Origin of the sequence: Sphingobium sp. (assembly GCF_032153725.1) — a bacterium.
GTDB lineage: Bacteria > Pseudomonadota > Alphaproteobacteria > Sphingomonadales > Sphingomonadaceae > Sphingobium.
Genome location: NZ_JALDYQ010000022.1, coordinates 1 through 57,671 on the forward strand (window position 1 = coordinate 1; position 57,671 = coordinate 57,671).

General features: G+C 63.1%; 46 protein-coding genes and 2 pseudogenes (1 of these 48 running past the window's edge). 37 read left to right on the plus strand and 11 right to left on the minus strand.

Annotated features, from left to right (window positions below):
* Positions 1 to 68: 68 nt before the first annotated feature.
* Complete coding sequence (gene radC, locus RUH75_RS09355) at positions 69 to 764, minus strand: RadC family protein (protein ID WP_313805084.1); 696 nt, start codon at positions 762 to 764, stop codon at positions 69 to 71.
* Between the two features lie 214 nt (positions 765 to 978).
* Here radC and RUH75_RS09360 point away from each other — a divergent pair, with 214 nt between their 5' ends.
* The 8 genes from RUH75_RS09360 to RUH75_RS09395 all read left to right on the plus strand — a co-directional run bounded on the left by RUH75_RS09360 (position 979) and on the right by RUH75_RS09395 (position 7,582).
* The gene (locus RUH75_RS09360) at positions 979 to 4,200 is read left to right on the plus strand and encodes a YdbH domain-containing protein (protein WP_313804929.1); all 3,222 of its coding nucleotides are present in this window, start codon (positions 979 to 981) and stop codon (positions 4,198 to 4,200) included.
* Complete coding sequence (locus tag RUH75_RS09365; RefSeq protein ID WP_313804931.1) at positions 4,197 to 4,385, plus strand: YnbE family lipoprotein; 189 nt, start codon at positions 4,197 to 4,199, stop codon at positions 4,383 to 4,385. The genes RUH75_RS09360 and RUH75_RS09365 overlap by 4 nt, the downstream gene beginning before the upstream one ends.
* A complete protein-coding gene (locus RUH75_RS09370) occupies positions 4,382 to 4,783 on the plus strand; it encodes a YdbL family protein (protein WP_313804934.1) in 402 nt (133 codons plus the stop codon). The genes RUH75_RS09365 and RUH75_RS09370 overlap by 4 nt, the downstream gene beginning before the upstream one ends.
* A gap of 177 nt (positions 4,784 to 4,960) precedes the next feature.
* A complete protein-coding gene (locus tag RUH75_RS09375) occupies positions 4,961 to 5,284 on the plus strand; it encodes an AtpZ/AtpI family protein (protein WP_087574745.1) in 324 nt (107 codons plus the stop codon).
* Between the two features lie 48 nt (positions 5,285 to 5,332).
* The gene (locus RUH75_RS09380; protein ID WP_313804941.1) at positions 5,333 to 6,118 is read left to right on the plus strand and encodes a F0F1 ATP synthase subunit A; all 786 of its coding nucleotides are present in this window, start codon (positions 5,333 to 5,335) and stop codon (positions 6,116 to 6,118) included.
* A gap of 47 nt (positions 6,119 to 6,165) precedes the next feature.
* Positions 6,166 to 6,393 (plus strand): F0F1 ATP synthase subunit C, encoded by a 228-nt coding sequence (locus tag RUH75_RS09385; RefSeq protein WP_004207392.1) that lies wholly within the window; start codon positions 6,166 to 6,168, stop codon positions 6,391 to 6,393.
* An 87-nt stretch (positions 6,394 to 6,480) separates the two neighbouring features.
* Complete coding sequence (locus RUH75_RS09390) at positions 6,481 to 6,975, plus strand: ATPase (RefSeq protein WP_313804944.1); 495 nt, start codon at positions 6,481 to 6,483, stop codon at positions 6,973 to 6,975.
* Positions 6,968 to 7,582, plus strand: coding sequence for a F0F1 ATP synthase subunit B (locus RUH75_RS09395; protein ID WP_313804947.1), 615 nt, complete (start codon positions 6,968 to 6,970; stop codon positions 7,580 to 7,582). Before RUH75_RS09390 ends, RUH75_RS09395 begins: the two co-directional genes overlap by 8 nt.
* 116 nt (positions 7,583 to 7,698) lie before the next feature.
* Here the strand turns inward: RUH75_RS09395 and RUH75_RS09400 are convergent, their stop codons facing one another.
* A complete protein-coding gene (locus RUH75_RS09400; RefSeq protein ID WP_313804950.1) occupies positions 7,699 to 9,354 on the minus strand; it encodes a sensor histidine kinase in 1,656 nt (551 codons plus the stop codon).
* 104 nt (positions 9,355 to 9,458) lie between these two features.
* Positions 9,459 to 11,387 (minus strand): excinuclease ABC subunit UvrC, encoded by a 1,929-nt coding sequence (uvrC, locus tag RUH75_RS09405; RefSeq protein ID WP_313804953.1) that lies wholly within the window; start codon positions 11,385 to 11,387, stop codon positions 9,459 to 9,461.
* A 375-nt stretch (positions 11,388 to 11,762) separates the two neighbouring features.
* On the opposite strand from uvrC, the gene RUH75_RS09410 reads away from it, so the two are divergent.
* The 7 genes and pseudogenes from RUH75_RS09410 to RUH75_RS23655 form a co-directional block, all read left to right on the plus strand.
* Entirely contained in the window at positions 11,763 to 12,545 is a 783-nt protein-coding gene (locus tag RUH75_RS09410; RefSeq protein WP_313804956.1) for a DUF2569 domain-containing protein, read from the plus strand.
* A 94-nt stretch (positions 12,546 to 12,639) separates the two neighbouring features.
* The gene (locus RUH75_RS09415; RefSeq protein ID WP_313804959.1) at positions 12,640 to 13,701 is read left to right on the plus strand and encodes a phosphatase PAP2 family protein; all 1,062 of its coding nucleotides are present in this window, start codon (positions 12,640 to 12,642) and stop codon (positions 13,699 to 13,701) included.
* Positions 13,702 to 14,352: 651 nt separating this feature from the next.
* Positions 14,353 to 14,559 carry a Flp family type IVb pilin gene (locus RUH75_RS09420; protein ID WP_313804962.1) on the plus strand — a complete coding sequence of 69 codons (207 nt, stop codon included), beginning with the start codon at positions 14,353 to 14,355 and terminating at the stop codon, positions 14,557 to 14,559.
* Between the two features lie 79 nt (positions 14,560 to 14,638).
* A complete protein-coding gene (gene cpaB / locus RUH75_RS09425; protein WP_313804965.1) occupies positions 14,639 to 15,565 on the plus strand; it encodes a Flp pilus assembly protein CpaB in 927 nt (308 codons plus the stop codon).
* Positions 15,552 to 17,060, plus strand: coding sequence for a type II and III secretion system protein family protein (locus RUH75_RS09430; protein ID WP_313804968.1), 1,509 nt, complete (start codon positions 15,552 to 15,554; stop codon positions 17,058 to 17,060). The genes cpaB and RUH75_RS09430 overlap by 14 nt, the downstream gene beginning before the upstream one ends.
* 14 nt (positions 17,061 to 17,074) lie before the next feature.
* Complete coding sequence (locus RUH75_RS09435; RefSeq protein ID WP_313804971.1) at positions 17,075 to 17,359, plus strand: hypothetical protein; 285 nt, start codon at positions 17,075 to 17,077, stop codon at positions 17,357 to 17,359.
* Positions 17,360 to 17,378: 19 nt separating this feature from the next.
* Positions 17,379 to 17,546, plus strand: a pseudogene (locus RUH75_RS23655) (pilus assembly protein TadG-related protein); the annotation flags it as partial.
* 1,228 nt (positions 17,547 to 18,774) lie between these two features.
* On the opposite strand, the pseudogene RUH75_RS23660 reads toward RUH75_RS23655, so the two are convergent.
* A pseudogene (locus tag RUH75_RS23660) lies at positions 18,775 to 18,837 on the minus strand (hypothetical protein); the annotation flags it as partial.
* Positions 18,838 to 18,958: 121 nt separating this feature from the next.
* Here RUH75_RS23660 and RUH75_RS09445 point away from each other — a divergent pair.
* From RUH75_RS09445 to RUH75_RS09485, 9 genes are all read left to right on the plus strand, one after another.
* On the plus strand, positions 18,959 to 19,486 hold the full coding sequence (locus tag RUH75_RS09445) for a pilus assembly protein (protein ID WP_313804977.1): 528 nt from the start codon (positions 18,959 to 18,961) through the stop codon (positions 19,484 to 19,486).
* Complete coding sequence (locus RUH75_RS09450; protein WP_313804980.1) at positions 19,483 to 20,100, plus strand: TadE/TadG family type IV pilus assembly protein; 618 nt, start codon at positions 19,483 to 19,485, stop codon at positions 20,098 to 20,100. Before RUH75_RS09445 ends, RUH75_RS09450 begins: the two co-directional genes overlap by 4 nt.
* A 20-nt stretch (positions 20,101 to 20,120) precedes the next feature.
* The gene (locus RUH75_RS09455) at positions 20,121 to 21,332 is read left to right on the plus strand and encodes a pilus assembly protein CpaE (RefSeq protein WP_313805087.1); all 1,212 of its coding nucleotides are present in this window, start codon (positions 20,121 to 20,123) and stop codon (positions 21,330 to 21,332) included.
* On the plus strand, positions 21,332 to 22,687 hold the full coding sequence (locus RUH75_RS09460) for a CpaF family protein (protein WP_313804983.1): 1,356 nt from the start codon (positions 21,332 to 21,334) through the stop codon (positions 22,685 to 22,687). Before RUH75_RS09455 ends, RUH75_RS09460 begins: the two co-directional genes overlap by 1 nt.
* Entirely contained in the window at positions 22,687 to 23,688 is a 1,002-nt protein-coding gene (locus RUH75_RS09465) for a type II secretion system F family protein (protein ID WP_313804986.1), read from the plus strand. The genes RUH75_RS09460 and RUH75_RS09465 overlap by 1 nt, the downstream gene beginning before the upstream one ends.
* 4 nt (positions 23,689 to 23,692) lie before the next feature.
* Positions 23,693 to 24,664: a type II secretion system F family protein gene (locus tag RUH75_RS09470; RefSeq protein WP_313804989.1), complete on the plus strand. Its 972-nt coding sequence runs from the start codon at positions 23,693 to 23,695 to the stop codon at positions 24,662 to 24,664.
* Between the two features lie 61 nt (positions 24,665 to 24,725).
* Complete coding sequence (locus tag RUH75_RS09475; RefSeq protein WP_313804992.1) at positions 24,726 to 25,541, plus strand: tetratricopeptide repeat protein; 816 nt, start codon at positions 24,726 to 24,728, stop codon at positions 25,539 to 25,541.
* A complete protein-coding gene (locus RUH75_RS09480) occupies positions 25,538 to 26,365 on the plus strand; it encodes a tetratricopeptide repeat protein (protein ID WP_313804995.1) in 828 nt (275 codons plus the stop codon). The genes RUH75_RS09475 and RUH75_RS09480 overlap by 4 nt, the downstream gene beginning before the upstream one ends.
* Entirely contained in the window at positions 26,362 to 26,886 is a 525-nt protein-coding gene (locus tag RUH75_RS09485; protein ID WP_313804998.1) for a prepilin peptidase, read from the plus strand. Before RUH75_RS09480 ends, RUH75_RS09485 begins: the two co-directional genes overlap by 4 nt.
* Positions 26,887 to 26,922: 36 nt before the next feature.
* Here RUH75_RS09485 and RUH75_RS09490 read toward each other — a convergent pair whose 3' ends face one another.
* Both RUH75_RS09490 and RUH75_RS09495 read right to left on the minus strand, forming a co-directional pair.
* Positions 26,923 to 27,582 carry a response regulator transcription factor gene (locus RUH75_RS09490; RefSeq protein ID WP_313805001.1) on the minus strand — a complete coding sequence of 220 codons (660 nt, stop codon included), beginning with the start codon at positions 27,580 to 27,582 and terminating at the stop codon, positions 26,923 to 26,925.
* Complete coding sequence (locus RUH75_RS09495) at positions 27,579 to 29,267, minus strand: histidine kinase (RefSeq protein WP_313805004.1); 1,689 nt, start codon at positions 29,265 to 29,267, stop codon at positions 27,579 to 27,581. The genes RUH75_RS09490 and RUH75_RS09495 overlap by 4 nt, the downstream gene beginning before the upstream one ends.
* 206 nt (positions 29,268 to 29,473) lie before the next feature.
* Between RUH75_RS09495 and recO the strand changes: the two genes are divergently transcribed.
* From recO to RUH75_RS09555, 12 genes are all read left to right on the plus strand, one after another.
* Positions 29,474 to 30,208 (plus strand): DNA repair protein RecO, encoded by a 735-nt coding sequence (recO, locus tag RUH75_RS09500; RefSeq protein WP_313805007.1) that lies wholly within the window; start codon positions 29,474 to 29,476, stop codon positions 30,206 to 30,208.
* 49 nt (positions 30,209 to 30,257) lie between these two features.
* Complete coding sequence (gene leuB / locus RUH75_RS09505) at positions 30,258 to 31,304, plus strand: 3-isopropylmalate dehydrogenase (protein WP_313805010.1); 1,047 nt, start codon at positions 30,258 to 30,260, stop codon at positions 31,302 to 31,304.
* Positions 31,305 to 31,315: 11 nt separating this feature from the next.
* Complete coding sequence (locus RUH75_RS09510; protein WP_313805013.1) at positions 31,316 to 32,524, plus strand: trans-sulfuration enzyme family protein; 1,209 nt, start codon at positions 31,316 to 31,318, stop codon at positions 32,522 to 32,524.
* A 33-nt stretch (positions 32,525 to 32,557) separates the two neighbouring features.
* Complete coding sequence (gene apaG / locus RUH75_RS09515) at positions 32,558 to 32,956, plus strand: Co2+/Mg2+ efflux protein ApaG (protein WP_313805016.1); 399 nt, start codon at positions 32,558 to 32,560, stop codon at positions 32,954 to 32,956.
* Positions 32,953 to 33,744: a LysR family transcriptional regulator gene (locus RUH75_RS09520; RefSeq protein ID WP_313805019.1), complete on the plus strand. Its 792-nt coding sequence runs from the start codon at positions 32,953 to 32,955 to the stop codon at positions 33,742 to 33,744. The genes apaG and RUH75_RS09520 overlap by 4 nt, the downstream gene beginning before the upstream one ends.
* A gap of 68 nt (positions 33,745 to 33,812) precedes the next feature.
* The gene (locus RUH75_RS09525) at positions 33,813 to 34,517 is read left to right on the plus strand and encodes a tetratricopeptide repeat protein (RefSeq protein WP_313805022.1); all 705 of its coding nucleotides are present in this window, start codon (positions 33,813 to 33,815) and stop codon (positions 34,515 to 34,517) included.
* Between the two features lie 757 nt (positions 34,518 to 35,274).
* Positions 35,275 to 44,973 carry an Ig-like domain-containing protein gene (locus RUH75_RS09530; protein WP_313805025.1) on the plus strand — a complete coding sequence of 3,233 codons (9,699 nt, stop codon included), beginning with the start codon at positions 35,275 to 35,277 and terminating at the stop codon, positions 44,971 to 44,973.
* A gap of 43 nt (positions 44,974 to 45,016) precedes the next feature.
* Complete coding sequence (locus RUH75_RS09535; protein WP_313805028.1) at positions 45,017 to 45,721, plus strand: OmpA family protein; 705 nt, start codon at positions 45,017 to 45,019, stop codon at positions 45,719 to 45,721.
* Between the two features lie 12 nt (positions 45,722 to 45,733).
* On the plus strand, positions 45,734 to 47,128 hold the full coding sequence (locus RUH75_RS09540) for a TolC family protein (RefSeq protein ID WP_313805031.1): 1,395 nt from the start codon (positions 45,734 to 45,736) through the stop codon (positions 47,126 to 47,128).
* A 50-nt stretch (positions 47,129 to 47,178) separates the two neighbouring features.
* The gene (locus RUH75_RS09545; RefSeq protein ID WP_313805034.1) at positions 47,179 to 49,338 is read left to right on the plus strand and encodes a type I secretion system permease/ATPase; all 2,160 of its coding nucleotides are present in this window, start codon (positions 47,179 to 47,181) and stop codon (positions 49,336 to 49,338) included.
* Positions 49,335 to 50,321: a cell wall hydrolase gene (locus RUH75_RS09550; RefSeq protein ID WP_313805037.1), complete on the plus strand. Its 987-nt coding sequence runs from the start codon at positions 49,335 to 49,337 to the stop codon at positions 50,319 to 50,321. The genes RUH75_RS09545 and RUH75_RS09550 overlap by 4 nt, the downstream gene beginning before the upstream one ends.
* Positions 50,318 to 51,592: an HlyD family type I secretion periplasmic adaptor subunit gene (locus RUH75_RS09555; protein WP_313805040.1), complete on the plus strand. Its 1,275-nt coding sequence runs from the start codon at positions 50,318 to 50,320 to the stop codon at positions 51,590 to 51,592. The genes RUH75_RS09550 and RUH75_RS09555 overlap by 4 nt, the downstream gene beginning before the upstream one ends.
* A gap of 4 nt (positions 51,593 to 51,596) precedes the next feature.
* Here RUH75_RS09555 and RUH75_RS09560 read toward each other — a convergent pair whose 3' ends face one another.
* The 3 genes from RUH75_RS09560 to RUH75_RS09570 all read right to left on the minus strand — a co-directional run bounded on the left by RUH75_RS09560 (position 51,597) and on the right by RUH75_RS09570 (position 55,536).
* A complete protein-coding gene (locus tag RUH75_RS09560; protein WP_313805046.1) occupies positions 51,597 to 52,652 on the minus strand; it encodes a transglutaminase-like cysteine peptidase in 1,056 nt (351 codons plus the stop codon).
* Positions 52,653 to 52,788: 136 nt separating this feature from the next.
* Positions 52,789 to 54,762: a DNA topoisomerase IV subunit B gene (gene parE, locus RUH75_RS09565; RefSeq protein ID WP_313805053.1), complete on the minus strand. Its 1,974-nt coding sequence runs from the start codon at positions 54,760 to 54,762 to the stop codon at positions 52,789 to 52,791.
* Between the two features lie 102 nt (positions 54,763 to 54,864).
* Positions 54,865 to 55,536 carry a GcrA family cell cycle regulator gene (locus RUH75_RS09570; protein WP_313805056.1) on the minus strand — a complete coding sequence of 224 codons (672 nt, stop codon included), beginning with the start codon at positions 55,534 to 55,536 and terminating at the stop codon, positions 54,865 to 54,867.
* 118 nt (positions 55,537 to 55,654) lie between these two features.
* Here RUH75_RS09570 and RUH75_RS09575 point away from each other — a divergent pair, with 118 nt between their 5' ends.
* Positions 55,655 to 56,512, plus strand: coding sequence for an ABC transporter permease (locus RUH75_RS09575; RefSeq protein ID WP_313805064.1), 858 nt, complete (start codon positions 55,655 to 55,657; stop codon positions 56,510 to 56,512).
* Here RUH75_RS09575 and RUH75_RS09580 read toward each other — a convergent pair whose 3' ends face one another.
* Positions 56,513 to 56,638 carry a hypothetical protein gene (locus tag RUH75_RS09580; protein ID WP_313805066.1) on the minus strand — a complete coding sequence of 42 codons (126 nt, stop codon included), beginning with the start codon at positions 56,636 to 56,638 and terminating at the stop codon, positions 56,513 to 56,515. It lies immediately after the preceding gene.
* Positions 56,638 to 57,671 carry the 3' portion of a UDP-glucose/GDP-mannose dehydrogenase family protein gene (locus RUH75_RS09585; protein ID WP_313805068.1) on the minus strand. It continues 286 nt past the right edge of the window, so only the last 1,034 of its 1,320 coding nucleotides appear in the window; its start codon lies off the right edge, out of view; it ends in the stop codon at positions 56,638 to 56,640. Before RUH75_RS09585 ends, RUH75_RS09580 begins: the two co-directional genes overlap by 1 nt.

Consider the following 57,671-nt stretch of genomic DNA (forward strand, 5'->3'; position numbering starts at 1 on the left):
CCCCCCCCCCCCCGCTTCAGGGAAGGGGCGTTAAGCGGACCGTCCGACTTCCACCCTTGCCCCCAATCCTAGATCAACCCCTTCGCGCGCAGGCTGACGTGCCCCTGCGAGCCGATGATGATGTGGTCGTGCACCGCGATATTGAGCCTTTTCCCGGCCTCCGCGATCTGGCGGGTGATTTCTATGTCCTGACGGCTGGGCTCCGGCGAGCCGCTGGGATGGTTGTGGACCAGGATCAGCGCGGCCGAGCCCAGATCGATCGCCCGACGGATCACTTCGCGCGTATAGATCGCCGCCTGATCGATCGAGCCGTCGCCCATATGTTCGTCGCGAATCAGCATGTTGCGGCTGTTGAGGTGCAGCACCCGCACCCGCTCCACCGTCAGAAAGGCCATGTCGGCGCGCAGATAGTCGAGCAAGGCCTGCCAACTCGCCAGCACCGGCCTTTCCGCCACCTCGTTGCGGAGCATTCGCAATGTCGTCGCCTGAACGATCTTGATCGCGGCGATGCTGGTGTCGCCCATGCCGGGGACGCGGGCGATCGCCTGCCAATCCGCCGTCATCAGCCCGCCGATCCCGCCAAATTCCCGCAACAGTGCCTTGGCCAGCGGCTTGGTGTCGCGACGCGGGATGGCGAGGGCGAGCAGATATTCGATCAGTTCATGATCATGCAATGCTTCTCCGCCGCTGTCTGCCAGCTTCTGGCGCAGCCGCGCGCGATGCCCGACGCCGTCATGGGCCGTCTTCAAGTCCGTTTCCGGCAAATCCTTTTCAGGCAATGTCTTATCCGTCCCCCGTTCGCGGAGCGGGACGCTATTCATTGCGGATTTATCGGGCAAGGATATTTAAGCTGTGTCGGATGTTATGTAGGCGTTACGAGCTAGAGTCATTGTTTTCCGTGATTTCCGAGCCGCCAGATGATGCCATCTGGCTCGAAATCACTCTACAGCGCGTTGAAAGCCGGGGTTGGCCATAGGCATGGAAGATGAAGACGGCGAAAAGGAGATTCGCCGGGGCTGGCTACGCTGGCTTGGAGTGGGGACGGGATCGCTTGCGCTGATCCTCGCCGCGCTCTGGACGCAGCGCGCGCCCATTGCCGAAAATTTCATCAGCCGCGAACTTAACCGGCGCGGCGTGCAGGGCAGCTATGACCTCAAGACCATCGGCCTTCGCACCCAGCGGATCGAGAATATCGTGCTGGGCGATCCGGCCGATCCTGATCTTACGGCGCGCTGGGTGGAGGTCGACATTGCCTTTACCGGGCTGACGCCGCAGGTGGCGGCGGTGCGGGCGGGGGGTGTCCGAATGCGCGGTTCGTTGCGCAACGGAGCGCTGAATCTGGGAGAGGTCGACAAGTTTCGCGATCCAAAATCCACCGCGCCGTTCAGCCTGCCGGATATCGTGTTGGCGTTGAATGATGCACGATTGCGGCTGGACACGGATGCCGGAACCGTGGGCATGCAGATCGACGGCAAGGGCAATTTGCGATCGGGTTTTCGTGGGAAGCTGGCGGCGGCCATGCCCAATGCGGGGTTCGCCGGTTGTGGCATGGCCGACATGCGGGCGATGCTGGATGTCGCCATGCGGGACGGGCGACCGCATCTGAGGGGGCCGATGCGGGGCGAGGCGCTGGCCTGTCGCAATGCGGCGACGGCGATTGCGCGGCCGGTCGCGGATGTGGACGTCTGGTTCGGCAAGGCGTTGGATCGCTGGAGCGGTCATGTCGATCTGGCGGGCGATGCCTTGAAATCCCATGCCGTTGTGCTCGCAAAACCCGGTGGACGAATCGCGTTTGATGGAACGGCGGCGGCGACGGCAGGGCAGGCGCGAATCGGGGTGGCGGCTCTGTCGGGAGCGGGGGGGCTGGCCGGCCCTGCGGATTTCAGCGGCGCCTGGCATGCAGGCAGGGATGGGACACGGCTTCAGGGGCGGTTGTCGGCGCGGCAATTGCGGCTCGCCGGGCGCGATCCTTTGGCGGGCGTGCGCGAATCGACCGCTGGCACGCCGTTGGGACCGTTGGCGGCGCGGTTGGCCGATGCGGTGCGGAGGGCGGGAGAGGACAATGTCCTACAGGCCACGCTGGCCTTTGCGCAACGCGGGAAGATTGGCAGCCTGGTCCTCACCGACACCCATTTTTCGGCGCGCAGCGGGGCGCGGGTCGCGATTCCGTCCGCGGGCCGCGTGACGATCGGCTGGCCGGGCAAAAGCGGGGCGGCGGTCGACTGGGCGCTGGACGGCGGGGTGACGACCGAAGGCGGCGGGCTGCCAAGGGCGGCGTTGCGGCTGGCGCGGCGAACCGGGGGCGGCTTTGGCGGACAGCTGTTTCTTGAACCCTATGCGGCGGACGGCGCGAAACTGTCGCTGGAGCCGGTGCGCTTCGTGGCGGGGCCGAAGGGCGACACGCGCTTTTCGACGGAGCTGCGGCTGGATGGGCCGCTGCCCGGCGGGCGGCTGCGAGGGCTGGTGGCGCCGGTCGAAGGGCAGATGAGCGCCGATGGCATGCTTGCCGTCAATCCGCGTTGCGTGCCGGTTTCCTTGATCGAGGCCCGTTATGGCAGCTTCTCTGTCGGGAGGACGCGGCAGACTCTCTGTCCGATCGGGCGGCAGCCCTTGTTCGCGATGGGGCCGGGCGGGGTCCGGGGTGGGGCGGAGATTCGCAAGCTGGCGCTGGTGGGCAAGAGCGGCGAAAGTCCGCTGCGCCTTTCCGCCGATACGGCGCGCTTTGCGATGGGGCAGGATGGTTTTGGGCTCGTCAATGCGGCGCTGGCGATCGGGCCGGAGGATGCGCCGGTTCGGTTGAGCGCTGCGACCTTGAATGGAAAGGTTGCGGGCAAGGGACTGGGCGGTAGGCTGACCGGCGCGGGTGGACGGATTGGCGGGGTGCCGCTGATTGTCGAAAATGGCGCCGGCGACTGGAGCTTTGCAAACGGAGCGTTGAAGCTGGCAGCCGGCATGACGGTGCGCGATGCGCAGGCGCCGGGACGGTTCGAGCCGCTGAACGTGCCCGATTTCGCGCTGACCCTGAAGAATGGGAAGATCGCCGCCACGGGATCGTTGCGCGCGTCGCGCAATGATGCGCTGGTCGCGCGGACCGTCATCGCGCATGATCTGAGCAATGGCAGCGGCAAGGCGGATCTTGTCGTTCCGGGGCTGTCCTTTGGTCCTATGCTCCAGCCTGAGGACGTGACCCGTCTGGCGCTGGGCGTGGTGGCCAATGTGGCTGCGACCGTGAGCGGGGAGGGGCATATCCGCTGGACCGGCGCCCATGTGACGAGTGACGGGCTGTTCCGTACGGATAATGCCAGTCTGGCCGCCGCCTTCGGTCCGGTCGAAGGACTGTCGGGCGAGCTTCGCTTTACCGATTTGCTGGGACTGGTCAGCGCGCCGGGACAGGAAGTGCGAATCAGGTCGCTCAATCCGGGCGTCGAGGTTCGCGACGGCGTCGTGCACTATCGGCTGGAAGCGGGGCAGAAGGTGCGGATCGAGGGTGGAGGCTGGCCCTTTTCAGGTGGCGAGCTGGTGCTTTTGCCGACCACCATGGATTTCAGCGCCGATGTCGACCGCTATCTGACGTTCCGCGTGATGGGTCTGGATGCCGGGGCGTTCATCCAGGCGATGGATCTGAAGAATATCTCCGCGACGGGAACGTTCGACGGGATCATGCCTCTGATCTTCAATGCGCAGGGCGGGCGCGTGGCGGGGGGCGTGCTGGTCGCGCGGCAGCAGGGCATGCCGCCGCTGACCATGCCTGAAGGCGTGTTGCCGACCATCCCGTGCGATCCCACGCGCCAGTCCGGTACATTGTCTTATGTAGGGCCGGTGTCGAACGAGCAATTGGGTGCGATGGGGCGGCTGGCCTTCGATGCGCTCAAGAATCTGCAATATAAATGCCTGACCATCCTGATGGATGGCGCGCTGGATGGTGAAATGGTGACGAATGTCGTTTTCAATGGCGTCAATCGCGGGCAGATCGGCGGGGCGCCGGCGGGGCTGGCGCGGAATTTCACGGGCCTGCCCTTCATCTTCAACGTGCGGATCGCGGCGCCTTTCCGGGGGCTTTTGGGAACCGCCCAATCCCTTATCGATCCGTCAACGCTCATACAAAACAGCATAGGCGACCAGATGCAGGAGAAGATGCGCGAAAGGGTTGCAGTTCAGCCTGCTGAAAGCGACACTGTGCGAAATGGGGAGCAGAAATGAAGAAGCGAACGATCTTGACGGCGGGTTTCGCCGGTTTGGCCCTGGGGGGCTGCATCCAGGTGAAGGCGCCCGACAAGCCGATCGAAATCAACCTCAATGTGAAAGTGCAGCAGGAGGTGGTTGTACGCCTTCAACGCGATGCGCAGGATTTGATCCAGAATAACCCGGAGTTGTTCCCGCAATGACACGCAAATTTTTTATGATCGCCGCGTCGGTCGCGGTCGTGCTGGCGACAGGGCTGGCCATGACCTCTCCCGCGCGGGCGCAATCGGGAGCGGTTGCCGCTGCCATGGCATCCGGCGCGGTTGGCGAGCAGGCCGACGGCTATCTGGGCATCGCGGGATCAGTGAGCGACGCTGTTCGTTCGGAGGTCGAATCGATCAACATCAAGCGTCGCGCAGCCTATACCGACCTTGCCGGCAAGCGCGGCGTGACGGTGCAGGATGTCGCCGCCGCCACCGGATGCCAGACCCTGAGCAGCCGCGTGAAGCCGGGCCAGGTCTATCGCATCGGCGCCGGCGCATGGCAGACCAAGGGTGCCGGGCCGATCGCGCTGCCGGGCTATTGTGCCACCGCCGGCTGATTTTCCCTTTGCCGCTAGACTTTTGACCCAGCATTGTCGGGCAGGGAGATTCTCCTGCCCAACGACGGTTGACACTCCTGAAAGCCCTTTCTAAACGGGCCGCGCCTTGACGGGTGCAGCCGCAAGCGCCATGCCGCCTGACGTTGGGTCGTAAAGCCTTAACGGAAAGGATGGCTGATGGCAGCGGATGCACCGGGGCAGGACCCGGCGGGGGAGGACGCGCGGATCACCTCATTAGAGGAACGGATCGCGCAGGCCGAACACGCCGAAAAGGTCAGACAGGGGACACAGGTGCAACAGGCGGACGATGGTTCGCGCCTGGGCAACAGGGTTCTCGCGGAGCTGATCGGCGGTCTTGCTGGCGGTGCTGTGGTAGGTGGGACTCTGGACTACTTTCTGCGGACATCCCCCTGGCTTCTGTTGGCATTCCTCGGTCTTGGGATCGTGGCGGCTTTCAGGAACATCATCAGATTGACGACGACGAAGCGTCCCGACCAATAGGGACGCTTTTGTCTTAGTCCGATTGCTTAGACGTTACAGGGGTCCAGCGTGGCAGAATCCGGCAAAATCGATCCGATGCACCAGTTTGCGATCGAACCGCTGTTCGGTACGGATCATCTGTCGATCGGTGGTTTCAACATCGCCTTCACCAACAGCGCGCTCTATATGGTGGCCGCCGCTGTGGTGCTGTGGATTTTCGTCGTCGGCGGAATGAAGCGTCAGCTGGTCCCCGGCCGCTGGCAGATGGCGGTCGAATATATGACCGGCTTCATCAAGAGCCTGCTGATCGCCAATGTGGGCGAGGGCGGCAAGAAGTACATTCCCTATGTCTTCTCGCTGTTCATGTTCATCCTGCTGGCGAACCTGCTGGGCCTGCTGCCGCTGGGGCTGGTCGGCCTGCACCCCTTCACCTTCACCAGCCATTTCACCGCGACCGGCGTGCTTGCGATCATGAGCTTCTCGATCGTGCTGGCGGTGGGCTTCTACAAGCATGGCCTGCACTTCTTCTCGCTGTTCGTGCCGCACGGCACCCCGGCGCTGATGGTGGTGCCGCTCTTCTTCATCGAACTCGTCTCCTTCATGGTGCGTCCGTTCAGCCTTGGCCTGCGACTGTTCGTCGCGATGACCGCTGGCCACGTGCTGCTGAAGGTGCTCGCCGGGTTCGTCATCAACAGCGCCAATGCCAGCCCTGCGCTGGGTCTGACCGTCGGCGCCGCCAGCTTCGTCCTGATGATCGGCATCAGCGCTCTGGAGGTTCTGGTGGCGGTGATCCAGGCCTATGTGTTCGCGCTGTTGACCTCGGTTTACATCAACGATGCCGAGAACCTGCACTAAGATTTTTCCTCAACGTTTGACTAGAGTTTAGAAAAGGGAGTTTAGACATGGACGCAGAAGCTGCAAAGCTGCTCGGTGCTGGCCTGGCCGCGATCGGTGCGGGCATTGCCGCCCTCGGTGTGGGCAACGTCTTCAGCTCGTTCCTTGAAGGCGCGCTGCGCAATCCGGGTGCCGCTGACGGTCAGCAGGGCCGCCTGTTCATCGGTTTCGCCGCTGCGGAACTTCTGGGTCTGCTGGCGTTCGTTATCGCCATGATCCTGGTGTTCGTGGCCTAAGCAAGCCGCTTTTGGGACGGGCAGGTTGGCTGATCGGCCGCCATGCCCGTCCTCTGATTGACCGCGCCTGATCGGACGGACCGAAAAATGCCTCAAATCGCGCAAATTGCCGAAACTTACTCATCGCAGATCTTCTGGCTGCTATTGACCTTCGGCTTCGTTTTCTTCGTCATTGGCCTGGGCATGGTGCCCAAGGTTCAGGCGACGGCCGATGCGCGCGACGCGAAGATCACCGGCGATCTGGATGCCGCCAAGGCGGCTTTCGCCCGCGCCGACGAGGCGGAGGCGGATTATCGCGTGCGTGACGCCGAAAGTCGGGCTGCTGCTCAGGCAGCCCTGGCCAAGGCCAAGGCGGAAGCGGCCAAGGCTGCCGAAGTCAAGCTTGCCGCCGCCGACGCGGACATTGCAAGCCAGATTGGCGCGGCCGAAGCCCGTATCAAGGCTGCGTCCGACGCGGCCATGGCAGAGATTGAAACCGTCGCCGCTGATGCAGCGCGCGACATGGTGGCTCGCATTTCCGGCGTGAACGCGTCGGATGACGCAGCCCGCAACGCAGTAAAGGCGGCACTGGCCCATGGCTGAGGCAGCAGCACAGCATAGCGAGGCGGACGCTCCGCATCTCGATCAGGCGATCCATTCGGAAGGGATGGAGCCGGTCGGCACCGTCGCCCATGAAGGCGTGGCGCCGCACAGCGATCCCAAGGCGGTTGGCATGGATGCCACTGCGTGGGTCAGCCTGGCGATGGCAGTGTTCATCCTGATCCTGTTGTTCAAGAAGGTGCCCGGCCTGATCGGCGGCGCGCTGGACGGTCGCATCGCGCAGATCAAGACCCAGTTGGAGGAAGCATCCAAGCTGCGGGCCGAGGCGGAAGCGCTGAAGGCCGAATATGAAGCCAAGCTGGCGGCTGCCGCTGGCGAGGCCGCCGCGATGCGCAAATCGGCTGAGCATGAATCGGAGACGCTGCTGGAGGACGCGAAGGCGAATGCCGTTGCGTTGGTGGCGCGTCGTCAGAAGATGGCCGAGGACAAGATTGGCGCGGCCGAACGCGCGGCGGTTGCCGGCATTCGCACCAAGGCGGTGAGCGCCGCGACCAGTGCGGCAGCGACGCTGATTGCCCAGGGGCATGATGCGAAGGCGGACAAGGCGCTGATCGACGATGCGATCAAGGGACTTGGTTCCAGCGTCTGAGGTCTTTTCAATATCGAGAAAAATGGGCCGGGGCGCATCGTCAAACCGGCCCTTTTTGTTGTTTGGGTGCTTGGCTGAGGGCAGCGCAGGAGGAATGACCTGAAGCCACCAGCCCATCACTTTCGCGGAACGGTAATCCGGATCGTCGTCCGTCCCCCGATATTACGTAGGAACACCTCGCCGCCCAGCATCTGTATCCGCCGCATCAGGGAGCGGGACGGCACCGCTCCGCTTGATCCCAGCCGCGCCATGTTCGGCACGCCGTCGTCGCTCACCTGAAGCGCGATACGGTTGCCGTCCGGCTCCAGCGCGAAGTCGACCGCGCTCGCCCGCGCGTGGCGCACCGCATTGGCGACGATCTCCCGCACGGCAAAGCTCAGTTCCCTGCCGATCATCGCGCTGGTGGCGCAATTGCCGTCCTCGACCTTCAGATTGCAGCCTATCCCCCATTGCTCGCCCAGCGACCGCACCACCATCGCCAGCGTTTCCGGCAGATAGGCGAAATCCTCCTCATCCACTTCGGGATTGATGATCCAGCGGATGGTGGCGATCTGGTCCTTCGCGATGCGGTCGACATTCTCTATGACGGGGCGCGGTTCGACCGGCCGGCCGCCCAGCAGTGGCGCGATCTGGAAACGAATGCTGGCAAGCGCCTGCAACACGCTGTCATGCAATTCACGCTGCAACCGCTCCCGCTCGCGCGCGCCGGCGATGACATGGGCGAGGTCCAGGCTGTTGCGGACCGTCAGTTCCTCGCAGGCGCTCTCGAACACCCGCTGCGCGATGGCGGCTCGATCCTCATGGCAGGGATCGTCCAGCCGGGCCGCGCCCACCGCTTCGAAGGTGCCGATGATCACCCGCACCGTCAGCACCGTTTCCGCGCCGAGCAGCGCCGTCCACGCCTGCCCACCGGCCGACAGCGCGCCCAGCCTGCAAATGCCATCGGCCGACAGCGCAATCGATGCATCGCGCGAACGGTCGTGCCAGCCGGTATCCGCCGCCAGCAGATTGCCGAAGCCGATCGAAGCCATCTCCCGCGCCGTGCTGCTGGCGAAGCGGAGAGGTTCATGGCTGGCCATGCGGAACAGCACCGCGACGGCATCGCCGCCGGTCGCCAGTCTGAGCGCCTGAAGGAGAAAGGGGCCATGATCGCTTCTGGCGGCGGGCAATGCGCCCTCCAGCAACCTCTTGCCCCGCTCGAACTCCAGCAGCGTTTCCCGGCGCGGTCCCAGCAGTACGCCCGTCGCCAGGATCGCCACCGCAAGATAGCAGGCCCGCAGCGCGATCCGCTCCCCCTCCGGCTCCGAGGGAAGAATGGCGATCACATCGATCCATGTCGAGCCGATCGCCGCCGCGCCCGCGATCAGGGCGACCAGCAGATGGAATCGTCGCCGCACGATCAGCGCGACTTCGACCGCGACGAAGAAGCTGCCCGAAAAATAGGGGCTGTTGGACGGGTTGGTCACTACGATCAGGGAGAGGAACAGCAAGGCATCCAGAAAGATGACCGGCCTGCGAATCCGCATGTCCGTCACCCAGGATCGGGACGACAACAATACCGCCGACAGCGCCAGCAGCAGCATCAGGAGGATCAGCACATGCTCGGCGGCCTCCGCCCAGGATCGTGCGCTGGAAAAGGCGAAGCTGACGACGGTGTAGATGACGGCCAGCAGCAGGCGCGTATAATCCAGCGTCTGCCACGGACGAAGCGCCGACAGGGCGAGCCTGTCCCACCAGCTCAAGCGCATCGTGGGTTCGCTTCGCCCATTCATCGCGTGATGTACATCCCCCATCTCGCCCTGAGGCCTTTATGTTCTTTTCAGGCAACCTCTTATGGATAGGAAAATCATGTCGCGGTCAAATGGCGATCCACCAGTCAGCCGTGGAAATAATCATAAACCTGTTGCGCGACCGCCTTGGAAACGCCCGGCGCCTTGAGCAGATCTTCCAGCGCGGCGCTTTTCACCGCCTTGGCCGTGCCGAAATGCATCAGCAGCGCCTTTTTGCGCGAAGGACCGATGCCGGGCACCTCATCCAGCGAGCTGACGGTGATCGCCTTGCTGCGCTTCTGCCGATGGGCGCCGATGGCAAAACGGTGCGCCTCGTCCCGCAGCCGCTGGAGATAGAACAGCACGGGATGGTTCAGCGGAAATATGATCTCCCGTCCGTCGGGCATATGGAAGACTTCCCGCCCCTCGCGGCCATGATGGGGGCCCTTGGCGATGCCGATCATGCAGACATCCTCTATGCCCATGTCCTCCAGCATCGCGCGGGCGGCTGATAACTGCCCCTTGCCGCCGTCGATCAGCACCAGATCGGGCCATTCGCCGCTGTCGCGATCCGGGTCTTCCTGCGCTGTCCCATCTCTTGCCAATTTGGCGAAGCGTCGCTCGAACATCTCGCGCATCATGGCGAAATCGTCCTGCGAGGTTTCCGGATTCTTCATGTTGAACTTGCGATAGGCGTTCTTGCGGAAACCCTCCGGGCCCGCGACCACCATCGCGCCCAGCGCATGGCTGCCCTGGATATGGCTGTTGTCGTAAATCTCGATCCGGTCGGGCACCCCGTCCAGTCCGAACGTCTCCACCATCTCCTCCAGCACCCTGGCCTGAGTCGTGGTTTCGGCAAGGCGGCGATCGAGCGCCTCCACGGCGTTACGCTGCGCCTGCTTGATGAGGCGCGTGCGGTCGCCGCGCTGTGGCACCTCGATCCGCACCTTCGATCCGATCCGTTCACTCAGCGCCTGCGCCATCAGCTGGCATTCGGCGGGCGCGCGATCGGACAGGATCAACCGGGGCGGTGGCACTTCCTCGTAAAATTGCGCCATGAAGCTGCTGAGCACCTCATCCTCCGCGACTTCGGCCGTGTGGACGGGGAAGAAGCTGCGATGCCCCCAATTCTGCCCGCCGCGAATGAAGAAGGCCTGGATGCACATCGACCCGCCCTTGGTCGCCAGCGCGAAGATGTCGGCATCGCCCAGCCCCTCGGCATTGATCGCCTGGCTGCCCTGGATGAAGGTCAGCGCCTTCAGCCGATCCCGCAGCACCGCTGCCTGTTCGAAGTCCAGCGCCTCGGACGCGGCCTCCATCGCTGCGCCCAGCTTTTTTTGCACGGCGGTTGATTTGCCGCCGAGGAAATCCTGCGCATCCTTGACCAGTTCGGCATAATGGGCCCCGTCGATCCGCCCGACGCAGGGCGCCGAGCAGCGACGGATCTGATAGAGCAGGCAGGGCCGCGAGCGATTGGCGAAGAAGCTGTCGGTGCAGCTTCTCAGCAGGAACAGCTTCTGGAGCGCGTTGATGGTCCGCGTCACCGATCCGGCGCTGGCAAAGGGGCCATAATAGCGCCCCTTATATTTGCGGGCGCCGCGATGCTTCTGCACGCGGGGAAAGTCATGATCCTCGCGCAGCAGGATGAAGGGAAAGCTTTTGTCGTCGCGCAGCAGCACATTGTACGGCGGGCGGAAGCGCTTGATCAGTTGCGCTTCCAGCAGCAGCGCCTCAGCCTCGCTATTGGTCGTTACGATCGTCATGGAGCGTGTTTGCGCGACCATCCGCTGGAGCCGCTTTGGCAGGCGATCGACCTGGGTGTAATTGGTGACCCGGTTGCGCAGAGCCCGCGCCTTGCCGACATAGAGCACGTCCCCGCGCGCGTCCTGCATGCGATAGACGCCGGGACGCGTCGGCAGGGTTTTCAACGTCGTGCGGATCGCTTCCACGCCCGCGTCGATATCGGGCTGGCTGCCCGTGACAGTGAAGGTCGCCTTGTCTTCGTGAAAACGATCGGGAGATTGAGGGCCGGACATGCGGCAGAGATAGCTGCGTGAGCGAGGATCGCAATGGCTGGTTTGGGTGGAAGGTGGTCGTTCCGCTTACCGACCCTTCCCTGAAGCGCACCGTGCTCCTGCGAAGGCAGGAGCCCAGTTCAAACGTTGTGATGACGAGGCGAGGGCGGGACTGGGTTCCTGCCTTCGCAGGAACACAGCGCGCTTAACGGCTACAAATGGCCATTTACCCCCGCCTCCCGGACGCTTGCCCGCTATGCCTCTTATCTTTTCCGATCCTCGCACCATATTCCTCACGCGTCGCAGAACTTTCCACGCGGTCGTGCATTTACTGAGCGTTTACCAAGATGGCCGATAGTCGCGGCAGGTTCAGCGTTTGGCGGAGGTCCGGTTTCCATGGTGCGAGTGGTGAAGGACCATCTCTATCGCAAGAGCGTGGCGGTCGTCCTGTCGATGCAGGTCAACCTGCAATGGATCGTGGCCGTCTGGATAGTGGCGGCGGCCTTTGCCTGCGGCCTGCGACTGGCCTTTCCCGCGACGCCCTATGCAGCGACGCCCTGGGCGAGCGGGGCGGGGCTGTTGCCCTATCTGCTGGTTGTGGGCGCGCCGGTGGGGGCGCTGCTGCTGGGGTTGAAGCTGTTTCCGGCGGGGCATGTCCATGCGCAGCCCGCCTTCCGGCTGGCGCAGGTCGGGCGCTGGCGTAAGATCGACTGTCTGGAAGCGCGGGAGATGTCGCAGTTCGGCCTCTACGGCGTGATGGCCTCCCTGCTGGTGGGCATCGCCGTGAACGTGCCGGTGCGGACGCTGGAGTTCCTGAGTTCCATCCCGGCGCTGGGCAGCTTTTCCCCGCCATGGTTCGTCAGCCTTTATGGCGTGATGCTGGCCGATGTGGTGATTTTGTCGAGCCTCTATATGTTCGCCTTTGCGATGGCGCTGCGGCTGGCGCCGCTGTTCCCGCGCTTTCTGGTGATGGTGTGGGGCGTGGATCTGCTGGCGCAGCTGGGGATCGCCAGACTTGTGGCGGGGATCGACAGGGTGCCGCATGCGGTCGACATGGCGTTGCTGGACATGCTGACGGGCAATGTGAAGAAGGTGCTGATCAGCGCGGCGATCTGGCTACCCTATCTGTTGCTCTCGGAGAGGGTGAATGTGACCTTCCGCCATCGGGCCAGTGTTTGAACAGGTGAAAGGCTCCGATTGACATTTGGCCGGTAGCGCAGTTTCTTTCCGCAAGATGGCCATAGGGCGGTTATAAGTTCCGGGGGGAACGCGCATGATCCGGCAGACTTGGCGCGATGATGCGCCGATCGTGATCTATATCGGTGTCTATTGGGCCATATGCTCGGTTGTCTGGTGGATGACTGGGCGGGACAATATCCAGTTTGCTTCGATTCATTTAAACGCAGCACTGATTCTTGGATGTCTGGCTGCCTGCCTTCCGTTGCAGATTCTGTATTTGCTGGTCCGGCACAGGCCGGGGTTTCCTATCGGATTTTTCCGCAACTTCTATCGTCATTATCAGCCGGTTCGGCGGGTGGTTGCGTCGTCTCTTTTCCTGCTAGGCTTGGTTGTTTTCTGGCCGATATTCTCTGCAATGAAGAAATCGATCGGCCTTTATACAGATTTTAGCTGGGATCACGCCTTTATCCGGGCCGACATGCTGATCCATAGAGGCGACGCTTGGCAGCTTTTTACATGGCTCCTCCGATCGCCCACCGCCGTATATTTGATCAATGTTCTCTATCAGGCGTGGATTACGCTGCTCTACATCGGGGTGCCGTTGATCGCGCTCGATCTGGAAAGACGGCGCTTGCGAAGCCAGTTTCTGATGACGCTGGTCTTGGGTTGGTCGATCATCGGCAACGGTCTTGCCATGTTATTGGCGTCCGCCGGGCCATGCTTCGTGGCCGTGATCCATGGCAATCCCCATTTCGAACCGCTGATGGCGCAATTGAAAGCCGTCGATCAGATCACGCCGTTGATGACCCTGAAAGTGCAGGCGAAGCTGTTGGCGATACAGGCGACCAACGGCAATGGTCTGGGATCGGGTATTTCTGCCATGCCGTCAATTCATGTTCATACCGCGTTTCTATTCGCGCTCTGGGCCAGCAAAGTATCCCGTCTCGCAGGCGTCGTGTTCGGCTCATTCTGTGCCGTCATCATGATCGGGTCGGTGTTGACCGGCTATCATTATGCTGTGGATGGTTATGTCGCCATCGGAATGACGGTGCTGTTGTGGTGGCTCAGCGGCGTCTTCCTTCGCTGGCGGGATGGGCGTGAGAACAGCATGGTTGCGCCAGAGCAGCCTCTGACGGAGCCGCTTCCGGCTGAGTAATAACCATAAATTGCCATGGGTTGAGGGGCTTGGGCGCGATGATTCGTTTCCGAGTCGCGCCGAGTCGAATATTCTGGACATCTCTCCTTTCCCCTTAAGGTGAATTTTGGCCTCGCAAGTTGCGGGTGGATTGGGGGTAGGGAAGCTGCCGAGCCATGGGGCAGCGCTTGTAAATCCGGATATGCCTCCGAGGATTATTATATGGTTATTTTCATTTTTAAGTCATAAAAATACTTTGGCGTTCTCCAAGAAAAAATAAGGTAAAAATGGGGATATATTTCATGATCATTTCATTTTATTCGTAGAAATATAAGTTATATTAAAATAACTTTCGACATGTTTACTACTTGTATTTGGATATATAACTAAAGATATATTAAAAATCAGACTTTGTTTACTTTTGGCAACAATCGATCGTTTCCAATATGGTTAACAAAATATGAATGTAAGATATTGAAAAATTTACATATTTTTTACCCTGTTGACATGGATCGGCTTTGGATCAACTTAGGCCTCAAGTCATGCGGCAACTGCCAACTGCCTGTCGAGTGGAGATAATCCGCCGTCAGGGTCGCAAGGTAGACAGGCCCCTCCGCAGGACTTTGCAAGAGCAGCCGGGAAGTCATTTCCGGTCTATTAGGGGTAAAAGACATGACTTTCTTTAAAAATCTGTGGAATGATCAGAGCGGTGCTTCGGCAGCGGAATATGCGCTGATCCTGGCGATTGTTGGCACTGGAATTGCCGTTGCAGCGTGGACGCTCGGCGACAAGATCAAGAATGCGATGGAGAACGCTGCAAGCTGCATCTCCGGAGCTGCTGACGCATCGACCGCTGCGGGCGCATCCACGGCTTGCTAATTAACGGCCAGCATTGAAAAGCCGGCCGACAGAATTGTTGGCCGGCTATAATTGACTCCACATTCCGGGGGGAGTTGTCGTGGGGCAGCGCAGATCACTTATCGTCCTCGGCCTTGCAATCCTGCTAGGCTTGGCAGCCGTATTCATCGCGAACTCCTATCTGAGCCGTGCCGAAAAGGTGCAGCAGGCAGATGGCGGAACGGCGAAAGTCGTGGTGGCGACTGTGGCGCTGCCCTTCGGAGCAGCAATAACAGCTGAAAAGATACGCGCGGTCGACTGGCCCGCCAGTTCGGTGCCGCCGGGCGCTTTCCGTGATCCGGTTCAGCTGACCTCTCTCGGCAAGGGCCGGGTCGTGCTGCGGCAGATCGAGCCGGGCGAACCGATCCTCGCTTCCAAGCTTTCCGGCGAAGGCGGGCGCGCGACCATGTCCGCGGTGCTTTCCCCCGAAATGCGCGCCGTCGCGGTGCGGGTGAGTGATGTGGCGGCGGCGGGCGGCTTCGTGCTGCCGGGCGATACCGTCGACGTCTTCGTGACGCGCACGCTTCAGGATGCGGTGGGCGGAAGCCAGCAGATCACCGACGTTCTTCTGCAAGGGACACGCGTGATCGCCATCGACCAGAACGCCAATGACTCGTCCAAGGACCCGACCATTGGCAAGACCGCGACGCTGGAGGTCAACCAGGTCGACGCGCAGAAGCTGGTGCTGGCGCAGCAGGCCGGGCAGTTGACGCTGGTACTGCGCAACCTGACCGACAAGCCCAATCCTGCCGTGCAGACCGTGGGCATAGAGGATTTGCGCGACGGCGCCTATGTCGGCGGCTATGCCGGTCCGCGCGCCCGCGTTGCCGACCTTGCCTATCTGCCGCCGCGTCCGGCGTCGGCGTTCCGCCCCGCGCGCCGCGCGGTGCCGAAGAACAGCAACGCCCTGCCGTCAACCGCATCGGTCGAGATCGTGCGCGGCACGACCGGCACCAGCTATGAGGTGAAGCGCTATGGTTCCCGCTAAGTCCGCCCGGTTGCTGGCCTTTTCCCTGGCGCTGGGCGCCGGGGTGGCGCTCCCCGCCATGCAGGCGCAGGCCCAGATCGCCTCGCTCAACGTCAGCAACGCCAATCACGCCGGGCAGCTCGACGTGCCGCTCAACAAGAGCCAGGTGCTGACCGTCGACCGGCCCTTTTCAAAGGCGATGGTGGGCAATCAGGAAATTGCCGACATCCTGCCCATGACCAACCGGTCGGTCTATGTGCTGGGCAAGAAGATGGGCACGACCAGCCTGACGCTCTACGACAACCGCAACATGATGATCGCGGTGGTCGATGTGGCGGTGGGGCCGGATGTGGTGACGCTGAAGCGGCAATTGTCCGACCTGATGCCGGGGCAGCCCATCGGCGCGCGCATCTCCAATGACTCGGTGGTGCTGACGGGAACCGTATCCAGCGCGGCGGCGGTCGACCGGGCGGTGCAGATCGCCAAGACCTATGCGGGCGACAAGGTCGTCAACATGATGTCGGTCGGCGCGGCGCAGCAGGTGATGCTGGAGGTGCGCTTTTCCGAAATGACGCGCAGCGCAGCCAAGCAGTTCGGGATCAACACCGCTTTCCTGTCCGACAGCGGCAAGGTCGTCGGCGGCATCGGCAATGCGGCGCAGTCCTCCGCGATCCTGTCCGACACCAATGGGCGGCCGATCGTGGACCTGAGCAAGATACTCGACAGCTTCGGCATCGGCGCGGCGAATTATTCGGTGGGAAGCCTCAACCTTACCTCCGCGCTTGACGCGCTGGAGCGCAAGGGCGTCGTGACCACGCTGGCGGAGCCGACGCTGGTGGCGCTGTCGGGCGAAACCGCATCCTTCCTGGCGGGCGGCGAGTTCCCGATACCGGTGTCGCAAGGCAATAGCAGCGGGAGTGGAACCGGCGGCAATGGCGGCAATGCCATCACCATCGAGTTCAAGCCTTTCGGCGTGAGCCTGGGCTTCACGCCCACCGTGCTGGAGGATGGGATCATCAATCTGGTGGTGGAGCCGGAAGTCAGCTCCATCGATCCGTCCGCATCGGTGACGGTGAACGGCCTTACCATTCCGGGTCTGCAAACCCGCCGGGCCAGCACGACGCTGGAGTTGCGCGACGGGCAGTCCTTTGCTCTGGCGGGGCTGCTGCGCAAGGATTTCCAGGATACGGTGCGGCAGTTCCCGATATTGGGTTCCATCCCGATCATCGGCGCGCTGTTCCGGTCGAGCGGTTTCCAGAAGAGCGAGAGCGAACTGGTCATCATCGTGACGCCGCGGCTGGTGAAGCCGATGCGGGCGGAGGATGTGCGCCTGCCTACCGATCGGGTCAGGCCGCCGCATGAGCTGGACCTGTTCCTGATGGGGAGGACGGACAAGGCGGTGGGCATCAATCCGCTCGACCCCGACGCCATGCCGCCCGAAGCGCCAAGGAATGCGCCAGCGCCGGCGAAGGAAGCGCCCGCTTCGGGCAAGGCGCCCAGCGGGTATGAGCTGTGAGCAGGAGGGTGACGATGCGGGGAATCTGTTTTGGATCGGCGCTGCTGCTGCCGTTGCTGGCGGGCTGCACGGCGAATGACCCGAGTTTCGGCGGGGCGGTGCGCAGCAATTATGCGATGCAGGTGATCAATCCCGATCCGCATTATGAGGGCGCTCTGACCGAGGGCGGCAATGGCCAGACCTCCGCAGCGGCGGCGGAGCGCTATCGCACCGACAAGGTGAAACAGCCCAAGTCGATCCGCACGACCAGTGGCGGTAGCGGCGGTAGTGGCGGTGGTGGTTCTGGCGGCGGCAACTGATCGAGGGAGGAGTGATCCGATGTCTGCCCAGCGGAAAGGACTGTTGCAGTCGACCAGCGGCGCGGTGGCGCCAACGGTTGCGCTGTCGCTTTTCGGGCTGATCGCGGCGGGCGGGATTGCCTTTGATTATGCTCGGCTCGCTGGCATGGACAGCGAGTTGCAGAGTGCGGCGGATCAAGCGGCACTCGCGGCGGCAAGCCAGCTTGACGGGGCGAGCGGAGCGTGCAGCAGGGCGGCCAATGCGGCGAGGAACCTGATTATCAATGACAGCCGTTTCGCGAATGATGGCGTGGCGTCCCGCATAACGATTGCGGATGAGCCTGCCTGCGATGCGACGGGATCAATCCGATTCTACGAAAACAAGGACAAGTCCGTAGCAGCCACCAGCGACGCCACGGCTAATTTCGTGGAAGTCACAGTAGGCGCACGGTCCGCCTTCTATGCTTTGACACCGATAGTTTCGGCGATTTCGTCCGGCCCGATTTCCGGGACCGCCTATGCAGGTGTCGATTCAGCGATTTGTGGCGCCGTGCCTTTCTTCATCTGCAACCCCGACGAACCGATTGGCAACACTGATCCCTATTATACGGTTTCGATCCCTTCCGGCACTGGCATCGTGATGGGAGAAGGCGGCACACAATGGGGGCCGGGTAATTTCGGCTTCGTTGATCAGGCAGGCAGAGGCGCGAGTAGCGTCGCTGAGGCTCTTGCTTCGAATGCGTTGTTTGCCAATTGCGCGCCAACGGCAAACGTGACCACGGAAACGGGTAACATCCTTAACGCAGTTCGCGATTCCCTTAATATGCGGTTTGATTACCTGCCGGGCAATAATTCCGCATGCAAGAGCCCGCCTTGTTCGCCGTCTACAAACGTACGCAAGGACGTAGTTCGGGGTTCTGCGTGCTCGTGGGTGGAGAACCCCGCCACGGACGTCAACTATGCGAGCAAGCGCTACCGGCCAACCACAGCCGCCAACGACCTCGATGTTTCCATTACGCCGGAGATAATGGGTTTTCCGCGTGACAGGATGCATGCGATCGGCGCGACCAACTATACTTCGCGCGTCGGCAACGGAGTATGGGACAGGGCCGCCTATTTCCGATCGAATCATCCGGGCCTTGATTGGCAGAATACCACCGGTCTGGGACCCAGTGTCACCCGTTATCAAACCTACCTGTGGGAGGCGCAGGATGCGGCCACCAGATTGACGACACAGGTAACCTCGGGCAATGCGAGCCTGGCCGCTTACAGCACTCCCCAAGCAGGCAAGTGCAACTTTCCGGGCGTGGTGCCCAACACGAACAATATCGACAGACGCCGCCTCACGGCCGCCGTCGTAAATTGCCGCCGCGTTTCGCAAACTCCCGGATTGAATGGCAAGAAGACGATTCCGGTAGCGGGCTATATTGACGTCTTCATGGTGGAACCAAGCATTGATCGTCAAAAATGCGACGGCAATAAAAATGGTTGTTCCACCTCCTACACGAGCAAGAATGATGTTTACGTAGAAGTCATCGGCGCATCGGGCACTGGCCAAGGCGGTGGCACTCCTCAGATCACGCGGCGCGATGTTCCGCGCCTGATAGAGTGAGGGGAGCGATGTTTGCGCGCCTTTTCAAGGAGCAGTCCGGTTCCTCCGCCGCCGAAATGGCGTTGGTGACGCCATTGCTTATCGCATTGATGTTCGGTGCCTTCGAACTCGGCAATTATTTTCTGAGCGAGCATGTCGTGATCAAGGCGGTGAGGGATGGCGCCCGTTATGCCGGCAGGCTGAGTTTCTCGAATTACAGCTGCACGACTGCATCCACCGATAACGTTCCGGGAGGTACGGTGGAGTCGGATACGCGCAATCTGGTCCGAACCGGGCAACTGACCGGCGGCAGTGCGCGGCTTAACGGGTGGACGGATCCACAATCGATCAAGGTCACCTATGATTGCGTCGATCCCGCCAGTGTCAGCCCTTCGGGCATTTATGAAGGGATGAGCTACGTTCCCGTCGTGAAGGTGGCAACGTCGACCAACAATGCTCATCGGCTTCAATATCAATCACTATTCAATAAGTTGGGGTTTGACAGCAGCACCCTGTATCTGAATGCCAGCTCTGAATCGCCGGTGATGGGGCTATGAGAAAGCTGATCACCGCCTTGATCCGCGACAGCAGGGCTTCCTCAGCGGCGGAGTTCGCGCTCGTTTTGCCGCTGTTGCTCATCTTCCTGCTCGGCATCATCGATGTTGGGCGCTTGATGTGGACCTGGAACCGTGCGGAAAAGGCTACCCAGATGGGCGTCCGTTACGCCGTCACGACTGATCCGGTGGCAACCGGCATTGCAACTTACAGCTTTGCCGCAGGCGCCAGCAGTATTCCTCAGGGGTCATCGATCGGCACATCATATTTTTCATCGATGACATGCAATTCCACAACGTGCGGTTCATGCAGCGGTAGCGCATGCGCCTCTCTGACGACGCCATATAACACGACCGCCTTCACGAACATCGTTGACCGGATGCGGGCATTCCTCCCTGAACTCAGCGCGGCCAATGTCGAAGTTCAATATAATAATTCCGGTATCGGCTATTCGGGAGATCCGAACGGGCCGGATATAGCGCCGTTGGTAACGGTAAGAATTAGAGACATGGCTTTTCAGCCTATCGCACTCGCCCTTTTCAATGCATCGATTACACTGCCCAGCTTCAGCGCCGTCCTGACAATGGAAGACGGCAATGGGGACAGGGCAAATTGAGGGATAAGATCTTGGGCATCGTGACAAACGCAGCGGAACCCGCCGAGAACTGGACCCTCAATATCGGGGATGAGGGGCTTCACCTCATCCTGTCAGAGCAGGAGGTGCAGGCGTCCGACATATTGGGCGATCGCCTGACCGGCCAGTCGCTCACCCTCTCCATGTTGCCTGCAAGCGCATCGGTGCCGCCGGAACTGGCCGCCGACGCCAAGGCGATCATCATAGAGGTGCAGCCCGTCAACGAAGCCTCCATGGTGCGGCTCGCGGGGCTGCGCGCGGCCCATCCGAAGCTGATGCTGGTGGCGGCGGTGCGCGATGCGCAGATTCCGGTCGTGCGCGCTCTGCTGCGCAGCGGGATCAATGACGTCATCGAATTGCCGCTGCGCGCCCATGACCTTGCCGCCATATTGGAAGATTTGCGCGGACGCATTGCCGCCACCCGCCAGGATGACGTCAAGACCGGGCAGCTGGTTTCGATCATCAAGAGCGTTGGCGGCGTCGGCGCAACCACCATCGCCACGCAGGCGGCCAGTCTTCATGCCCGGTCGGCAAAGCAGGGCGGTGGCGAAGTCTGCCTGTTCGATTTCGATATCCAGTTCGGCAATGCCGGAACCTTCCTTGGCATCTCCTCGCCATTGACGCTGGCGGACCTGCTGAATGCAGGCAATCGCGTCGATAATGAGCTGCTGCGTACCGTCACGGTGGAAACCTCGACCGGACTGCGCGTGGTGACGGCGCCTGTCGAGATCATGCCTATCGAGGCGGTGAACGCCGATCAGGTCTTCCGCATCGTGGAACTGGCGCAGCGCAATTTCGGAACCGTCTATCTGGACCTGCCGGGCAACTGGACCAACTGGTCGATGTCGCTGGTGGCGCGGTCGCAGGTCGTGTTCCTGGTGTGCGAACTCACCATCGCCAGTTTGCGGCAGGCGCGGCGGCAGATTTCGCTGCTGCGCGATCAGGATATCGATCCCTCGCGCATCCATGTCATCGCCAATCGCGTGGAGAAGAAATTCTTCCGCGCCATCGGCCTGGAGGATGCTGCGGCGGCACTGGATCATCCGGTGAAGCTGAGCATCGCCAATGATTTTCCGCTGGTCAGTTCGGCGCTCGACCAGGGGGTGTTGATTCAGGAACTGAAGGCGCGCAGCCGCATCTGCAAGGATTTGCAGGATATAGTCGATTGTTGCGTACAGACGGCTGAGGCCGAACGTCAGGCGGAGAAGGGCTGATGTGGCAGATTCGAAAAGGGGAACGGAGCGACATTCGCGACGAGGTGGGGCCGACCGAGACGGAACTGGTGCACTGGGAAGAGGACCGGCACACCGAACTCAAGGTCGCGCTGCACCAGAAGTTGCTCGACATCATCAACCTTTCCGCGCTGGAAACCATGTCGCGTGCGCAGGTGGAAGTCGAGGTGGGCGAGATCGTCCATGAGCAGTTGGCGCTTCAGAAACACGCGCTCAATCTGGAAGAGCGCAGGCGGTTGGTGTCGGATATTCTTGACGAGCTGCTGGGGCTGGGGCCGCTTGAGCCGCTGCTGAAGGATCACAGCATCACCGATATCCTGGTGAACGGTCACAAGGTCGTCTTCGTGGAGCGCAACGGCCGGCTGGTCGAAACCGCGACCCGGTTCAAGGATGAAAAGCATCTGCTGCGCATCATCCAGAAGATCGTGGCGGCGGTCGGACGGCGGATCGATGAGGCTTCGCCCTTTGTCGACGCTCGCCTGGCTGATGGCTCCCGCGTCAATGCGGTGGTGCCGCCGCTGGCGATCGACGGATCGCTGCTCTCCATCCGCAAATTTGCCAAGATTCCGATCAGCATGGCGCGGCTCACCGAATTGGGCAGCGTGCCCGCGCCGATGGCGCAGGTCCTCTCGGCCGTGGTGGAAGCGCGGCGCAATGTGCTGATTTCGGGTGGCACGGGTTCGGGCAAGACGACGCTGCTCAATGCCATGTCGGCCAGCATCGACGAGCATGAGCGCATCGTCACCATCGAGGATAGCGCCGAACTGCAATTGCAGCAGCGCCATGTTGCGCGGCTGGAAACCCGCCCCGCCAATATCGAGGGACGCGGCGAGGTGACCCAGCGCGATCTGGTGAAGAATGCCCTGCGCATGCGGCCCGACCGCATCATCGTCGGCGAAGTCCGCGCCGGGGAGGCATTCGACATGCTCCAGGCGATGAACACCGGCCATGATGGTTCGATGACCACGGTTCACGCCAACACGCCGCGCGATGCCATGTCCCGCGTCGAGCAGATGATCGGCATGAGCGGCATCGACATTTCGCCGCGATCGGCGCGGGCGCAGATCGCTTCAGCGCTGAACGTGATCGTGCAGGTCGGGCGTCTGGCCGATGGCCGCCGCCGTCTGCTCAGCCTGTCGGAGATCACCGGCATGGAAGGGGAGGTCATCACCATGCAGGAAATCTTCCGCTTCAAGATGACGGGGCGTGACGAGAACAACATGGTGCGCGGCCATTTCGAGGCTACGGGCATCCGGCCCAAATTCATGAGCGAACTGGCCGATCGGGGCATTACGCTGCCGGCCGAACTGTTCCGTCCTGACGCGGTGATACACTGATGAACCCGCTTTACATCCGCCTGTTCGTCCTTGTCCTGCTGTTCGCGGCGGTGCTGTTGACGATCGAAGGCATTTCGAGCTGGCTGCGTGCCCGGGCGACGACCGACCGCGTGGTCAACCGGCGGTTGAAGATGATCGCCGCGGGCTTTGAGCGCAGCACGGTCCTCTCCAAGCTGCGGCGGAGCGACGAGGCGGTCAATTTCGATCGCTCCACCCTGTTCGGGCGGGCTGGTCTTGGGGTGATGCGGGTGCTGCATGGCGCCGGGCTGACCTATCCGGCGCGCACGGTGCTGATGCTGATGCTGATCGCGGCGGGCGTGTTGTTCCTGCTGGTGATGGTGGGCGGCATGGCGGCGGGCTATGCCCTGACGCCGGGCCTGTTGGTGATGGCGGCGGCCTTTGCGGGCGCGCTGGGGATCGCGTTGCCGATGATGGTGTTGACGCGGTTGGCCCAACGGCGGCGCAAGAAGATGGAGGAGCAGTTTCCGGTCGCGCTGGACACCTTCGTCCGCGGCCTTCGCGCCGGGCATCCGATCGCGGCGGCGCTGGACCTCTTGACCAAGGAGATGCGCGATCCGATCGGCAGCGAATTCGGCATCGTTGTCGATGAAGTCACCTATGGCGCCGACCTGCGCGATGCGTTGCAGCGGATGGCGGAGCGCTGGGACATGAACGAGATGCATATGTTCGTCATCTCCCTGTCGGTGCAGAGCGAGACGGGCGGCAATCTGGCGGAGATCCTCGAAAATCTTTCAGGGGTGATCCGTGAACGGGCCAGCCTGTTCATGAAGGTGCGCGCGCTGAGTTCGGAAGGGCGGATGACGGCGGTCATGCTGACGGCGCTGCCGATCCTGGCCTTTGTCGGCCTGTTCCTGGTCAATCCCAAATTCTACCTGGACGTGGCGCAGGAACGCATGTTCATCGTCGGTTTCACCGGCTTGATCGTCCTCTACATCATCGGCTTCCTCACGATACGCCGCATGGTCGATTTGAAGGTGTGATGCGATGCTGAACCCGGCTCTCCTGATCCAGTTGCGGCCCTTCATTCTGGGGTTGTTGTTCATTGCCATCGTCGCGCTGGTTTTCGGCCTGTCGGAGATCATCCTGCGCAACGCGCGGGTTCGCAGCCGGCTCGATCTGGTCGGGGATGCCGGCAGCACCGCTCAGGGCGGCGGCCAGACCCTGCGCACCGAGCGGAACGACAGTGAATGGAAGAAGCTGGTCGACCGCGTCGAGAAAATGGGCATTTCACTGGTCGACAGCAATAATGACAGCTTGCGCCGTCGGTTGATCGCAGCGGGGTATATGTCGCCGGAGGCGCCGAAGCTTTTTACCTTCAGCCGGCTTGTCCTGACCTTCGCCCTCCCTGCCATCTTCGTTCTCCTGTCTCTCGGCAAGGCCGAGCCGCCCAGTCCGCTCAAGCTCTATTTCATGGCATCCCTGCTGGCGGTTCTGGGGCTTTACCTGCCGAACCTGTGGATTTCCGCGAAGGCGGGGCGCAGGCAGGAAGCGATCGTCCATGGCTTTCCCGATGCGCTGGACCTCATGCTGGTCTGCGTCGAGGCGGGGCTGGGGCTGGAGGCGGCGATGGACCGGGTCGGCCGCGAACTGGCCGTGTCGCATCCGCTGGTGTCGGCGGCGCTGGGCAAGGTGGTGCTGGAACTGCGCGCGGGACGCAGCCGGCAGGATGCCTTGCGTCGGATGGCCGATGATGTGGATGTGGACGAGATACGGTCTTTCTCGACCCTGCTGATCCAGTCCGATCAGCTGGGATCGAGCGTCGGCCAGACGTTGCGCATCTATGCGGCGGAAATGCGGGAAAAGCGGCGGATGCGGGCGGAGGAAAAGGCGCATCGACTGCCGGTGCTGCTGTCGGTGCCGCTGGTCGCCTGCATGCTGCCGGTGATGATCGGCGTGCTGATGCTGCCGGCGGTGGTCCGGGTGGTGCGGGATATATTGCCGGTGATGAGTCATTAGGGCGGGTTTCGATCCAATGGACGCAGATCAGTCGTTCCAGGTTTGTTAGGGGAGGGGGCTCATGAACAGAGGCGTAGCGGCAGTCGCTCTCATCGTTGCGACGACGGGGTGTGGGTCGACGCAAAAGGGCGTCCTTTCGATCAGGCCGGTCAATCAGCAGCCCGGCGGCCCGGCACAGGATGCATTGAAGCGCGGCGACCTGTTGTTTTCACGGGGGGAATATGCGCTGGCACTTGATGCCTTTCGCCGTGCGGTGCGCAATGACCCGACGGATGCGCATGGCCTGAATGGCGTGGCGATCAGCTATGCGGCCATGGGGCGGCATGATCTGGCGCGCGAATTTTTCGAACTGGCCATGGCGCGCGCGCCGCAGGATGGACGCATTGCCCGCAACTTCGCGCGCAGCCTGTCGGCCCAGGGATTGAAGGGCGAGGCTGACGCGCTGCTGGCGCAGGCCGGCGCCGCTTCGGCGGGCATGGCCATGGCCGCGCGGCCGACATTGGCACAGCTTGCTTCCGCTGCTCCTGCCGCGCCGCCTGTGCGAACGGCCGGCGTGGAACTGGAGCGCGTTTCGCTGGGTGAAGTGCGGCTGCGGACGATGGAAGCAGTGGCCCCGGCGGGACGGATCAAGCCCCAATTGACGACGCGGATCGTGACTGTTGCCGAGACGCAAGCGCAACCTCAACTGGTGGCGCCGATCATTACCGTTGCCAAGCCGGTGCCGGAGGTGTTGCCGAAGCTCGCCCGGATGGCGGGCGGCGATGTCGATCCCGCCGTGGAGGACACGAAGCCCGATGCGCAGGCCCGCGACGGCCTGTTCGAGCGACTCTGGAAAAGCATCATGCGGCCCAACGGGCGGAAGGGAGCGCGGGGATGATATGGGCGCTGCTTCTGGCGGCGGTTGCGCCTTCTGCCGGAGCGCTTCCCGCCATGCGGTCCTCGCCGCCGCTGGATTATGCCCAACTGGTGGATGAGGCGATCGATGGCGGGCGGATCATCCAGGCAGATGCGATGCTGCCGCAATGGCGTGCTGAGGGGCGGCCGGAAGATCTTCAGGCGATCGCGATCGCGACTGCGCGCATGGCCTTGGAAAAGCGGCGGGATGAGGAGGCGGCCGCGCGCTTCGCCGCGCTCAGCCAGAGCGGAATCAAGGATTGTCGGGTGGATGAGGGGCGGGGGATCGCGCTGTTGCGGCTCGGCCGGTCGCAGGAAGCGCTGGAACCGCTGCGGCGGGCTGTCGGCGCCTGTCCCAATCGCTGGCGGGCGTGGAATGCGCTGGGCGTGGCCCATGATCAGGCGCAATCCTGGGTCCTCAGCTCCGCCGCTTATGAACAGGCCTTCCAGCGGACGGACAAGCCAGCGCAGATTCTCAACAATTACGGTCTTTCGCTGCTCAAGCAGGGCAAGGCGGACAAGGCCGCAGTGATCTTCGACAGGGCGCGCGAACTGGTGCCGGAGGATGCGCGGGTCATCGCCAATGGGGATGCCGCCTATGTCATGGCGGGGCGGGATATCCGCCGCCGTCCTGCCGACACGGCCGATGAATGGGCGCGGCGGCTCAACAATGCGGGGCAGGTCGCGATGCGCATGGGCGATTTGCCGAAGGCGCAGGCCTATCTCAGCCGTGCCATGACGGAGGCGGACAGCTTCGTACCGGAGGCGGCGGATGCGCTGGCTACCATGGAGGGGGCACGGCAATGATCAAGGACATGGTTTTGCTGGCGCTCTCTCTCGTTCTGGTTGCCGCGGCGATCGAGGACATGGCGCGGCTGCGCATATCCAACATCTTTCCATTGCTGGTCGTCAGCCTTTATGCCGTCTGGGTCGCGGTCGCAGGGTGGGAGAATGACATCTGGCGCAACGGCACCGTCTTTCTGGGGGTCTTCGCGGTGGGTTGCGGCTTGTTCGCCCTGCGCTGGATGGGTGGCGGCGATATCAAGCTGATGAGTGCCTGCGCGCTCTGGTTCGACTGGATGGGGGCGATACCCTGGTTCGTCTATATCACCGTGGGCGGAGGCGTGCTGGCTCTGGTGATCATGGCGGGGCGCCGGATGGTGCCGCAAAGCGTGCGGGCGGGTTCGTCCATCGCGCTTTTTGAAAGGAAGGGGCCGATCCCCTATGGCGTGGCGATCGCGCTTGGCACGATCATGGCAGTGTATCTGGCCGGGCCGAACCCCAGTGGCATGGCGCGGCTACCTGATTTCGTGCACGGATTGCGCTGAAGTTTTGCGACCGCCATCCTTGAATGTCGATCGGCCCTAATGCTCCATCCCGACAGCGGGAATTTCGCTGTCCATCGACATCATCATGATGATGAGTTCGGAGCGCGATTTGATGTTGAGCTTCTGAAAGATGCTGTGGAGGTGAACCTTCACCGTGCCTTCGGTCAGGCCGCATCGTCCGGCAATCTCCCGATTGCGCAGGCCGGCGCGGATCAGGCCCGCGATTTCCAACTCCCGGTCCGTCAGCACCGCCAGCACATTGGTTTCGCTGGCGGGCGCTGAAATGCTGTGCACCAGCGCCTGTTCCATGACGAAAGGCGCGATGCTCTTGTTGCCGTTCATGACCTGACGAATGCAGGACAGCAGCTCATTGGGGTCGCTGTCCTTCAGCACGACACCGTCGACGCCCAGCTTGATTGCCTCCAGCGTCTGTTCCGGGCGGATATGCACCGTCATGAAGATGACCGGCACCGTACTGCCGCTGTCGCGGATGGCGGAAAGGATCGCAAGGCCGCCGCCGCTCTTCATGCTGACGTCCAGGATCAGCAGGTCCGGCTCGCCTGATTGCATCCGCTCCAGCGCCTCTTCCACCGATCGCGCGCAGAACAGGATGTCATGGCCATGGGAGTTAAGGAACTGCGCCATGCCGTCCAGGAAGATCGGATGATCGTCGACTATCGCAATCTGGGCCATCATATCGGGGACCTTGGTAAAGAGGAGGGTAGTCTGATCGAGATTAGTGAATTCATGCTTAAATTATGGAAATATGCCGTTCCGCCAATCTTGCCCAGCCGCTTCATGATCGATTGCGACTGGAGTTCGAAGTCGCCGGTATAGCTTTCCCTGGCGATGGCCTGCGGGCCTGGATTATCCTTCAGCGCGATCAGTATTTCATCATCCACCTGCGCGATCGACACGGTGATATGGCGCGCATTGGCATGCTTGACGGCGTTGGCGGCGGCTTCGCGGATCAGGAATTCGACCTCCGCTGCTGTCTCGGCCGATACCGCCATCGAGCGCTCGACAACGTTAAGGCGGCAATCGATCGCCCATTGCAGCGCGATGAAGCGGCAGCAGCGTTCCACCTCCCGCGCCAGATCGACATCGCCGTCGGCCGCGACGGGATTTTGCTGGCTGAGCAGGCGGCGCAGATGGGCCTGTTCCGCCGTCACCAGTTCCTCCATCGATTTGAGTTCCGCCAGCTGGTCTGGAGCGTCCAGTGCGGACAGGCCATGGATCGTGGTCACCAGCCGCACGCGCAGCGCCGCCAGCGTCTGAAGCACGCTGTCATGCAGGTCGCGGCTCAGTGCCTGACGCGCTTCCGCAAAGGTCCGCTGACGCCAGGCGAGGAAGAAGAAATGGCGTTCGAGGAAAAGGTCGATGCCCTCCTGTATGCGCAGGCATCGCAACAGCAGGGCGGGCGACCAGCCATGACTTGTTCCGATGAACAGGCGCCCGCGCAATTCCCCTGCCTGGATATGAAAGCTCGCGCCCTGACCGAGGCCGAACACGTCGGATATGGCGTCGGTCAGGTCCGTGGCCCGTTCGTTCCGCAATATGCCGAGACGGCTGCGCAGCAACAGACGGGGTGACTGGGTGGAATAGAGAAAGGGCGCCTCCCGCGGAGACACGTTGGTCAGGCCGTCAATCTGTTTCTGCGGCAGAGTGAGATGACGCACGCCGTTGCCGTCGATGACGTCGCAATGAACGGCGGTATCGTCCATCATTTCCCAGACGAACGCGCAATAGCGGGAGTTCATCAACTGCGACACCTGCTCCACCAGGAACTGCGCCAGCGACTTCTGGAAGGAGAGGCCGACGCCTTGCAGTCGCTCCGTCCAACTGACCAGCCGCTGTTCCAGAAGGGACATGCTCAGCATCGATGCCGCGATGATACAGCCGATGACGATGGTGAGGCTGTCGATGGCGCGATCCACCGCGGGCACATGTCGGGCCGATGCCCAGGTTTCATAATAGCCGCGGGCGATGAAGGCGAAAACCAGGCACAGCCCCAAAACGATGATGGCGCTCCGCCCGAACCGGTCGGACGCCGACCATGCGACGAAGAAAAGGCATCCCAGGGCCGCGATCTGCAAAGGTTCGCACAGCACGATGACGGTCAGGAAGGCGATCAGGTCGAAGATCAGGGAAATCGGGCGCAGCAACAGCCCCAGCGGGGGCGTCAGGGAATGTTGCGCGATGCTGACAGCTGTCCACGTCCATACGCCCGCCTTCAATAACAGCGCGGTTTGGGAGAAATCCGGTTCGCTGAGGAACATGGCGTCGACCTGCCATGTGGCCGCAGCCGAAAAGGCGACGCGGGATATGGCAAATCCCAGCGTCGGCGAACGTCCCAGCCAAAGCACCAGGCGGTCCATCATGGAAGATGACGCCAAGGGTGTATGATACATGGCGAAATCTGTCCCCCGACAAGTCCCGTCGATAATTGTGCGCACGGGCCGAAAGAAAAGCAACATATATCAAAAGCCGGATCGGCCCGGCGCGAGGATTTTGACCGATTTCGGCACATCCCGAGCGATGAAGACCATGGATGGCGCTCCTGCTCCTGGACCGATATGGAGGAGGAATGGCGACGCTGATCACCCCGGCCTTGGTATGTGCCCTGCGGTCGCATGGCGAACATGGCGCGATCGCACGCTTGCTGACGCCCGATCATGGTCTGCTCGCGGGCTATGTGCGGGGCGGGCGGTCGCGCCAGCTGCGTCCGGTGCTATTGCCTGGCAATGCGGTCAAGGCCGAGTTCCGCGCGCGCACGGAAGAACAGCTGGCCGGGCTGACCGTCGAGCTGGAGCAGAGCCGTGCGCCCCTTCTGGCGGAACCGTTGCCGGCGGCGGCGATCGATTGGGTCTGCGCATTGACGGCGGTGGCCCTGATGGAGGGAACGCCCTGCCCCGCGCTCTATCAGGCGCTGGACGGAGTGTTGGGAGCGGTTGAGGCGGCGCCGGCGGCCAGGGGCTGGGCAGTGGCGCTGATCCGTTATGAACTGTTGCTGTTGGCCGAACTTGGTTTCGGGCTGGATCTCTCGCGCTGCGCCGCGACGGGGGGGAGGGAGGATCTGGCCTTTGTCAGTCCCCGTAGCGCCGCCGCCGTCAGCCGGGCCGGCGCGGCCGGCTATGAGGACCGATTGCTGCCTTTGCCCGGCTTTCTGCTGGAGGGAGGAGCCGGGGATTGGCCTGCCATATTGGATGGTTTGAGGTTGACGGGCTTTTTTCTGGAACGGTCCGTGCTGACGGATTGGCGGGTCGACGTACTGGCCGCGCGGGAACGGCTGGTGGACAGGCTGAAAAGAGCGGTTGCATGAGAGCATGGGGCTTCATAAGGGGCGGCGACGCGTTTGAAGGAGTTGCCCCATGTTGATCGCCCTGTTCCCCGGAGATGGTATCGGTCCCGAGATCGTCGCTCAGGCGAAGCGCGTGCTGGATGCGCTGGCTATCGATGGGCTGACCTATGAAGTAGGGTTGGTTGGCGGCTCGGCTTACAAGGCGGTCGGTCATCCGTTGCCGCCCGAAACGCTGGACCTTGCCAGGCGCGCTGACGCGATCCTGTTCGGCGCGGTGGGTGATCCGGACTGCGACTCGCTGGAACGCCATCTGCGTCCGGAGCAGGCGATCCTTGGTCTGCGCAAGGAACTGGGGCTTTTCTCCAACCTGCGTCCGGCCAAGGTCTTTCCGGAGCTGGTCGATGCTTCCGCGCTCAAGCAGGAAGTGGCGGGCGCCATTGACCTCTTGATCGTGCGCGAAACCAATGGCGACGTCTATTTCGGCGAAAAGGGCATGCGCAAGACGCCCGAGGGCCTGCGCGAAGGTTATGACATCATGTCCTATAATGAAGAGCAGGTGCGCAAGATAGCGCATCAGGGCTTTCAGGCGGCGCGCGCGCGCCGGGGCAAGCTCTGTTCGGTGGACAAGGCCAATGTGCTGGAAACCAGTCAGCTGTGGCGCGACGTGGTGATCGAGGTGTCGGCGGATTATCCCGATGTCGCGCTCAGTCACATGTATGTCGACAATGCCGCGATGCAGCTGGTGCGCAATCCGGGCCAGTTCGACGTCATCGTCACCGGCAATATGTTTGGCGACATCCTTTCCGATCAGGCGAGCATGTGCGTTGGCTCGATCGGCATGCTGGCGTCGGCCACGCTCAACGACAGCAATCAGGGCCTGTACGAGCCGATCCATGGCTCTGCTCCCGATATTGCGGGTCAGGGCAAGGCCAATCCGCTGGCAACGGTCCTGTCGGCGGGCATGATGCTGCGCTACTCGCTGGGCCTGCCGGAACAGGCCGACCGTATCGAGGCCGCCGTCGCCAGGGCTCTTGCCAATGGCGCGCGCAGTTTCGATCTGGGCGGCACGATGAGCACGGTCGAAATGGGCGATGCCGTGCTGGCGGCTTTGGTCTGAGGACGTAAGAGATGAAGCGCAAGAGCGGGCAAAATCCCGAAATCACCAAAAACTGGCGTCCGGCCACATTGGCGGTGCGCGGCGGCAGCGCGCGCAGCGAATGGGGTGAAACCTCCGAGGCTTTGTTCCTGACCAGCGGTTATAGCTATGACCGCGCGGAGGACGCCGCGATGCGCTTCGCCGGCGAGCAGCAGGGCATGACCTATAGCCGCCTGCAAAACCCGACCGTGGAGATGCTGGAAAAGCGCATCGCCCTGCTGGAAGGCGCGGAAGCCTGCCGCTCCACCGCGAGCGGCATGGCGGCGATGACGGCGGCCTTGCTTTGCCAGCTGTCGGCGGGCGACCATGTGGTGGCGGGCAAGGCGCTGTTCGGCTCCTGCCGCTGGCTGACCGATACGCTGTTGCCCAAATTCGGGATCGAGGCGACCACGGTTGATGCGACCGACAATGCGGCGTGGGAAGCGGCGATCAGACCGAACACCAAGGTCTTCTTCTTCGAAACCCCCGCGAACCCGACCATGGATGTGGCGGACATGGCCGCGATCTGCGGCATTGCCAGGGCGCATGGCATCACCAGCGTCGTGGACAATGCCTTTGCGACCCCCGCGCTCCAGCGCCCGATGGAGTTTGGCGCGGACGTGGTGGCCTATAGCGCGACCAAGATGATGGACGGGCAGGGCCGTGTGCTGGCGGGCGCGATCTGCGGCACGGAAGAATTCATCATCAACACGCTGCTGCCCTTCCACCGCAATACCGGGCCGACCCTCAGCGCGTTCAATGCCTGGGTCGTGCTGAAGGGGCTGGAGACGCTGGACCTGCGCATCCGGCGCCAGAGCGACAATGCGCTGAAGGTCGCAAAATTCCTCGAAACCCGCGTGGCCAAGGTGCTCTATCCGGGCCTTGAAAGCCATCCGCAGCACGCCCTTGCATGTAAGCAGATGGAGATGGCCGGGCCGATCTTCTCGCTGTATGTCGGCGGCGGCCGGGCGGAGGCGCATGGCCTGCTCAATGGCCTGGAACTTGTCGACATCAGCAACAATATCGGGGACTCGCGCTCGCTGATGACGCACCCGGCTTCGACCACCCATTATGGCATGGCGGAAGCGGCCCGGCTGGAAGTCGGCATCACCGAGGACATGCTGCGCCTCAATATCGGGCTGGAAGACCCGGACGATGTGATCGAGGATCTGGATCGCGCACTGAAGTCGATAGGCCGTTGACGAAATGGGGGTGAAAGGCGCATTTCTTAGCCTGTGAACGCACTTTTCCCCTTCCACGCGACCACGCGCGACATCAACGTGCACGTTGCCGTCACCTTCCTGCCCGAACAGTCGGAGCCGGACCGGGGCCGATGGTTCTGGGCCTATCATATTCGCATAGAGAATGACGGGGATCAGCCGATTCAGCTGCTGACCCGTCACTGGATCATTACCGATGGGCGGGGTACGCAGCATCGGGTCGATGGAGACGGCGTGGTCGGAGAACAACCCGTGGTGCAGCCAGGCAAGAGCTATGATTATGTGTCCGGCTGCCCGCTCAACACCCCGACAGGCTCGATGAAGGGTCATTATCACATGATCGGCGCGAGCGGCGAGACGTTTGACATCGCCATCCCCCATTTCGCGCTGATCGCGCCGGCGGTGGCTGAATGAAGCGCACCCATTTGCCGCTCAACGGCCTGCGTGTGCTGGATGCAGCGGCGCGGCATCTGTCCTTCACCCGCGCTGCGGACGAGCTGGCGGTGACGCCGGCCGCCGTGGGGCAGCAAATCCGCGCGCTGGAGGACCTGCTCGGCGTCGTATTGTTCCGACGCACGCCCAAGGGACTGGAATTGACGCCGGAAACCGAAGCAGGTCTTGCAGCGCTCCGCGCCGGTTTCCTGGAGTTCGAGGAAGCGGTGCGTGCCATGCAGGCGGGCCAGTCCAGTAGCTCGCTCACCATCGCGGCGCCGCGCGACCTCACCGCCAAATGGCTCCAGCCGCGCCTTGCGGGCTATGCGACCAGCCAGCCTGACCTTAAATTCGCGTTGGTGGCGGCGGACGAGACACTGGATTTCACCGAAGCCAATCTTGATCTTGCCCTGCGCCTTGCCGAAGGGCCGGGCGAGAATGAAGGCATCAAATTGGGAGAGGCCGCGTTCGTCACCGTTGAAGCGGCCGAGGGTGGACCCGATCATCGCATCGAATGGCCCGGTTGTCCGAAGGGCGACGTCCCTGCGACGATCCGCGTAGCTGATGCCGGGCTGGCGATCGAGGCCGCCGCCAATGGTTTCGGCCATGCCTGCGTGCCCTTTTTGCTGGCGCAGGCGGATATTGCGGCGGGGCGGGTTCGGCAGGTCGGGGAGATGGTGCCCTCGCCATTGGCCTATTGGCTGATCGCGCCCCTGCCGCAATGGCGCCAGAAGAAGGTCAAGGCCCTGGTCGAGGCGTTGGCCGGCTAAGGAGCCTGCTTGCACTTTCTTAAACCTGTTGCGCATAGCATCCGAAAAATTTGCGCGGGGAGAGAGGCATGGCCTTGAGCGGCGGCAAGAGGGTCTGGATAGCGGGGGGAGCATTGCTGCTCTGCCTCACCACCTTCTCGCAGGCACAGGCGCCTTACGTGCCGGACGTCACCGAAGCGCGGGAAAAGGAATGGCGCAAGCTGGTGGCGGCGTCTCAGGCGGCCTATGCGTCGGGTAAGCCCGCCGAGGGGATCGATCCGGCGCGCAGGGGCCTGATGCTGGCAGACGAGTTGTTTGGCGTGGACGATCCGCGCGCGTTGATTTCGGCCAACGACCTGGCGCTGCAACTGGATTCGACCGGGCATTTCAAAGAGGCGGAAAGCCTGTTCCGGCGTGTGTTCGACAGTTATTTGCGCACGCGGGGAGAAGATGATCCCAATACGCAGCTTGCCGTGGAAAATCTGGTCGATTTCTACATGGCCCGGGAACGTTATGATGCGGCAGGGCCGCTGGCCGACTATGCGCTGATCAGTTTTCGGCGAACGACCGGCGTGACCAGCGCGCGTAGCCGGCGGATGGAGCAGATCGTTGCCGCCATGCCGAAGCCGGCCTTGCACGTTACACCACCATCAGCGCCCACGAAACAGGCTGATGCCGCGGCAGGCACGGCGGTGAATGACCCAAATCCGGAGTCCAAACAGGCGCGGCAGGGGGATGATGTGGAAAAGATGATGTCACCGGCCATGGAAGAGGCGGCGGAAAATCACCCCTGATCGCGGATATCCCTTGTATTTCGGAAAGCTTTCATGAAAAATTAACCTTAGATATAAGTCATCGGGTTAATTGTTAAAAATACCGCGAGCGTTATTCCTGATTCTCGTCGGAGGGGGATTGATTTTCCATAGCTTATCGCCAGTCACAGGCCGACTGGACGAAGCCGAGGAAAGGCAGGCACGGCTCCGCAAGATAAGTCTATGGGTCGCAATTCGGACGGGCGGCTGGCTTCGCAAGCCGGTCGCCCGTTTCCATTCCGCATATTCTTTCATCCATCTTGAATAGCACCCGCGCATCTCACCCTGGCGTGGATGGACTACCCTGTGCGCGAATGAACTCGTCCGAGTCGCATATGTCCTAAGCCTTTTTTATTAACCAAGCCAAAGGGCGGATATATGTCGTTGAATATGCAATTGCGATAAAATCTATATCTTTAGTAATAATCCATAAGTCATTTTTTGGCATCTATCGCATTAAAATGGTTAACAAAAGTTGAATCTGCGTGACTCATTTCGCAGGCGGCGAATAAGATCGGTCATCGGGTCAGTAAAAACATAAATGCAGATGGTTAATCCGGGGCGGCAGTCGACTTGGCAAAGGGTCCTGCCGGCGGGAGAACGTTGACTAAGGGCAATAGCTGATCCGCTGATTGCCACAAGGTCCAGAAAAGGCATCAGCTCCACATGCATCGTGCATTCGGGGCCAGCCCTTTTGCGTGCTCCTTCCATGCCCCCATGGCGACAGATGGGATGGACAATGGATTTCGAGCGCGATTGGGATAGCAAAAATGCCGCTGACCATCAGCAGGCCCAGAATCCCGAACAGATGCCGCATCCGGAGGCGGCCGCGCTGGCCGCGAGGGGCAAGGCTGTCCATCCCGGCAAGGGCCATCATCATGAAGGACCCATGCGGACGGTCGCGCCCAATGCCGAAGGGGTCGTGGTCCTGCCAGCGGGAACGGATATCGACCAGATCGAGGTAGCCGGACGCAATCTGATCGTCCATCTGCCCGACGGCACCGACATGGTGATCCTGGACGGCGCGGTGATCATGCCGCGGCTGGTGGTGGGCGATGTCGAAATCCCGTCCGTCAACCTGGCCGCGCTGCTGATCGGGGAGGAGCCGCAGCCCGCTGCCGGTCCGCCGCGCAGTTCGGGCGGCAATTTCCTGGGTCCGGACGGCAATGTGGGCGATCCCCATGGTCTGGGCGACCTGCTGCCGCCGACCGAATTGCAATTCACCCAGCCCGAAGAACGGGAAATCCTGCCGATCGCGCCCAATGAAGAGCCGGAGGTCGTCATCGTCACGCCCGACCAGCCCGCTGGCGCCGCTGCCGCGACCGCGGGAGTGAGCGAGGCCGGTCTTGGCCCGCGCGGCAACGAACCGGCCGGATCTGCGGCGGCAGGCGACAGCGAGCGCACCACGGGTACGATCGCCATCACCGCCAATGACGGTCTGGCGGGCGTCACCATCAACGGCACGGCGATCACCACGGTCGGCCAGACGATCGCAACGCCGCTCGGCGTCCTTACCATCACGTCGATCGCGCAGGATGCCATCGGCTACAGCTATGTGCTGAGCGACAATGTGGTGGGCACGCCGCCGCCGGAAGTCTTCACCGTCGTCATTACCGACAATGATGGCGATCAGGCGAGCGCGACGCTGACCATCACCGTCGCGGATGACGCTCCCGCCGCCATCAATGACGCGGACAGCGTGACCGAGGATGGCCCGTTGGTCGCCGACGGCAATGTCCTGACGGGCGGCGGCGGCGGCGATGCCAACACCACCGACGGGGTTGCCGACGTGCAGGGCGCGGACGGCGCGGTGGTATCGACCACTGGGACTTTCCAGGGCACTTACGGCACGCTGACGCTGACCGCGTCGGGCGCTTATGGCTATACGCTCGCCAACGGCAATGCGGCGGTGCAGTTCCTGGTGCCGGGGCAGACGCTGACGGACAGCTTCAGCTATACGATCACCGATGCCGATGGCGACACGTCGACCGCGACGCTGACCATCACCATCAATGGCGCGGATGACGGCATCACCATCACGGGCCTGAATGGCGCGTCGGGGATCGAGGGCGCCGAAGTCGTCGTGCTGGAAAATGACCTGAGCGACGGCAGCTCGCCCGATGCGGCCGGGTTGACCAAGACGGGGTCCTTCGCCGTCAGCGGCGCCGACGGCCTGTCGGGCGTCACGGTCGGCGGCGTATCGGTGCTGACCAACGGGTCCTTCGTCGCGGGACAGGTGGTCACGACTTCGGTGGGCACGCTCACCATCACGGGCTTCACCGCGACCGCGACGCAGGGCGGCGTGCCGACTGCTGGCACTTTCACTTACAGCTTCGTCCTGACTGACAACAGCCTGGGCCACGGCGCGGCAGGCGCGGACAGCATCCTCCAGAGCTTCGCCGTGGTGGCGACCGACCGTAACGGCTCGACCGCCAATGCGAGCGTCGACGTGCAGATCGTCGATGACGTGCCGACAGCCAATGATGATGCCGGAACCGTTGCCGCCGGCACCTATGGTCCGATCACCGGCAATGTCGAGGCCAACGACATCAAGGGCGCGGACGGCGCGGTGGTGTCGACCATCGGCACGTTCGAGGGCACTTACGGTACGCTGACACTCAGCGCCGACGGCAGCTACAGCTATGTCCGCGCGGCGGGAACGCCGGGCGGGGTGAGTGACAGCTTCAGCTACACGCTGCGAGACGGCGACGGCGATACCTCCACCGCCACGCTGCGGATCGACATCGCCGACAGCGACGTCATGATCATCTCCATCCCCAAGGTGGGCGAGGGGACGATCGTAGATGAAGCCGGCCTTAATGATCCGATGGGCTCCGACGCGGCGAGCGATATCGAAACGACCGACGGCACGATCACCTACACCGCGCCGGATGGTCCCGCGACAGTCGCGATCAACGGCATTCCGATCACCGTTGTGGGTCAGGAAATCGTCACCGACAAGGGCATCCTGACGATCACCGGCCTCAGCGAAGGCAGCATTGATTATTCCTACACGCTGACGACGAACACGGCCGGCGACAATGTGACGGACAGCTTCGTGGTTACCGTCACCGATGTTGATGGCGACAAGGCGACCGACACGCTGACCATCACCATCGTCGACGATGTGCCGACCGCGGTGAACGATGCGGACTCGGTCCGCGAGGATGGTCCGCTGGTGGCTGATGGCAATGTCATCACCGGATCGGGCGGCACGGACTCCAATTTGACGGATGGCGTCGCCGACGTGCCGGGCGCCGATGGCGCGCATGTGACCGGCATTGCCTTCGGAGAAGCGAGCGGAACGATCGGCGCACCACTTTCGGGGCTATATGGCTCGCTCCTGATCCAGGCTGACGGCAGCTATGCCTATACGCTGAACAATGAAAATGGCGTGGTCCAGGGCCTGGACAAGAACCAGTCGCTGACGGAAACCTTCACCTACACGCTGACCGATGGCGATGGCGATCACAGCAGCGCGACCATCACCATCACCATCCAGGGCAATGACGATGGCGTGACCATCAACGGCCTGGATGGCGAGGGCGCTGAGGAAACCGTCTTCGAAAACGACCTGCCGGGGGGCAGCTCGGAAAATGCGGCGGCACTGACCCAGACGGGCAACTTCACCTTGTCCGCGCCGGACGGCGTGGCGACGATCACGGTTGGCGGGCAGGCGATCTTCGGCGCGAACGGCTTCGTCAGCGGCGTGACCCTGTCCAATGCCTATGGCACGCTCAGCGTCACCGGCTTCACGCCGACCATTGGCGCAGACGGCGATGTGATCGGCGGGACGGTCAGCTACAGCTATGTCCTCAACGACAATACGCTGCTGCACACGGGCGCCAATGACGGCAGCCTGACGGACAGCTTTGCGGTCGTCGTCACCGATACGGACGGTTCGACCGATAGCGCCAGCCTGGACGTCACCGTGGTTGATGATGTGCCGACGGCGGTGGACGATAGTGCCGGTCAGCTGACCGAAAATGCGGCGGTCACGATCAATATCTTTGCCAACGATACGGCCGGAGCCGACGGCGTGAACCTTGCCAGCGGCGTGGTGCTTGAAACCGGCCCGGCGCATGGCACCGCCGTCTATCAGGGCAATGGCGTGTTCCTCTATACCCCCAATGCGGGAGCGGAAGGCAGCGACAGCTTCACCTACACCATCACCGACGGCGATGGGGACAAGTCGACCGCGACGGTGACGATCAATCTGCTCCAGGATTCGACGCCGACCGTCAGCGTGTCCGACATGACCGTGTCCGAAGCGGGCCTGCCCGGCGGGACGCAGGCCGTGGGCGATAGCGAGACGGCGACCGGTTCCATGACGATCGCGACCGGTGGCGATGCGCTGACCAGGGTTGAGGTACAGGACAAGAATGGCGCCTGGGTCGATGTGACGGCGGCGACGGCGGGAACGCCGGTGGTTGTTGCGGGGGCGGCGGGTTCGCTGACCGTGACCTCCGACGGGGCCGGGCATTACAGCTACAGCTATACGCTGGCGGTCAATGATCCGACGCATCCTGACAATATCACCAGCGATGGCGACGGCATCAGCGGCGCGGCCGATCCGAAGGCGGGCGACGCCTTTGCGGTGCGCGTGACCGATAGCGACGGCGATGTTTCGCCTGCCGATACGATCAATGTCACCGTGCTGGATGACGCGCCGATTGCGGTAGCCGACAGCGGTTCGGTTGATGAAGGCAGTTCGTTGATCGTTTCGGCCGCCGATGGCGTGCTCCATAATGACCAGCCGGGCGCAGACGGTTATGCGCCGGGCGTTGTGGGCGTGGCCAAGGGCAGCGATACCGCCAGCCCCGTCAGCGGCGATGTCGGCACGGCGGTGGCGGGCGATTATGGCACGCTGACCCTCTTTGCCGATGGCAGCTATCGCTATGACGCGACGCCCAATGTCATCTCGGCCGATCAGCATGACGTGTTCGTCTACACGATCCGCGATGCGGACGGCGACCTGTCGACCACGACGCTGACCATCAATGTCGCCAATGTCGCGCTGGCGGCGGACAATCAGACGCAGACCGTCTATGAAGCGGCGCTGGACACCAGCATCACCGGCGATGACATCGCGGCGGGCAGCGTCACCGGCAGCACGCCGGACGAAACCACCGAAACGGCGACGGGCCAGCTCAATGTCGTGGGCGCCGTCAGCTATACGCTGACTGACCCGGCGACGGGCAGCCATGGCCAGATCCAGCTGAACAGCAATGGCAGCTACACCTACACGCTGACCTCTCCGGTCGACGGTCCCACGGCCAATGACGGAGTCCAGACCGTGACGGGCGTGGAGGTCTTCCACTATCAGGCGGTCGACGGATCGGGCAATATCGCCAACGGCACCATCACCATCGACGTGGTCGATGATACGCCCAAGGCCGTGGACGATGCGGTCCAGACCGTGGCGGAGGATGGCGCCGACATTAGCGGCAATGTCCTGACCAACGACACGCCCGGAGCCGACGGCGCCACCCTGACTTCGGTTACGATCGGCGGCGTCACGACGGCAATCAACGCCGTGGGCACGACCAATGTCGGCACGGCCTTCGGCGCCTACACCTTCACGGCAGCGGGGGCGTGGACCTTCAACCCGTCGACCAATCTCAACAATGCGAGCGGCGTCAGCGCGGGCTTCTCCTATGTCATCACCGATGGCGACGGGGACCAGTCGAGCGCCGTGCAGCCGATCACGGTCACCGACGGCGCGATCCCGACCGCAAGCGGTCCGATCGACCTGCCGCTGGACGATCAGAATCTGGCAGGCGGCACCAGCGCGGGCAATGCGGATTCCGTCAGCGGCAATATCACCTTCACGCCCGGTTCGGACGCCATCACCTCGACCGTGTTCGGAGGCACTGGCAGCCTGACCGGCGACCTCAATTGGGTGCGGGTATCCGACACGCAGATCACCGGTTCGGACGAGCGCGGCGTCGTGGTGACGCTGGACCTGTCGGTCACCGGCAATGTCGCGACCGTGACGGCCACGCTCAACGACAATTATGACACGCATCCGGGCGTCAATGTGGACGATCTGGTCCAGCTGGGTTCGGTGCAGGTGATCGCGACGGACACAGATGGCGACACCGCCACCGGCACCGTCTCGGTCAGCGTGTCCGACGATCTGCCGGTCGTCAGCGCCAATCCGGTGGTGCAGCTGGACGATGATGCGCTCGGCGGCAATGCCAATGGCACCGGCGACGATGCGAACAGCGTCAACGCCACCGGCACGCTGGGGCACGACTATCGCGCTGACGGCGCCGGCGGCATCACGCTGCTGGGCACGGGAGCGCCTGTCGGCTTCTCTTATGAAAGCAACGGCACCGTGTTGGTGGTGAAGCAGGGCACGACCACCGTATTGACCGTGACGCTGACCGATCCAGTCACGGGCGCCTATTCGGTGGTGCAGAATGCGGCGATCGTCCACCCGGCGGGCGGAGACGAGAATAATGTCAGCTTCGACATCGGCTATCGCGTCGCGGATGCCGACAATGATACGGCCACCGGCACGCTGACCATCAATGTCGATGACGACACGCCGGTCGCGGCGGACGACACCGATGCCGTCAAGGAAGATGTCACGCTGAGCGCCAGCGGCAATGTGCTGACCGGCGTGGGCAGTGACGGCAATCCGGCGGGCGCGGACTCACTGGGCGCCGACGGCTCTGCGGCGGGCGGCGCCGTGACGGCGGTGACGGGCGGCACGGTTGGCGGAAACGCTCTCGGCAGCTATGGCACGCTGGTCCTCAATGCCACGGGCGGCTACACTTACACGCTGAACAACAGCCTCGCGGCGGTCCAGCATCTGGACGACGGCCAGACGCTGTCCGACAACTTCACCTATACGATCACCGATGGCGATGGCGACAGCACCACGGCCACGCTGACCATCACCATTCAGGGCACCAATGACGCGCCACAGGTCGGCAGCGGCATTGCGGTCGTCTCGGAAGAAGGGTTGAGCGGCGCCAATGCCGACACCGCGCCCGGATTGCCGGACGACACCACCAATTCGGCGGTGGCCAATGGCACGATCACCGCAACCGATGTCGACGGCGATGCGATCAGCATGACGCTGGGCAATCCGGGCGCGGTGCTGACCGCCGATGGCCTGCCCGTCACCTGGAGCGGGGTCGGCACCCAGACGCTGACCGGCTCGGTCGGCGCGGTGCAGGTGATCACCGTCACGATCACCAATGCGGGCGCCTATACGGTGACTTTGCTCCAGTCGATCGATCATGGTGGCATCAACGCGGAGGACCTCAAGAATTTCTCGGTCCCCGTGAACGTCAGCGATGGCACCGCCACGGTCGCCACCAGCATTGCCGTAACGATCGAGGATGACAGCCCGATCGCCGTCGACAACGATGTGACGACGATCGAAAAGGCGTTGGCGTCCACCGGCAATGTGCTGACCAACGATCAGGTTGGCGCGGACACGCCGGGAGCCGTAGTGTCGATCAACGGCACCGCCATTGCGGCGGGCAGCAGCCAGACCATCATCACTTCTTACGGCACGTTGCAGATCTTCTCGGACGGCAGCTACAACTATACGCCGAAGGTTTCGGTCCCGTCGGGAACGGTCGACAGCTTCACCTATGTGATGCGCGACGCCGACAATGACACGGCCAGCGCAACGCTGAAGTTCACTTTCAAAGGCGACGCGAACAAGCCGACGGCGGACAATACCGCTGCCAAGCTGGACGATGACGGCCTGACCGGCGGCAATCCGCTGAGCACGACCGGCGATGTCGACGCCAATGTGGGCGATACTGGCGCCGCGGGCCCCAGCGAAGCCAGCTTCAGCGGTACCTTGCCCTTCACCTTCGGTCCTGATGGCGGCGGCAGCGTCACCTTCTCGAACCTCAACGGCACCACCGGCACAGTCGGAACCGATAGCGTATCCTATAGCTGGAACGGCGCCACCAACACGCTGACGGCGACCATCACCACCGTCGGTGGTCGTGTCGGCACCGTGCTGTTCCAGGTCGTCGTGAACCCGACGACAGGCGTCTACACCGTGACGCTGCTCGACAATGTGCTGCACAGCGCGGGCGGGAACGAGAATGACGCGTCGGTCAGCCTCAATTTCCTCGTCACCGACAGCGATTATAACGCCACGACCAATCCGACATCCTCGGCCATCGGGCAGCTCAACATCTCGTTCAACGACGACATGCCCAGCGCCTTCACGCCCACGGCGGGAGCGGTGGCGAACAACGATAGCGCGGCAACGGCCTTCAACCTCAACTTCGCCAATGTGGCGGGGGCTGACGGCGTGGGCAATGTGTTGTTCAACATCACCGAAGGCGCGCTCGCCAAGGATACCGGCGGCGCGACGCTGCGGCTGAACGGCGAGGACCTGTTCATCTTCGGCAACGGCACCAATGTGCTGACCGCCAAGACGGCGGACGGCGACATCGGCTATACCGTCACGCTGCAACCGGGGACGGACAAATATGTGTTCGACCTTCACGGCACGATCACCAATGGCAGCGAGATTTCGATCAGCAGCTTCAGTGCGGCGAAGGCGGGCAATACCGACTATCGCGGGCTGGGCGTCGATACGACTGATGCGATCGATGTGCTGTTCTCGGGCCGGGGGGCCACGGGCGTGCGAGGGTCGGTCAATACCGACAGTGACTCGATCGGCGTCAACAACCAGTCGGTAAACCCCGATGAGGCGGTTCGCATCGACCTGGTCAAGACCCTGACGGCCAGCGCCGGCACCACGACGGGTTTTGCCTATGTCGATCATCAGAGCGTCATCAGCTTCGAACAGAAGATCGCGCAGGTCGGCGGCAATCCCAACAACACCGTCTCGATCAAGGTCACCGCGATCGATGCCGACAATGATCAGGTTTTGGGCTTTTCGTCGACTTCGGCGGAAGCAGGCGAAACCTTCGTCGCGATCACCAAGGTGATCGTCACCGACGTCAGCACCGGCAATGTCTACAGCTTTACCGGAACGGGCAATCAGGGCGCGATCGGCGTCACCTTCGCATCGGGCAGCGTGACGATCACGGGCCTTCAGGCGAACGACACATATGAGATCGTCGGCGCCAAGGGCTTCGACGCGGTGCTGGTGGAATCGCCGCACACCAACAATGATTTCGACCTGGGCGTTTTCTCGGTCGAGACGTTGAACAGCGGTACGCCGATCAACATCAACCATGCGATCGTCGCATCGGATGCCGACAGCGACAGCGTCAACAGCTCCGTCAGCGTCACGCTGAACCCGGTTGCCGTCCCGCCGGTCGCGATCGATCTGGACGGCGACGGGCTGGAGTTTGTCGGCCTGTCGGCGGGCGTCAGCCATGATTATGGCAATGGCGCGGTCAACACCGCCTGGGTGTCCCCCGACGACGGCCTGCTCGCCCATGCGACGGGCGGCGGCCTTGACATCGTCTTCTCCGATGATGCGCCCGGCGCGGCGAGCGATCTGGAGGGCCTGCGCCTGGCCTATGACAGCAATGGCGACGGCGTGTTCGATGCCAGGGATGCCGCCTTTGCCGAGTTCGGCGTGTGGCAGGATGCGAACGGCAATGGCCAGGTCGATGCGGGCGAGTTCAAGTCGCTCGCCGCTGCGGGAATCGCCGCGATCGAACTGACCGCCGACGGAAAGAGCTACACCGCCGCCAATGGCGACGTCACCGTGCTGGGCGAAGCGACTTTCGTCCGCACGGATGGTAGCAAAGGCACGGTGGGTGACGTGTTGTTCGCCACCGGCGCCAGGGCAAGCGACGCCGCCAAGACGGAAAGCCCTGCCAGCGGCATCAATCAGGCACTGGTCGCCGCCAGTCTGGTGGCGGTTGCGGGCGTGGCCGAAACCTCGACCGAGGAGCATTCGGCACCCGTTACGACGGATAACGTCCAGGTCACCGAAACCGCGCCGGCGGCCACGACCGCGACCGAACCGGCCCCCTTACAGGAGAGCCAGCCGACTTCGCTCGCAGGGACGGACGATCAGGCGACTCATGACCAGCCGGTTACGCAGACCAGTCATGGCAGCGAAGACGCTGCGCCGGATCATGCCACGCTATCGGGCGGCGACGCCCATGCACCGGCCGAAATGGCTCAGGCGCCTCAGCCCGACCTTGGCGATCATCAGGGTCTGCTGGCGCAGTCGATCAATCTGCCGCCTGCCTTTGACGGCAATGCGGCGGCAGTTCTGGCGGCGGCGCAGCAGGCCGTTCCGGCGGCGAATGCGGCCGAGGTCGTGAAGGAAGCGCTGGGCGCCCATGACGCGCCGCAGATCGATGCGCTGCTGGCCGCCCTGCCGGGTGGCGAGCATGCGGCGGTGCCGCTGCTGCTGACCCCGGTTGCGGGCGAAGCCGTGGATAGCGGCCATATGGCAGCGGCCACCGCCATCTTCGAAGCGGCGATGGTTGCGCATGAAGCAATGGCGGTCGCCCATGGCTGATCAATCCGGAATTTTCTCGCGGGGAACATTGGGGAGAATGAATATGGGAAATGCGTTGGGGAGGGTGGCGGCTGCCGGACTGGCAACCGCCGTGCTGACGACCACAGCCTGGGCGGCGCCTGCTTCGCCCTTGCTGCAACTTGGCAAATCGGAACTCAGGGACGCCTTGACCAGCCGTTACGACACGGCGGTCAAGGGCGTGGGCGATCCCACGCTGCGCGCCGCGCAGGACAGCCGCTGGACCTATGCCGTCGAGGCGAAGAACCAGTGCGGCATCGCCATCGGTTTCATCAAATCCGGCACGAAGGATGCGGACAGCATCAACAAGTGCGACGACTTTGTGGCACGCCTCTCGGCGCCGCCACCGCCGCCGGTGTCGGCAGCTTCAGCCCCACCCGCGCTGGACTGTACGGCACCGGCGGTGTCCATCTTCTTCGACTGGAACATGGACACGCCGCTGCCAGAGGGGGCGAACACCATCACCACGCTGACGCAGACGGCTGCGCAATGCGGGTGGAAGCGCTTCGGCGTCACCGGTTACACCGACACGTCGGGGGGCAATCGCTATAATGACGGTCTGTCGATGCGCCGGGCGCAGAATGTCGCCAGCCTGATGAGCCAGGGCGGCATCCCGACCGATGCCATGATCGTCACCGGTCTGGGCGAAACCCAGCTGAAGATCGAAACCGCCGATGGTGTGCGCGAACCGATGAACCGTCGGGTCGAAATCACCGCCAGCGCGAATTAAGGGGAGGAAGGCATGACTATCATGCGCAAGACATGCGGCAGCCTGATCGCCCTTTGTGCGGCGGCTATGGTGAGCACGGGCTGGGCCCAGACCACGGATCTGAAGAGTGCGATCGCGGCCGCGATCGACAGCCATCCGGAAATCAACCAGGCGATCCAGAACAAGGAAGCGATCGAATTCGAACGTGAACAGGCGCAGGGGCTCTATCTGCCTCGCGTGAGCGTGGAGGGCGCGGCGGGTGTCCGTCGTCTGGAGAACGCTACTCGCCGTGCGCTCAACCTTGACGACCAGACGCTCTGGCCGCTCGAAGCGAGCATCCGGGCGGAGGAAACCGTCTGGGACTCCGGCTATCGCAGCGCGGAAAAGCGGCGGCAGGCGGCGCGGACGGACGGCGCGGCCCTGCGCGTCGGTGAACGTTCGCAATTCGTCGCCTTGAACGTCACGCGCCAATATCTCGACTATATGCTCCAGCAGCGGGTCGTGGCGGCGGCGGAGGACAATATCGCCTTCCACCGCAAGCTGCTGGGCGATCTGGGCGAGGGCGTGAGCAAGGGGTCGATCAGCATCGCCGACCAGCAGCAGGCAGAGGAAAGGCTCCAGGCCGCCCTCGTCCGCAAGAGCGAGGCGGAGCAGGACATGACCAATGCGGCCATCCAGTTCCGCACGTTGACCGGCCTTTCCATCGATCAGGTGACGATGCCCGACCCGGTGATGAGCGCCGTGCCGCCGACGCTGGATGAGGCCATTGCCGCCGCGCGCACCAACAATCCGCTGGTCCGCGAGGCGGAGGCAGACATTCAGGCGGCCCATGCCGTGGTCGATGAGGCGAAGTCGGAGCTTGGGCCGACGGTGTCGCTGGAAGGGACCGGCCGCGTCGGACAGGACGTGGACGGCTTCAAGGGCAACACCAACGACATTCAGGGCCGGGTGGTGGTCCGCTGGCAACTCTATAACGGTGGCATCAACCGGGCAAAGGTCCAGGAAATGACCCGCCGGAGCAGCGAGGCGCGTTTCCGCCTCAGCCAGCGCCAGCGCGAGGCGGAAGAAGACGTCCGCACCGCCTGGAATCGCTGGGACACGGAAAAGAAGCGCGTCACCGACCTGTCGCGGCAGGGCACGGTGTCCGATGGGCTGTTGGTGTCCTATCGCGAGCAGTTCAATGTCGGGCGGCGTTCGCTGCTGGACGTGCTGGACAGCCAGAACACTCGTTTCAACACGCAGGTGCGGACCGAAACGGCGCGTTTCTCGGAGATTTTCGCGCAATATCAGATATTGGCGGCCACCAACACGCTGCTGGACACGCTTGGCCTCGCAGTGCCCTCGGACGCCAAGGCCGATGCGCGCAAGACCTATAATGTCCCGGATCTGCCGCCCGCTGAATTGCAGCGGCGGCGTTATCCGGGCTGAGTTTCATAATTGGGGCCATCCGGGCGCAAGCCCGGATGGGCGGGGAAACAATGTTGGAACGAAGCACACTCAGTCTGGCCGAATGGCTGGACCATCATGGCACGCCAAGCGACGAGCTGGTCGAAAGCATTGCCCATGCGGCACGGCATTTCGACCGCTCGCCGGGCATCGTAAGCCTTCGCGCTGGCCTCGCCGTCGATGAATCCGGGCGTTTGCCCTTTCATCAGGCGGAATCCGCGCTGGACCAGATTGGCCTTTTGAGCGATCACGTCCGGGGTCGGCTGGACAAATGGCGGTCGGGCAATCTGCCCGCCATATTGCCGCTCCGGGGTGGACGCTTCCTGCTGCTGCTGGATATCAAGGCCGGCGATGCGCTGGTGCAATTGCCGCATGCGAGTGAAGCGGTCTGGGCGCCGCTCAGCGATCTTGAAGGCTATTTCACCGGCGAGGCGCTGGTCGTCATGGCCGATCATGGCCGCGAGCGCGCAGAGGAACGCCCCTGGGACGAACGCGCCCGCCAGCACTGGTTCTGGCGCGAAGTCTGGCGCGCTCGCGGCGGCTTCGGCTACGTCATGCTGGCCGCGGCGATCATCAACCTGCTCGCCTTCGCGCTGCCGTTGTTCACGATGAACGTCTATGACCGCATCATCCCGAACAAGGCTGCCTCCAGTCTCTGGGTGCTGGGCGTCGGCGTCATGCTGGCCTTCAGCCTCGACTTCGCGCTGCGGATCGCCCGCGCCAGACTGGTTGACGAGGCCGGGCGGGAGATTGACGAACGCCTATCCCAGCGCCTGTTCGAAAAGGTGCTGAATACGCCGCTTGCTGCCCGGGCGGGCAGCACCGGCGCGCTGGCACGGCGCGTCACCGAGTTTGAAAGCGTCCGTGAATTCTTCACCTCGACCACCGTGGTACTGGTGGTGGACATTGCGTTTCTGTTCTTCTTCGTCGGCATCATCGCGCTTCTGGGGGGCTGGCTGGCCATCGTGCCGGTCGTCATGATGGGGATCATGGCGAGCGCAGGATTTTTCCTGCAACGGTCGATGGCCCGCCTGTCACGCGATGCGCAGGCGGACTCCAGCCTGCAAAACGCCGCGCTGGTCGAGGCGATCGGGGGCATCGAGACGCTGAAGGCCTGCCGTGCGGAAGGGCGGATGCTGGAACGCTGGCGCCGCTATGCGCGGATGAGCGCGGCGACGCAGGAAAAGCTGCGGCGCCTCTCTTCCAAGAGCGTCACGCTGGCCGCCCTCTGTCAGCAGGTGACGAGCATCGCGCTGGTGATCGGCGGCTTCTACATGTTCGCGGCGGGCGACATTTCGATGGGCGCCATCATCGCCATCGTCATGCTGGCCGGTCGCTCACTGGCGCCGGTGGGGCAGCTTGCTTTCGTCATCGTGCGGGCGCGGCAGGCGATGACGACGCTCGACAGCCTTCAGACGCTGATCGATCAGCCCGACGAGCGGCTGGACGGCGCGCGCGGCATCATTCCCAGAATCCGCAAGGGTGCCATTGTCGCGCAGGATCTGGAGTTCGCCTATCCCGGCGCCAGCCAAGCGAGCCTGCGTGGCGTTGATCTCCGCATCGAGCCGGGCGAGCGCATCGGCCTGATCGGGCGCGTGGCGTCGGGCAAGTCGACGCTGGGCCGGGTGATCTGCGGCCTTTATCCGCCGACGGGGGGCGTACTGACCATCGATGATGTCGATAGCCGTCAATATCACCCGCATGAGCTGCGCTCCGCCTTCCGCTATGTCGGGCAGGATGCCGAACTGTTCAGCGGATCGGTGCGCGAGAATCTGCTGCTGGGCGCACGCGAAGCCAGCGACGAAAAGCTGCTGGAGGCGCTGGAGCGTTCGGGCGCATCGCGCTTCTTTGGGCGGGACGCGGCAGGATTCGACTTGCATATCGGGGAGCGCGGCAACCGCCTCTCCGGTGGACAGCGCAGTTTCCTGGTGCTGGCGCGGGCGCTGGTGGAACCGGCGAAGCTGCTCTTCCTCGACGAGCCGACGGGCGCGATGGACAATCAGACAGAGAATCTGTTCATCGATCATCTGGAAAAGGCGCTGGAGCCCGATCAGACGCTGATCGTATCGACCCACCGCCATGCGCTGCTGCGGATCGTGGACCGGTTGATCGTGATCGATCAGGGCGTGGTGCTGGCCGATGGTCCGCGCGATGAGATCATCGGCCAGCTCCAGCGGGGAGCGGGGCAATGAGCGTTCTGGTTCGCAGCGTCGGCATCGCCGCGCCGGTTGCATTGGCGGTCGCGACGGCGGCACTCTGGCACCATGAACAGCCCCGTCCTGCCGTGCAGGCGAAGATCGTGGAAGCCGCGCCGGCGATCCCGCGCCAATATCTGGCGCTGGTTCAGATGACGGAACAGGGTGATGCAGCGGCGGAGGGCGACAAGGCCCGTGAGGAGAATCAGCGCCTTGGTTTTGCCGACGGCACGATCGCGTCGGCCAAGCCCTTCCGCGCTTTGGCGATGGCAGGAGAGGATCATGATCGCGCGCTCCAGTGCCTGACCCAAGCCGTCTATTATGAAGCGGCCCGCGAACCCGAAAGCGGCCAGCGCGCCGTCGCGCAGGTGGTGCTGAACCGCGTCCGCCACCCCGCCTTCGCGAAGACGGTGTGCGGCGTCGTCTACCAGCGCTTCAACGCTTCGGTCTGCCAGTTCAGCTTCGTCTGCGACGGGTCGTTGGCCCGGCACCCACTCCCGGCCCTGTGGGACCGCGCGAAGCGGATTGCTGTCGATGCCCTTGGCGGTCGGGTAGAGAAGGATGTCGGCACCGCGACTCATTATCATGCCGATTATGTCTTCCCGCGCTGGGCGCCGCATCTGGCGAAGCTGGTGCAGGTCGGCGCGCATATCTTCTATCGCTGGCCCGGCGGCTGGGGCCAGCCGGGCGCATTCACCGGCCGCTATGCAGGTGGCGAGCGCATTCCGGCCTTCGACCCGTCGCGTTTTGCCACGGCGCCAGAGCCGGTCATCGACTATCCGTCTGTCGCGGCGCTCCCTGAGCGACGCGCGGCCAATGATGTCGGTGGCCGCATGGACCCGACCAAGGGCTGGACGCTTTCCATTTCCGATCCTTCGACAAGCGGTGGCGCGCTGAGCGACATGCTCGCCCGACAGCAAAAGGCTGCGTCGGTCGCGCTCGCGGCCGACGACCATAATATCCAGGGGGTGCAACCATGATTTCGCGCTGGGTAAGCTGGCTGCGGGGGCAGCCGGGCAACAAGCAGGTCATCCTCTACAGCGGCGGCGGCATGCTGGTCTTCCTGATGTGGGCCAGCCTCGCGCCGGTGGATGAAGTGACGCATGGGCAGGGCAGGGTGATCCCGTCCAGCAAGGCACAGGTCATCCAGTCCGCCGAGCCCACCACGATCGAGGAAATCCTCGTCCGCTCCGGCCAGAAGGTGGGCAAAGGGCAGTTGCTGGTGCGGCTGGACGATGCGATGCTGGCATCGGAACTGGGACAGATTCAGGCCGAAACCCGTTCGCTGACGGCGCGTGCCGGGCGTCTGGAGAGGGAAGGCACGGGCACCGGCGCGGCCTGCGCGACAGGCGGACCGGAATGCCAGCAGGAACAGGCGCTGGCCGCAGTGCGCCAATCCGCGCTGCGCTCCAAACAGGACGCCATGTCCGCGCAGGTCGACCAGCGCCGCCGCGAACTGGGTGAAGCGCAGGCGACCATCGACAGCCTTGGCGGCAGCGTCCAGCTGGCGCGTCAGCGCGTGGCGATGCTGGAACCGCTGGCGGCCAAGTCGATCATTCCCCAAACCGAACTGCTCGATGCCCGTCGCGAACTGGTGGATGCGCAGGGCCGCCTCAACGCTGCCCAGCAACAGGCTTCCCGCGCGTCGGCCGCCATCCGCGAAGCCCAGGCGCAACTGTCCGAAGCGAACTACCAGTTCCGTCAGGATGCGCTCAACGAACGCAGCCAGCTGGAAGCCAAGATTGCCGTCAACAGCGAATCCTTGCGCGGGGCCAAGGGCCGGGCGCAGCGCGCCGAAATCCGCTCGCCGGTCGACGGCGTGGTGAACGACGTTCAGGTGACGACCATCGGCGGCTATGTCAGCCCCGGCCAGAAGATCATGCAGATCGTGCCGGTGGGAGAGAAACTGCTGGTCGAGGCGCGGGTGAAACCCAACGACATCGCCTTCATCAAGACCGGCGACCGCGCCGTGGTGAAGGTGACGGCCTATGACTTCTCCATTTATGGCGGGCTCACCGGCACGGTGCAGCAGGTGTCGGCCGACAGCGTATACGATGAAGCCACGCGCGAGGCCTATTTCACCGTGGTCGTGGAAACCGATCGCGCCTGGCTCGGCTCGGGCGCACATAAGCTGCCGATCACGCCCGGCATGGTATGCGATGTGGAAATCCTGACCGGCCGCAAGTCGGTATTGGCCTATCTGCTCAAGCCCATCATGAAGGCCCGGTCGGAGGCTTTGCGGGAGCGGTGAGCGTTCAGCGCGCCGCGAACTGAACCGGTTGCGGCGTCGTCACGCGATAGCCATGGGTCCAGCGGCCAAAGGCATTGAAGCTCATGATCGGCCGGTAATCGCTGACGCTGGACGAAGGCAGCACCCGGTCGGTCATATTGTCGAGAATCATCAGATCGCCGTCGATCCGCACCGCCAGCACGGCGTGGTCCGCCTGCCGCACCAGGTCGCGGGCGATGATCAGGAACATGGCGTGCCGGTCGAAACCAGCGGCTTCTAGCAGCTTCATCTTGGCGATGGCGTAATCTTCGCAGTCGCCCGTCCCGCTTTGCAGCGTCCGCGCCGCCGAAGCCCAATTGTCGGCGCCCTGCCGGTCATCCACGAAGCGCAGCCGTCGATTGACCCAGTTGTTGATCATTTCCACCTGCTGCCGGCCGGCGGTGCTCCGGGCAGCGTGGATGAGGCCGTTCCAAAGACTGCTGCCGGGCAATGCGCCGGTCGCTGCGGCCCATTTGCCGTCGAGCAGGGTGCGGGAAATCGGCACCGCGACAGAGCCGAAGACATCGGGCTGGCCATTGCGCGGAACAGTTTGGCCGGACATCGCGGGGACAGGACGAACCGGTATGATGAAGCTGCTGGTCTGCGGGATCATCGCTGTTGGCGTGGGCGCAAAACCGCGCATGAAGCCCGGCATCAGATCCGGCTGGCGATAGCTGAACAACGGTGGAACGACGGATAATCGGATGCCCTGCAACTGCCAGCCGGGCAGCTTGCCGATGAAATCGTTGATGCGGCGATCGTTGACAATCGTATCGGAAAGAACCGGCCGCGCAATCCACGGTGGCGCAATGGCTCCTCCCTGCTGCGCGCTGATCGCGGCCAGACGGCTCATTCCGCCGGCGAGAAGATTGGCGGAAATGCGGTCGGCGGGCGTATAGTCAACACGGCTCAGGCCGTTGAAGCCGTCCGGAAAGGCCGCGAGGGGCGCTTGTGCCAGGGCATGACCGCTCGCCGTCGCCAGCAGCAGGGCAGGAGCGGCGCGAAGCGCGACAAGGCGAGGGAGCGGGGCGAAGCCTGACATGCTTGCCCGTATCGCGCCAAAAATTGAACATCCGGTGCGCCGCGCTGGTTAACGCGGCGCTAGGCACGAATCGCGAAAAAGCCGGATCGCTGCGATTTATAGCTGTGCTGGTCTGCGCTTCCGAGTTGAACCCGCTTTAGGCGTCGATGGTTTCTTCATCCACATTCGCAGCATTTTCCTGAATGAAAGCAAATCGATGCGCGGGATTGGTGCCCATCAGCCGATCGACCAGTTCGCGCACCTGTTGTCGGTCCTCGATATCGTCGGGCAGGGTCACGCGTATGAGGCTCCGGCTTTTGGGGTCCATGGTCGTTTCGCGCAACTGGCCGGGATTCATCTCGCCCAGGCCCTTGAAGCGGCTGACGTCGACCTTCTTGCCCTTGAACTCCTTGCGCAGAATTGCCTCGCGATGGGCGTCGTCCTTGGCATAGAGGCTCTTGCCCCCGGCCGTCAGGCGATAGAGCGGAGGCTGCGCCAGATAGAGATGCCCGCGTCGCACCAGTTCCGGCATCTCCTGAAAGAAAAAGGTCATCAGCAGCGTCGCGATATGCGCGCCGTCGACGTCGGCGTCGGTCATGATGACGATGCGTTCGTAGCGCAGGCTGTCCGGGTTGCAGTCCTTGCGCGTGCCGCAGCCCAGCGCCAGGATCATGTCGGCAATTTCCTGATTGGCGAGGATCTTGGCCGTATTGGCTGACGCGACGTTCAATATCTTGCCGCGTAGAGGCAGGATCGCCTGCGTCTTGCGATCGCGCGCCTGCTTGGCCGAGCCGCCGGCCGAGTCCCCCTCCACCAGGAAGATTTCCGCGCCCTCCGGGTCGTCGTTGGAGCAATCGGTCAGCTTGCCCGGCAGACGCAGCTTGCGCGCGCTGGTGGCGGTCTTGCGCTTGACCTCCTTCTCCTGCTTGCGTTTCAGCCGCTCGTCCATCCGGTCGAGCACATAGGCGAGCAGCGCCTTGCCGCGCTCCATATGGTCCGACAGATAATGGTCGAAATGGTCGCGCATGGCGTTTTCGACCAGCCGCGCGGCTTCCGGGCTGGTGAGGCGGTCCTTGGTCTGGCTCTGGAATTGCGGGTCGCGGATGAAGACCGACAGCATGACCTCCGAAGAGGTCACGATGTCGTCGGCGGTGATGTCCTTCGCCTTCTTCTGCCCGACCAATTCGCCAAAGGCACGAATGCCTTTCACGAGCGCCGCGCGCAAACCCGTTTCATGCGTTCCGCCATCGGGCGTCGGGATGGTGTTGCAATACCAGCTATAGCTGCCGTCGGACCAGAGTGGCCATGCCACCGCCCATTCGACCCGCCCCGCTGCCTCGGGGAAATCCTGCGAGCCGGAGAAAAAGGCACTGGTCGCGCATTCACGGTCGCCGACCTGTTCCTTCAGATGATCGGCAAGGCCGCCGGGGAACTGGAACACCGCCTCGGGCGGCGTGTCGTCGCTGATCAGCTCCGGCGCGCATTTCCAGCGGATTTCCACGCCCGCGAACAGATAGGCCTTTGACCGCGCCAGCCGGTACAGGCGGGAGGGCTTGAACTTCTGCTCTCCGAAAATCTCATGATCGGGCACGAAGCTGACCGATGTACCGCGTCGGTTGGGCGCCGCGCCGACCTTTTCAAGGCCGCTGCTGGGCAGGCCCTGGGTGAAGCTCTGGCGGAACAGTTCCTTGTTCCGCGCGACTTCCACCACGGTGATGATCGACAGCGCGTTCACCACGCTGATGCCCACGCCATGCAGGCCACCGGAGGTCGCATAGGCCTTGTCCGTGAACTTGCCGCCCGAATGGAGCGTGGTCATGATCACTTCCAGCGCCGACTTGCCCGGGAATTTCGGATGCGGATCGACCGGGATGCCGCGGCCATTGTCGGTGATGGTCAGCCTGTTGCCCGGTTCCAGCGTGATTTCGATCCGGGTGGCATGGCCCGCGACCGCTTCGTCCATGCTGTTGTCCAGCACTTCGCTGGCCAGGTGATGCAACGCGCGCTCATCCGTGCCGCCAATATACATGCCGGGACGGCGGCGAACCGGCTCCAGTCCTTCCAGCACTTCAATGGCGGAGGCGTCATAGCCGGGGGAGGAGGAGGGCTGGCTCTCGAACAGATCGGACATGGGTGATAGCTATAAGCGGGCGTGCGTCTCACGCAAGCGGGACGCGCAAAGGAAAAGGGCCGGTCCTGTTCAGAACCGGCCCCTTCCTGTGGATAAATGCCTTTACCGAACCCGCGGCCCGCCAAAGGGCAATGGCGGCGGCGGACGCCGCGTGCCGCGCGGCAGCTGAGCCTGATAGGCACGGCCGCAATGTTCGACGCAATAGGGGAAGCCGGGGTTCACCGTTTCGCCGCAGAAATGGAAGTCCGGCTCGCCCGGATGGCCCATGGGCCATTTGCAGATTCGCTCGGTCAGATCCAACAGCGTCGTCTTGCCGGCGATTTCCGGGCTGGGCTTGGCCGGGACCAGGCGGCGCGGCGGAGCGGGCGGAATTGGCGCCTGTTGATCGCCGGGCCCCTGACGCAGGAAACCGCCGGGGCCGACCGAGATGATGCGCGGTTGGGGCGCGGCAGGCGCTTCCGCTGCCGGAGTGGCCGACACCGGGGCCGGGGCAGGCGCGGCCGAGCGGATCGGCGCGGGGGCGGCATGCTGCACCGGCGGTGCCGGCTTGGGCGCCTCGGCTTCAGGCGCGGGCTTGCGCGCGGGCGTAGCCGCTTTTTTCGGCGCTTCGTTGGCTTTCACGGGGGAAGGGCGCGATTGCAGACCCAGGCGATGGGCCTTGCCGATCACCGCATTTCGGCTGACGCCGCCCAGTTCATCCGCGATCTGGCTGGCGGTCAGGCCACGTTCCCACATTGCCTTGAGCTGGTCGATGCGCTCGTCGGTCCAGGACAATGAATGACTCCTCAAAATCTCAAATTGGCGCCCTATATGGGAGCGCGCCTACGCGGGTTCAATTTCCCGCGCACAACGCCCTTGCGGCACAACCCCTCAGCCGATAGTCGATCCGACCATGAACGACCAGTCCAAAATTGCCCAATCTCCAATTGCGGCTTCCATGTCCCGGCCTTTCCATGAACCGGGCGAGATCGTGATCCGCAATGTGAACTGGGCCGGGACCCGCGCGCTTTACCGGAAGGAAGTGCGGCGCTTCATGAAGGTGCAGCTCCAGACCATCTGGGCGCCGGCCGTCACGACGCTGATGTTCCTGGTTATCTTCACCCTGGCGCTGGGTGGCGCCAATCGCCACGTGCTGGGCGTGCCCTTCGCCGATTTCATCGCCCCGGGGCTGATGATCATGGGCATGATGAACAATGCCTTTGCCAACAGCAGCTTCTCGCTTCTTGCCGGCAAGATGCAGGGAACGCTGATCGATTATCTGATGCCGCCGCTGTCGGTCAGTGAATTGCTGTTGGCGATCGTGGGCGCGGCGGTGACCCGGGCGGTTTGCGTGGGGCTTGCGCTCTGGTGCGCGATGGCGCTGTGGCCTGGGGTGCATGTGACCCCGGCGCATCCCTGGGCCATATTGTGGTTCGGGCTGATGGGCGCGTGCCTCACGGCCTTTATCGGGGTGCTGACATCGATCTGGGCGGAAAAGTTCGATCATGCTGCCGCCATCACCAATTTCGTGATCGGGCCGATGACATTGCTGTCCGGGACCTTCTATTCCATCGATCGGCTTGCGCCCGTGTTCCGGGCCATCAGCCATGCCAATCCATTCTTCTACGCCATTTCGGGCTTCCGCTATGGCTTCGTCGCGGCGGCGGATGGCGATGTGCTGGTGGGCAGCCTGGTGCTGCTGGGGCTGAACATCGCCCTTGGCCTGCTGTGCTTCGCGCTGCTCAAGCGGGGATGGAAGTTGAAGGCCTGATCAGCTCAGTCCTGCGATGACAGGCACGACCAGGGTGATGATGAACAGGGCAGCCGCCGCCATCACCCAATGAAGCGGCCGGGGAAGGGCGTGTTCATCGCACCCTTCCTCTGGTTTCAGCAGCATCAGGCCGAAACGCCCTTGCCCCCGACGCGGATCAGCGAGAAGCCTGCCGCCTCCGCCTCCCTGCGCGGATAGATGTTGCGCAGGTCGACCAGCACCGGCCCGTTCATCGAAGCGGCAAGGCGCTTCAGGTCCAGCGCGCGGAAGGCATCCCATTCCGTCACCAACACCAGCGCATCGGCCCCGGTGGCGGCTTCATAGGCATCCTTTGCCATGGTCACGCCGGGCATCAGGGGCGCCGCGACCTCCATGCCCTCCGGATCATAAGCGACGATCTTCGCCCCCGCATCCTCCAGCGCCTGAACGATGGCCAGGCTGGGCGCGTCGCGCATGTCGTCGGTATTGGGCTTGAACGTCAGGCCTAGCAGCGCGACCGTCTTGCCCCGCGCTTCGCCGCCCAGCGCCTTCACGATCTTGCGTCCCATGGCCCGTTTGCGCAGGTCGTTCACCTGCACGACGGTTTCGACGATGCGGATCGGCGTGTCATAATCCTGCCCGGTCTTGACCAGCGCGAGCGTATCCTTCGGGAAGCAGGACCCGCCATAGCCCGGCCCGGCATGCAGGAATTTCGCCCCGATCCGATTGTCCAGGCCAATGCCGCGCGACACGTCCTGAACCTCGGCGCCGACCGCTTCGCACAGGTCCGCCATCTCGTTGATGAAGGTGATCTTGGTCGCCAGAAAAGCGTTGGCGGCATATTTGATCAGTTCCGCCGTCCGTCGTCCCGTGAACATCACCGGCGCCTGGTTGAGATTCAGCGGCCGGTAGATTTGAGCCATCACGGCGATGGCCCGCTCGTTCCCCGTGGTGCCGACGACGACGCGGTCGGGGCGCTTGAAGTCGCCGATCGCCGCCCCTTCACGCAGAAATTCGGGGTTGGACACCACCTGAATGTCGATATCGCCACGAGCGTCCCTGACGATGCGCTCAACCTCATCCCCGGTGCCGACGGGGACGGTGGACTTGGTGACGATGACGGTGGGCCCATCCAGCGCTTCGGCGATTTCCTTCGCCGCCGCATAGACATAGCTGAGGT

Bases quoted from the DNA above. Each gene is read 5' to 3' on its own strand.
- RUH75_RS09520 (WP_313805019.1), top strand. From the start codon at position 32,953: ATGAAGCGCACCCATTTGCCGCTCAACGGCCTGCGTGTGCTGGATGCA.
- RUH75_RS09510 (WP_313805013.1), top strand. From the start codon at position 31,316: ATGAAGCGCAAGAGCGGGCAAAATCCCGAAATCACCAAAAACTGGCGT.
- RUH75_RS09395 (WP_313804947.1), top strand. From the start codon at position 6,968: ATGGCTGAGGCAGCAGCACAGCATAGCGAGGCGGACGCTCCGCATCTC.
- RUH75_RS09560 (WP_313805046.1), bottom strand. From the start codon at position 52,652: ATGTCAGGCTTCGCCCCGCTCCCTCGCCTTGTCGCGCTTCGCGCCGCT.
- RUH75_RS09365 (WP_313804931.1), top strand. From the start codon at position 4,197: ATGAAGAAGCGAACGATCTTGACGGCGGGTTTCGCCGGTTTGGCCCTG.
- RUH75_RS09375 (WP_087574745.1), top strand. From the start codon at position 4,961: ATGGCAGCGGATGCACCGGGGCAGGACCCGGCGGGGGAGGACGCGCGG.
- RUH75_RS09550 (WP_313805037.1), top strand. From the start codon at position 49,335: ATGAGCGTTCTGGTTCGCAGCGTCGGCATCGCCGCGCCGGTTGCATTG.
- RUH75_RS09490 (WP_313805001.1), bottom strand. From the start codon at position 27,582: ATGATGGCCCAGATTGCGATAGTCGACGATCATCCGATCTTCCTGGAC.
- RUH75_RS09475 (WP_313804992.1), top strand. From the start codon at position 24,726: ATGAACAGAGGCGTAGCGGCAGTCGCTCTCATCGTTGCGACGACGGGG.
- RUH75_RS09480 (WP_313804995.1), top strand. From the start codon at position 25,538: ATGATATGGGCGCTGCTTCTGGCGGCGGTTGCGCCTTCTGCCGGAGCG.
- RUH75_RS09385 (WP_004207392.1), top strand. From the start codon at position 6,166: ATGGACGCAGAAGCTGCAAAGCTGCTCGGTGCTGGCCTGGCCGCGATC.
- RUH75_RS09580 (WP_313805066.1), bottom strand. From the start codon at position 56,638: ATGCTGCTGAAACCAGAGGAAGGGTGCGATGAACACGCCCTTCCCCGG.
- RUH75_RS09540 (WP_313805031.1), top strand. From the start codon at position 45,734: ATGACTATCATGCGCAAGACATGCGGCAGCCTGATCGCCCTTTGTGCG.
- uvrC (WP_313804953.1), bottom strand. From the start codon at position 11,387: ATGTCCGGCCCTCAATCTCCCGATCGTTTTCACGAAGACAAGGCGACC.
- RUH75_RS09415 (WP_313804959.1), top strand. From the start codon at position 12,640: ATGATCCGGCAGACTTGGCGCGATGATGCGCCGATCGTGATCTATATC.
- RUH75_RS09575 (WP_313805064.1), top strand. From the start codon at position 55,655: ATGAACGACCAGTCCAAAATTGCCCAATCTCCAATTGCGGCTTCCATG.
- RUH75_RS09360 (WP_313804929.1), top strand. From the start codon at position 979: ATGGAAGATGAAGACGGCGAAAAGGAGATTCGCCGGGGCTGGCTACGC.
- parE (WP_313805053.1), bottom strand. From the start codon at position 54,762: ATGTCCGATCTGTTCGAGAGCCAGCCCTCCTCCTCCCCCGGCTATGAC.
- RUH75_RS09430 (WP_313804968.1), top strand. From the start codon at position 15,552: ATGGTTCCCGCTAAGTCCGCCCGGTTGCTGGCCTTTTCCCTGGCGCTG.
- RUH75_RS09450 (WP_313804980.1), top strand. From the start codon at position 19,483: ATGAGAAAGCTGATCACCGCCTTGATCCGCGACAGCAGGGCTTCCTCA.
- RUH75_RS09495 (WP_313805004.1), bottom strand. From the start codon at position 29,267: ATGATGGACCGCCTGGTGCTTTGGCTGGGACGTTCGCCGACGCTGGGA.
- recO (WP_313805007.1), top strand. From the start codon at position 29,474: ATGGCGACGCTGATCACCCCGGCCTTGGTATGTGCCCTGCGGTCGCAT.
- RUH75_RS09435 (WP_313804971.1), top strand. From the start codon at position 17,075: ATGCGGGGAATCTGTTTTGGATCGGCGCTGCTGCTGCCGTTGCTGGCG.
- RUH75_RS09370 (WP_313804934.1), top strand. From the start codon at position 4,382: ATGACACGCAAATTTTTTATGATCGCCGCGTCGGTCGCGGTCGTGCTG.
- RUH75_RS09390 (WP_313804944.1), top strand. From the start codon at position 6,481: ATGCCTCAAATCGCGCAAATTGCCGAAACTTACTCATCGCAGATCTTC.
- RUH75_RS09410 (WP_313804956.1), top strand. From the start codon at position 11,763: ATGGTGCGAGTGGTGAAGGACCATCTCTATCGCAAGAGCGTGGCGGTC.
- RUH75_RS09470 (WP_313804989.1), top strand. From the start codon at position 23,693: ATGCTGAACCCGGCTCTCCTGATCCAGTTGCGGCCCTTCATTCTGGGG.
- RUH75_RS09545 (WP_313805034.1), top strand. From the start codon at position 47,179: ATGTTGGAACGAAGCACACTCAGTCTGGCCGAATGGCTGGACCATCAT.
- leuB (WP_313805010.1), top strand. From the start codon at position 30,258: ATGTTGATCGCCCTGTTCCCCGGAGATGGTATCGGTCCCGAGATCGTC.
- RUH75_RS09555 (WP_313805040.1), top strand. From the start codon at position 50,318: ATGATTTCGCGCTGGGTAAGCTGGCTGCGGGGGCAGCCGGGCAACAAG.
- RUH75_RS09465 (WP_313804986.1), top strand. From the start codon at position 22,687: ATGAACCCGCTTTACATCCGCCTGTTCGTCCTTGTCCTGCTGTTCGCG.
- RUH75_RS09535 (WP_313805028.1), top strand. From the start codon at position 45,017: ATGGGAAATGCGTTGGGGAGGGTGGCGGCTGCCGGACTGGCAACCGCC.
- RUH75_RS09420 (WP_313804962.1), top strand. From the start codon at position 14,353: ATGACTTTCTTTAAAAATCTGTGGAATGATCAGAGCGGTGCTTCGGCA.
- RUH75_RS09525 (WP_313805022.1), top strand. From the start codon at position 33,813: ATGGCCTTGAGCGGCGGCAAGAGGGTCTGGATAGCGGGGGGAGCATTG.
- RUH75_RS09445 (WP_313804977.1), top strand. From the start codon at position 18,959: ATGTTTGCGCGCCTTTTCAAGGAGCAGTCCGGTTCCTCCGCCGCCGAA.
- RUH75_RS09530 (WP_313805025.1), top strand. From the start codon at position 35,275: ATGGATTTCGAGCGCGATTGGGATAGCAAAAATGCCGCTGACCATCAG.
- RUH75_RS09400 (WP_313804950.1), bottom strand. From the start codon at position 9,354: ATGAATGGGCGAAGCGAACCCACGATGCGCTTGAGCTGGTGGGACAGG.
- RUH75_RS09485 (WP_313804998.1), top strand. From the start codon at position 26,362: ATGATCAAGGACATGGTTTTGCTGGCGCTCTCTCTCGTTCTGGTTGCC.
- RUH75_RS09460 (WP_313804983.1), top strand. From the start codon at position 21,332: ATGTGGCAGATTCGAAAAGGGGAACGGAGCGACATTCGCGACGAGGTG.